53 protein-coding genes, 3 tRNA genes and 1 pseudogene (1 of these 57 running past the window's edge) are annotated in these 56231 nt (G+C 65.0%); 23 read left to right on the forward strand and 34 right to left on the reverse strand.

What is annotated here, in order from left to right; translation table 11 throughout:
* The 8 genes and pseudogenes from ACOJTD_RS24735 to ACOJTD_RS24770 all read left to right on the forward strand — a co-directional run.
* Positions 1–354: pseudogene (locus ACOJTD_RS24735) on the forward strand (glycosyl transferase family 2); the annotation flags it as partial.
* 318 nt (positions 355–672) lie between these two features.
* A tRNA-Lys gene (locus ACOJTD_RS24740) sits at positions 673–748 on the forward strand.
* A gap of 419 nt (positions 749–1167) precedes the next feature.
* Positions 1168–1797 carry a hypothetical protein gene (locus ACOJTD_RS24745; protein ID WP_420135497.1) on the forward strand — a complete coding sequence of 210 codons (630 nt, stop codon included), beginning with the start codon at positions 1168–1170 and terminating at the stop codon, positions 1795–1797.
* 11 nt (positions 1798–1808) lie between these two features.
* The gene (locus tag ACOJTD_RS24750; protein WP_420135498.1) at positions 1809–3107 is read left to right on the forward strand and encodes a radical SAM protein; all 1299 of its coding nucleotides are present in this window, start codon (positions 1809–1811) and stop codon (positions 3105–3107) included.
* A gap of 161 nt (positions 3108–3268) precedes the next feature.
* Positions 3269–3514, forward strand: coding sequence for a hypothetical protein (locus ACOJTD_RS24755; RefSeq protein ID WP_420135499.1), 246 nt, complete (start codon positions 3269–3271; stop codon positions 3512–3514).
* Between the two features lie 584 nt (positions 3515–4098).
* A complete protein-coding gene (locus ACOJTD_RS24760; RefSeq protein WP_420135500.1) occupies positions 4099–4290 on the forward strand; it encodes a hypothetical protein in 192 nt (63 codons plus the stop codon).
* Between the two features lie 224 nt (positions 4291–4514).
* A complete protein-coding gene (locus ACOJTD_RS24765; RefSeq protein WP_420135501.1) occupies positions 4515–5300 on the forward strand; it encodes a MetQ/NlpA family ABC transporter substrate-binding protein in 786 nt (261 codons plus the stop codon).
* Positions 5301–5387: 87 nt separating this feature from the next.
* Positions 5388–6725: a phenylacetate--CoA ligase family protein gene (locus ACOJTD_RS24770; RefSeq protein ID WP_420135502.1), complete on the forward strand. Its 1338-nt coding sequence runs from the start codon at positions 5388–5390 to the stop codon at positions 6723–6725.
* Positions 6726–6780: 55 nt separating this feature from the next.
* Here the strand turns inward: ACOJTD_RS24770 and ACOJTD_RS24775 are convergent, their stop codons facing one another.
* Together ACOJTD_RS24775 and ACOJTD_RS24780 are read right to left on the reverse strand one after the other, a co-directional pair.
* Entirely contained in the window at positions 6781–6984 is a 204-nt protein-coding gene (locus ACOJTD_RS24775; protein ID WP_420135503.1) for a hypothetical protein, read from the reverse strand.
* An 84-nt stretch (positions 6985–7068) separates the two neighbouring features.
* Positions 7069–7470, reverse strand: a complete 402-nt coding sequence (locus ACOJTD_RS24780) for a RidA family protein (protein ID WP_420135504.1) — start codon at positions 7468–7470, stop codon at positions 7069–7071.
* Positions 7471–7654: 184 nt separating this feature from the next.
* On the opposite strand from ACOJTD_RS24780, the gene ACOJTD_RS24785 reads away from it, so the two are divergent.
* Positions 7655–8539, forward strand: coding sequence for a DMT family transporter (locus ACOJTD_RS24785; protein ID WP_420135505.1), 885 nt, complete (start codon positions 7655–7657; stop codon positions 8537–8539).
* Positions 8540–8559: 20 nt separating this feature from the next.
* Here ACOJTD_RS24785 and ACOJTD_RS24790 read toward each other — a convergent pair whose 3' ends face one another.
* Complete coding sequence (locus ACOJTD_RS24790) at positions 8560–8802, reverse strand: BrnA antitoxin family protein (protein ID WP_420135506.1); 243 nt, start codon at positions 8800–8802, stop codon at positions 8560–8562.
* A gap of 309 nt (positions 8803–9111) precedes the next feature.
* On the opposite strand from ACOJTD_RS24790, the gene ACOJTD_RS24795 reads away from it, so the two are divergent.
* On the forward strand, positions 9112–9327 hold the full coding sequence (locus ACOJTD_RS24795) for a hypothetical protein (protein WP_420135507.1): 216 nt from the start codon (positions 9112–9114) through the stop codon (positions 9325–9327).
* 328 nt (positions 9328–9655) lie between these two features.
* Here ACOJTD_RS24795 and ACOJTD_RS24800 read toward each other — a convergent pair whose 3' ends face one another.
* The 5 genes from ACOJTD_RS24800 to ACOJTD_RS24820 all read right to left on the reverse strand — a co-directional run bounded on the left by ACOJTD_RS24800 (position 9656) and on the right by ACOJTD_RS24820 (position 13310).
* Positions 9656–10594, reverse strand: a complete 939-nt coding sequence (locus ACOJTD_RS24800) for a Crp/Fnr family transcriptional regulator (RefSeq protein WP_420135508.1) — start codon at positions 10592–10594, stop codon at positions 9656–9658.
* Positions 10595–10734: 140 nt separating this feature from the next.
* Positions 10735–11595: an SDR family oxidoreductase gene (locus ACOJTD_RS24805; RefSeq protein ID WP_420135509.1), complete on the reverse strand. Its 861-nt coding sequence runs from the start codon at positions 11593–11595 to the stop codon at positions 10735–10737.
* A gap of 142 nt (positions 11596–11737) precedes the next feature.
* Positions 11738–12235: a ferritin-like domain-containing protein gene (locus ACOJTD_RS24810; protein ID WP_420135510.1), complete on the reverse strand. Its 498-nt coding sequence runs from the start codon at positions 12233–12235 to the stop codon at positions 11738–11740.
* 71 nt (positions 12236–12306) lie between these two features.
* Positions 12307–12942, reverse strand: coding sequence for a cysteine hydrolase family protein (locus ACOJTD_RS24815; protein ID WP_420135511.1), 636 nt, complete (start codon positions 12940–12942; stop codon positions 12307–12309).
* The gene (locus ACOJTD_RS24820; RefSeq protein WP_420135512.1) at positions 12939–13310 is read right to left on the reverse strand and encodes a hypothetical protein; all 372 of its coding nucleotides are present in this window, start codon (positions 13308–13310) and stop codon (positions 12939–12941) included. The genes ACOJTD_RS24815 and ACOJTD_RS24820 overlap by 4 nt, the downstream gene beginning before the upstream one ends.
* A gap of 127 nt (positions 13311–13437) precedes the next feature.
* Here ACOJTD_RS24820 and ACOJTD_RS24825 point away from each other — a divergent pair, with 127 nt between their 5' ends.
* A complete protein-coding gene (locus tag ACOJTD_RS24825; protein WP_420135513.1) occupies positions 13438–13857 on the forward strand; it encodes a hypothetical protein in 420 nt (139 codons plus the stop codon).
* Positions 13854–14912, forward strand: a complete 1059-nt coding sequence (locus tag ACOJTD_RS24830; protein ID WP_420135514.1) for a patatin-like phospholipase family protein — start codon at positions 13854–13856, stop codon at positions 14910–14912. The genes ACOJTD_RS24825 and ACOJTD_RS24830 overlap by 4 nt, the downstream gene beginning before the upstream one ends.
* A 31-nt stretch (positions 14913–14943) precedes the next feature.
* Here ACOJTD_RS24830 and ACOJTD_RS24835 read toward each other — a convergent pair whose 3' ends face one another.
* Positions 14944–15729, reverse strand: a complete 786-nt coding sequence (locus ACOJTD_RS24835; protein ID WP_420135515.1) for an SDR family NAD(P)-dependent oxidoreductase — start codon at positions 15727–15729, stop codon at positions 14944–14946.
* A gap of 225 nt (positions 15730–15954) precedes the next feature.
* Between ACOJTD_RS24835 and ACOJTD_RS24840 the strand changes: the two genes are divergently transcribed.
* From ACOJTD_RS24840 to ACOJTD_RS24850, 3 genes are all read left to right on the forward strand, one after another.
* Positions 15955–16203: a DUF378 domain-containing protein gene (locus ACOJTD_RS24840; RefSeq protein ID WP_420135516.1), complete on the forward strand. Its 249-nt coding sequence runs from the start codon at positions 15955–15957 to the stop codon at positions 16201–16203.
* Positions 16204–16221: 18 nt separating this feature from the next.
* Complete coding sequence (locus ACOJTD_RS24845) at positions 16222–16932, forward strand: alpha/beta fold hydrolase (RefSeq protein ID WP_420135517.1); 711 nt, start codon at positions 16222–16224, stop codon at positions 16930–16932.
* Between the two features lie 118 nt (positions 16933–17050).
* Positions 17051–17926 (forward strand): manganese catalase family protein, encoded by an 876-nt coding sequence (locus ACOJTD_RS24850; protein ID WP_420135518.1) that lies wholly within the window; start codon positions 17051–17053, stop codon positions 17924–17926.
* Between the two features lie 184 nt (positions 17927–18110).
* Here the strand turns inward: ACOJTD_RS24850 and tgt are convergent, their stop codons facing one another.
* The 5 genes from tgt to coaD all read right to left on the reverse strand — a co-directional run bounded on the left by tgt (position 18111) and on the right by coaD (position 22191).
* Positions 18111–19253: a tRNA guanosine(34) transglycosylase Tgt gene (tgt, locus tag ACOJTD_RS24855; protein WP_420135519.1), complete on the reverse strand. Its 1143-nt coding sequence runs from the start codon at positions 19251–19253 to the stop codon at positions 18111–18113.
* A complete protein-coding gene (gene queA / locus ACOJTD_RS24860; protein ID WP_420135520.1) occupies positions 19250–20326 on the reverse strand; it encodes a tRNA preQ1(34) S-adenosylmethionine ribosyltransferase-isomerase QueA in 1077 nt (358 codons plus the stop codon). The genes tgt and queA overlap by 4 nt, the downstream gene beginning before the upstream one ends.
* A gap of 129 nt (positions 20327–20455) precedes the next feature.
* Complete coding sequence (locus ACOJTD_RS24865) at positions 20456–20923, reverse strand: peptidylprolyl isomerase (protein ID WP_054164827.1); 468 nt, start codon at positions 20921–20923, stop codon at positions 20456–20458.
* A 178-nt stretch (positions 20924–21101) separates the two neighbouring features.
* Positions 21102–21665, reverse strand: a complete 564-nt coding sequence (locus ACOJTD_RS24870; protein ID WP_420135521.1) for a peptidylprolyl isomerase — start codon at positions 21663–21665, stop codon at positions 21102–21104.
* Positions 21666–21693: 28 nt separating this feature from the next.
* Complete coding sequence (gene coaD, locus ACOJTD_RS24875) at positions 21694–22191, reverse strand: pantetheine-phosphate adenylyltransferase (protein ID WP_420135522.1); 498 nt, start codon at positions 22189–22191, stop codon at positions 21694–21696.
* A 332-nt stretch (positions 22192–22523) separates the two neighbouring features.
* On the opposite strand from coaD, the gene ACOJTD_RS24880 reads away from it, so the two are divergent.
* Complete coding sequence (locus ACOJTD_RS24880; protein WP_420135523.1) at positions 22524–22781, forward strand: hypothetical protein; 258 nt, start codon at positions 22524–22526, stop codon at positions 22779–22781.
* A gap of 120 nt (positions 22782–22901) precedes the next feature.
* On the opposite strand, the gene gyrA is transcribed toward ACOJTD_RS24880, so the two are convergent.
* The 9 genes from gyrA to dusB form a co-directional block, all read right to left on the reverse strand.
* The gene (gyrA, locus tag ACOJTD_RS24885; RefSeq protein ID WP_420135524.1) at positions 22902–25643 is read right to left on the reverse strand and encodes a DNA gyrase subunit A; all 2742 of its coding nucleotides are present in this window, start codon (positions 25641–25643) and stop codon (positions 22902–22904) included.
* 179 nt (positions 25644–25822) lie between these two features.
* Entirely contained in the window at positions 25823–27193 is a 1371-nt protein-coding gene (gene hflX / locus ACOJTD_RS24890) for a GTPase HflX (protein WP_420135525.1), read from the reverse strand.
* 11 nt (positions 27194–27204) lie between these two features.
* Positions 27205–27453, reverse strand: coding sequence for an RNA chaperone Hfq (gene hfq / locus ACOJTD_RS24895; RefSeq protein ID WP_420135526.1), 249 nt, complete (start codon positions 27451–27453; stop codon positions 27205–27207).
* A 210-nt stretch (positions 27454–27663) separates the two neighbouring features.
* Positions 27664–28521 (reverse strand): D-amino-acid transaminase, encoded by an 858-nt coding sequence (locus ACOJTD_RS24900; RefSeq protein WP_420135527.1) that lies wholly within the window; start codon positions 28519–28521, stop codon positions 27664–27666.
* Positions 28522–28558: 37 nt separating this feature from the next.
* Positions 28559–29926 (reverse strand): sigma-54-dependent transcriptional regulator, encoded by a 1368-nt coding sequence (locus ACOJTD_RS24905; RefSeq protein WP_420135528.1) that lies wholly within the window; start codon positions 29924–29926, stop codon positions 28559–28561.
* Positions 29927–29943: 17 nt separating this feature from the next.
* Entirely contained in the window at positions 29944–32232 is a 2289-nt protein-coding gene (locus tag ACOJTD_RS24910) for an ATP-binding protein (protein ID WP_420135529.1), read from the reverse strand.
* Positions 32233–32391: 159 nt separating this feature from the next.
* Positions 32392–33834: a nitrogen regulation protein NR(I) gene (ntrC, locus tag ACOJTD_RS24915; protein ID WP_420135530.1), complete on the reverse strand. Its 1443-nt coding sequence runs from the start codon at positions 33832–33834 to the stop codon at positions 32392–32394.
* 10 nt (positions 33835–33844) lie between these two features.
* Positions 33845–35017 (reverse strand): two-component system sensor histidine kinase NtrB, encoded by a 1173-nt coding sequence (locus ACOJTD_RS24920; RefSeq protein ID WP_420135531.1) that lies wholly within the window; start codon positions 35015–35017, stop codon positions 33845–33847.
* Positions 35014–36078, reverse strand: coding sequence for a tRNA dihydrouridine synthase DusB (dusB, locus tag ACOJTD_RS24925; protein ID WP_420135532.1), 1065 nt, complete (start codon positions 36076–36078; stop codon positions 35014–35016). Before dusB ends, ACOJTD_RS24920 begins: the two co-directional genes overlap by 4 nt.
* A 201-nt stretch (positions 36079–36279) precedes the next feature.
* On the opposite strand from dusB, the gene ACOJTD_RS24930 reads away from it, so the two are divergent.
* Both ACOJTD_RS24930 and ACOJTD_RS24935 read left to right on the forward strand, forming a co-directional pair.
* Positions 36280–37476, forward strand: a complete 1197-nt coding sequence (locus ACOJTD_RS24930) for a bifunctional 2-C-methyl-D-erythritol 4-phosphate cytidylyltransferase/2-C-methyl-D-erythritol 2,4-cyclodiphosphate synthase (RefSeq protein ID WP_420135533.1) — start codon at positions 36280–36282, stop codon at positions 37474–37476.
* Between the two features lies 1 nt (position 37477).
* A complete protein-coding gene (locus ACOJTD_RS24935) occupies positions 37478–38101 on the forward strand; it encodes a CinA family protein (protein WP_420135534.1) in 624 nt (207 codons plus the stop codon).
* A gap of 351 nt (positions 38102–38452) precedes the next feature.
* On the opposite strand, the gene ACOJTD_RS24940 is transcribed toward ACOJTD_RS24935, so the two are convergent.
* Positions 38453–38926 carry a type II toxin-antitoxin system RatA family toxin gene (locus ACOJTD_RS24940; RefSeq protein ID WP_254982614.1) on the reverse strand — a complete coding sequence of 158 codons (474 nt, stop codon included), beginning with the start codon at positions 38924–38926 and terminating at the stop codon, positions 38453–38455.
* 9 nt (positions 38927–38935) lie between these two features.
* Positions 38936–39895, reverse strand: a complete 960-nt coding sequence (lipA, locus tag ACOJTD_RS24945) for a lipoyl synthase (protein WP_420135535.1) — start codon at positions 39893–39895, stop codon at positions 38936–38938.
* A 153-nt stretch (positions 39896–40048) separates the two neighbouring features.
* Between lipA and ACOJTD_RS24950 the strand changes: the two genes are divergently transcribed.
* Complete coding sequence (locus tag ACOJTD_RS24950) at positions 40049–40675, forward strand: DNA-3-methyladenine glycosylase (RefSeq protein ID WP_420135536.1); 627 nt, start codon at positions 40049–40051, stop codon at positions 40673–40675.
* A 161-nt stretch (positions 40676–40836) separates the two neighbouring features.
* Here ACOJTD_RS24950 and ACOJTD_RS24955 read toward each other — a convergent pair whose 3' ends face one another.
* The 5 genes from ACOJTD_RS24955 to ACOJTD_RS24975 all read right to left on the reverse strand — a co-directional run bounded on the left by ACOJTD_RS24955 (position 40837) and on the right by ACOJTD_RS24975 (position 48150).
* Complete coding sequence (locus ACOJTD_RS24955) at positions 40837–41397, reverse strand: hypothetical protein (protein WP_420135537.1); 561 nt, start codon at positions 41395–41397, stop codon at positions 40837–40839.
* 275 nt (positions 41398–41672) lie between these two features.
* Positions 41673–44543 carry a valine--tRNA ligase gene (locus ACOJTD_RS24960; protein WP_420135538.1) on the reverse strand — a complete coding sequence of 957 codons (2871 nt, stop codon included), beginning with the start codon at positions 44541–44543 and terminating at the stop codon, positions 41673–41675.
* 182 nt (positions 44544–44725) lie between these two features.
* The gene (locus ACOJTD_RS24965) at positions 44726–45520 is read right to left on the reverse strand and encodes a PopZ family protein (protein WP_420135539.1); all 795 of its coding nucleotides are present in this window, start codon (positions 45518–45520) and stop codon (positions 44726–44728) included.
* A 294-nt stretch (positions 45521–45814) separates the two neighbouring features.
* Positions 45815–47197, reverse strand: coding sequence for a TolC family outer membrane protein (locus tag ACOJTD_RS24970; protein WP_420135551.1), 1383 nt, complete (start codon positions 47195–47197; stop codon positions 45815–45817).
* Between the two features lie 287 nt (positions 47198–47484).
* Positions 47485–48150 (reverse strand): protein-L-isoaspartate O-methyltransferase family protein, encoded by a 666-nt coding sequence (locus tag ACOJTD_RS24975; protein ID WP_420135552.1) that lies wholly within the window; start codon positions 48148–48150, stop codon positions 47485–47487.
* Positions 48151–48404: 254 nt separating this feature from the next.
* On the opposite strand from ACOJTD_RS24975, the gene ACOJTD_RS24980 reads away from it, so the two are divergent.
* From ACOJTD_RS24980 to ACOJTD_RS24995, 4 genes are all read left to right on the forward strand, one after another.
* Positions 48405–48479: transfer RNA gene (locus ACOJTD_RS24980), tRNA-Asn, on the forward strand.
* Between the two features lie 132 nt (positions 48480–48611).
* Positions 48612–48803: a hypothetical protein gene (locus ACOJTD_RS24985; RefSeq protein ID WP_420135540.1), complete on the forward strand. Its 192-nt coding sequence runs from the start codon at positions 48612–48614 to the stop codon at positions 48801–48803.
* Between the two features lie 421 nt (positions 48804–49224).
* The gene (locus ACOJTD_RS24990; protein ID WP_420135541.1) at positions 49225–49671 is read left to right on the forward strand and encodes a hypothetical protein; all 447 of its coding nucleotides are present in this window, start codon (positions 49225–49227) and stop codon (positions 49669–49671) included.
* Positions 49672–49932: 261 nt separating this feature from the next.
* Complete coding sequence (locus tag ACOJTD_RS24995; RefSeq protein ID WP_420135542.1) at positions 49933–50106, forward strand: hypothetical protein; 174 nt, start codon at positions 49933–49935, stop codon at positions 50104–50106.
* A gap of 118 nt (positions 50107–50224) precedes the next feature.
* On the opposite strand, the gene ACOJTD_RS25000 is transcribed toward ACOJTD_RS24995, so the two are convergent.
* From ACOJTD_RS25000 to ACOJTD_RS25015, 4 genes are all read right to left on the reverse strand, one after another.
* Positions 50225–50298: transfer RNA gene (locus ACOJTD_RS25000), tRNA-Cys, on the reverse strand.
* 65 nt (positions 50299–50363) lie between these two features.
* Complete coding sequence (locus tag ACOJTD_RS25005; RefSeq protein ID WP_420135543.1) at positions 50364–51095, reverse strand: tRNA-uridine aminocarboxypropyltransferase; 732 nt, start codon at positions 51093–51095, stop codon at positions 50364–50366.
* Between the two features lie 5 nt (positions 51096–51100).
* Positions 51101–54208: an efflux RND transporter permease subunit gene (locus ACOJTD_RS25010; protein ID WP_420135544.1), complete on the reverse strand. Its 3108-nt coding sequence runs from the start codon at positions 54206–54208 to the stop codon at positions 51101–51103.
* On the reverse strand, positions 54208–56231 hold the 3' portion of the coding sequence (locus ACOJTD_RS25015; protein ID WP_420135545.1) for an efflux RND transporter permease subunit. It continues 1081 nt past the right edge of the window; only the last 2024 of its 3105 coding nucleotides appear in the window; the start codon falls outside the window, past its right edge — the gene reads right to left on this strand; it ends in the stop codon at positions 54208–54210. The genes ACOJTD_RS25010 and ACOJTD_RS25015 overlap by 1 nt, the downstream gene beginning before the upstream one ends.

Genomic DNA, 56231 nt, shown 5'->3' on the forward strand with positions numbered 1-56231 from the left:
AACCGCACCTCGAAGGGTGGCCTGACGATGATGTCGGTCGACTTTCAGGCGTTCTGGGAGGCGGTGATCGGCGTGCTGCTCTTGATCGGCGCCGGCGTGCTGGTGGCGTCCAACAGCTTCCGGCAGATCACCGAGATCTACATCTTCGCCGGCGTGCTGGTGCTGCAGAGCCTGCCGTTCCTGGCGGCAGTCGCGATCGCCATCCTGGAGAACTCGCGAATCAACGCATTCCAGTGGTGGACCGCAACCCGCATCCGCACCGCCGAGCTGATCGGCCTGCGTCCGGTCACGCTTCCCCCGGCGATCCCGGCACGGCAGAAGGTCGCCCAGGAGATCCACACCGACGCGGCGTGAGGCCGGGCGTCGTTCGCCGCGACGCCGTCCCACGCGGATCTGCCGTGATGCTGCCCGGCGGGCCCTCCCGAAGCACAGCGCGCTCCCTCAGCGGTCCGCGTTTCAAGCCTCTGAACGCGTCATGGCCGGGCTCGTCCCGGCCATCCGCGACTCGAGCTCAACCGCAGCTTCCGCCGTGCATTTCCGCCGCTGCATCGCCGGATGAGCATCCGTCCGCAAATCCCTGTGCAAACGGACCAATCCGGCCCAAACATGGAACCGCGCCCGCTCCCGGCCTATTGACCCGCGCGCCCCCGCCCCCTACACAGCCCCCCACGTGAGCGCGTAGCTCAGCCGGTAGAGCACGTGACTTTTAATCATGGGGTCGAGGGTTCGAGTCCCTCCGCGCTCACCATGAAGTTCTCGATTTAGCTGCCTTTCCTTCGGCAAGCCCGCTGATCTGAGCCGCCGATACGCCGCTCTCACAGCCATCCAAAACTCCTTTGGCCCTGCCCGAGAAGAAGCCTGGCGACTCCGTTCGCCTGGCGCGCGGTGGCGTGTTCGCCAACCATGACCGCGACCGACACTCTCCTTAACAGGGAACCGCCCAAAGTTAAAATCTCCGGTTGATTCAACGCAAAGACGTAGCTACGGGATACCTTTAACTTGGGAGTGTGTTCTGTTGCGCTCATTGCCTAGGTCCCCTGCTGGCCACGATTTCAACCTGAAAGCGCAAAGGCTGCGACTCGTCTCCGCGATCGCCTGCCGACACGTCTGCAACCGCTCGGTCTTCTGATCGCTCCAAATCCCGATTTGTCGAGCGTCGACCGGTCGATGGAGTTTGTGCATCTCGACGAGGTCGTGATGCACAACGTCAAAGCCGGCATGAAGTGCATCGACATCGGTGCGTTCTCCGGCGTCTACGCCAAGATGTTTGTCGCTGTCGGAGCAGCCGCTGTCGCGGTCGAAGCCTTGCCCGCGTCCGTCGAAGAACTCCGCAAGCGGATCGGGCGGCGTTGTGAGGTGCTGCCCGCGCTGTTTGCCGACGACCGACGCCCCTACAGCATCACCAACAAGACCGAGATTCGAATGATCGGCGATGCCCCGGTCTTCGAACCCTCGTCTGCGGCGATCGTCGACATCGAGTCGACGACCTACGACGCGACGTTCGGTGACAAGGATCAACCGGATTTCGTGAAGATCTCCGGCCGCCACGTTTGCGAGGCACTGCTCGGCGCACACACGCTGCTGACATCGAAGAGCAGCATCGCCTTCGTAATGGACCAGCGCTATCTGCCGGCTCGGCACAGGCACGACGAGTTCTGTCTTTACGATCTGCTCCGCCGATCGGGCCGCAGCATCTACAGCTGCGCGGGCTACGTCGCCGGCGATCGCCCCCTCACGGTTTGGGAATTCACCAAGCGGGCCACCCACGGGTGGAAAACGTTCATCGCGGTAGCCTAGGAGCGAGCGACATGAATGAGATGATCGGGCACAAGTTCAAGAGCTACGACCATCGGCCGCCGAAATCGGTCGAGAAATTCCGCGATGAGAATGGCTATCTGGTGATTCCATCGCTGCAGATCTACGCGGCCGACCATTGTACGCAGCGCTGCCAGTTCTGCACGACGTCGTCGCCGCATCGTCGCGCACATCAGGGCGACGTCGATGGCTTCATCAAGTACATCAACCGGATGTACGATCAGCGAGTTAAGTTCGATACGATCAATATTCTTGGCGGCGAGCCGTTTCTGCACAAGAACCTCGCAGACTTCAATCGCCGTCTGCGGGCCGGCATGGCCTATCGTGCGCGCTTCCTAATCACCAGCAACGGCTTCTGGCTGGGCGAGATGGACGAATATCCGTCGGGACTGGAAGCCGGCGACGGCATTACGTTCTCGCGCTATTCGGATGTCATTCACGATCTGGGCGGTCTCGATCGTTACAACTCCCTGGTCGAGAAGCTGAAGCGGACTCGACCCGAAGAGATCAGCACCAACGACGCGTTCCATTTCCGGGAGTGGCACTTCACGGAGGAGCCCCGCTTCGGCTATCCGCTGGATTGCGAACTCGCGGACAATGTGAGCCTCACCGACACTGGTGAGGTCCACCGCTGCTGTGTGGCGCCGGCGTCGCGCTTCAGCCCTCGTGTAACCAAGGCCTTCCTTGATCGCGTCGATGAACTCGAATACCGGATCGACCGGGAGGAACAGGGGGTCGAGCTGCGAGACTGGCTGAAGTCTCCCCTACCTGACGCTTGCGCTTACTGCACGGCGCACGCCGAGACACCCTACTACCCGTTGCGAAGCCTGTCGGTCATCGGCGATCAGATTCCGTTCACGGACGGGCAGAACAATGACATGCTGGTCAGCGGCTTTGCTCCGCCCGAAGCCGCGGGCGTCTGGACCATCGGCCCGGAAGCCGTGATCAGCTTCCCCAAGCTCCCTCAAGGCCGCACGCGCTCGCCCAACCTGACATTTCTGTTCGCCGCCACGCCTCATCTCAGTTCTGTCGTGCCGGAAATGAACGTGACGATCGAAATCCCTGGCACGACCTGGAGGGATCGCTGGGCGATGCCGCCGCGCCATCCGCAACAGTTCTTTGGCAACACGACGTTGTACACGCTGTTCGTACCGAACGAGATCGCCCAATCCGTCTCGCCACTACAGCTCAAATTCAACATCGATAGGTGTCACAGCCCGCTCGAGGCTGGCTCGTCGCCCGACTCCCGTCCTCTTGGCTTTTTCCTGCAGTACGTGATCGTCGAAATCTGAGACCCTGCCGCCGCACCACAGCTGCGGCGGCCATCACCCCCGTGCACGTCAGGACGAACGAGCCTGTGACAGTCTCGGGCGTCTCAGCTTCGTTCTGACGCATGGCCTGCCGGCTCCAAAGCTGCGACCTCTGGACTGAGATCGGCCTTCGGAGGATGTGGATGATCTGGGCTTTGTTGGCCATTCTGGTCGTGGCCGGCGCGGCCGCGATCGTTAATGACGGTGTCTATTCAGGCAATCTGTTCGAGTCCGACCTTGTCGTCCGAACGGCCATCCTGATGGCGCTCGCATTGTTCATCGGACGCGGCTTCCTGCGGCGCGGGGTGTCGGTGAACTGGCTCAAGCACGGCGCGATCTGGCTGGCGATCGTGCTCGCTATCGCTCTGCTGTATCGCTGGAGCCAGTGAATCCCGCCGCGACGACTTTCCAGGCAGTTGAATGCTCCGGCTTGTGGCCGATGTCGCGAGTATGAGTCTCGCCCGGCGTCTCGCACTAATGCGAGGCGCTTGTAGTTGCACGACAGCACATTTTCCTCGTCGAGCTCCGCATCGCGCACGTGCCGTTTCATCACCGAATACACGCGAGGCAAATCGACCTTATTTTTTGGCATGCGTTGACTTGATGCCGGGCTCTGGCAGAGTTTGCTTCGTTCGATCCCTGTTACGGATCGGATCGCGGGATTTGACGGAGCAGCTTGCGCCGCGGGTTTAATCGCTAAAGCGCCACGACATGGTCGTGGGCTCCTTGTTACTTGGAGACCGGCTCATGAAGAGCATTGCCTCACACCTTTACGTCTCAAACATTGACGCAGCCACGCCCCGTTTTCCGGCCGCGTCCCGGCGTCTCACGGCTTCGAGCGGACTGATCCCCTCCTCCTCGCGGTGTTGTTGCTGTCGTTGCGCGCTCGGCTGACGCCGGCGCGATCCAGAACACCAAACATCACCGATCATCAGGAAATTCAGGAGGCACTGGCTTCGCCAGTTGAACACTCATGTCCGACGCCTACGTCATCGAAGTTCACTCGCGCACCGCCGGCATCGTCGTCCGAGACGGCCGTAACTACTGCTTCTTCGCTTCGCATCACGACTTCAACAGCCTGGAGCGCCAGGAGTTCGGCTCGCTGATCGCGGCCCAGAAGGCCGCGACGCGTTGCGCCAAAGAAACCCGTCCGCGGCTGCAATAAGGCGCCAACGACCGCGGCGGCCGGACGGTCTCGCATCAGCCCGGCCTCCGCGCTCTGCCGAGCGCCTCTCTCATCATCACGAAACGAAAACCTCCCGGCAGCTTCTCCAGGAGAACATCGACCTTGTTTCAGGGCCGAATACGAAATGGCCGCACGCTGTGTCGGCTTGTAGTTTCCATCCACCATGACCGTCGCATTGGTCATCACTCGAAGGTTCGCATCACATGACACGGAAGTTCGCATTCGCCGCAGCGGCGCTCGCTGTGCTGTCGGCCGTCTCGCCTGCCTGGAGCAGCGAAGTCGTCCGCATCGGCACCACGGCCGGTCCCTACGCCGAGATCCTCCGCTATGCCGGCGATCTCGCCGCCAAGCAGGGCATCGAGCTGAAGATCACCGAATTCACCGACTACACGGTGCCGAACGCCGCGCTGGCGCAGGACGATCTCGACATCAACAATTTCCAGCACCAGCCCTATCTCGACAACCAGGTGGCGCAACGCGGCTATGACATCGTGTCGATCGCCAAGAGCATCATCGTGCCGATCGGGATCTATTCGAACAAGGTCAAGAGTATCGCCGACATCAAGACCGGCGCCACCGCGGCCATCCCGAACGAGCCGTCGAACGGCGCGCGGGCCCTGCAGCTGTTCGAGAAGGCCGGCCTGATCAAGCTGAAGCCTGGCATCGGCATCAAGGCGACCATCGCGGACATCGCCGACAATCCCAAGAAGCTGAAGATCGTCGAGCTCGACGCCGCGCAGCTGCCGCGCTCGCTGAACGACCTCGACTTCTCGGCCGTCAACCTCAACTACGCGCTGAGTGCCGGGCTCGACCCGAAATCCGCGCTGCTGCTGGAGGGCGCCGACAGCAACTGGAATCTGGTGTTCGCGGTGCGCGCCAAGAACAAGGACAACGCCACCCTGAAGAAATTCGTCGAGATCTATCGCTCGCCGGAAGTCAAAGCGTTCACCGAGCAGCGCTTCAACGGCACCATTCTCACCACTTGGTGAGACGCCGCCGGTCGACGACGTCCGTCCTTCCATCGGCAAACGCGACCGGCCCCCGCGGCCGGTCGTCCGCTTTCAGGACCACCGCACATGACCACGACTTCCGACGACCGCCCCTATTGGGACGCCAAGCTCGAAACCCAATCGCGCGCCGACTGGGACGCGCTGAAATTGTCGCTGCTGCAGAAGCACGTCGCCCACGCTTACGCCGGATCGCCCGCCTATCGGGCCGCGTTCGATGCCGCCAAGGTCTCGCCCGCCCAGATCAAGTCGCTCGACGACATCCGCCGCTTCCCGCTGATCGACAAGCGCAGCTTACGCGATCGCCAGCTTGCGGTGCCGCCGTTCGGCGACCTCGTCGCCGTGCCGGAGCGCGACATCGTCTACATCTCGGCGTCGTCCGGCTCGACCGGCGTGCCGACCGCCTCGCCTTTCACGCAAGCCGATTTCGATGGCTGGATCGACTACGAGGCGCGGCAGTTCTGGTCGTCGGGCATGCGCCCCTCCGACCGCTACGTGCATTCGCTGAACTTCTCGCTGTTCATCGGCGGCCCCTGCGTGCTCGGCGCACAGAAGCTCGGCGCCCTGACGATCCACGCCGGCACGTTGCCGTCCGAACGCCTCTTGCAGATCTTGCGGCAATTCCAGGCGACGGTGATCTGGACCACGCCGTCATATGCCTGGTACCTCGGCGAGACCGCGATCAAGGAAGGCTACGATCTGCGCAAGGATCTCGCCGTGCGCCGGATCTTCGTCGCCGGCGAGCCCGGCGGCTCGATCCCGGAGACGCGCGATCGCATCGAGCAGCTCTGGGGCGCCTCGGTGTATGATTACTACGGCCTATCCGACATTTTCGGTTCCTGCGCCGGCATGTGCGAGCAGAAGGATGGCCTGCATTGGGCCGAGGATCACATCCTGGTCGAGGTGATCGATCCGGACAGCGGCGAGCCGGTGAAGCCGGGGGACCGCGGCGAGATGGTGCTGACCACTCTGCAGAAGGCCGCGCGGCCAATGATCCGCTTTCGCACCGGCGACATCGTCAGCTTCAATCCGGAGCCGTGCCGCTGTGGCCGCACCGCGATCCGCCTCAATGGCGTCCATGGCCGCCGCGACGACATGCTGATCATCAAGGGCGTCAACCTATTCCCGAGCGACGTCGAGGCGGTGGCTCGGCAGGACCATGAGCTGACAGGCGAGTATCGGCTCGTGGTCGACCGCATCAACCATCTCGACCGGCTCACGGTCGAGGTCGAGCACATCCACGGCTACAACGGCGCGCCCGAGCATCTCGCCGATCGGTTCGGGCGCAAGCTGAAGGCCGTCACCGGCGTCTCGGCGGCCGTTTCAGTGCTGAAGCCCGACTCGCTGCCGCGCGCCACGCACAAGGCCAAGCGCGTCGAGGACCGGCGAAGCGGCGTCTGGAGCTGAGGCCGCCTCTCTAGTTCAAAAAGCGTGCGACCGCCCCACCGGGCGGCCGCAGGGCTCAGGCGCGCTGTTTCGGCGCGGCGAGCTGCATCGCGGTGCGCTTGATGGTCTTGGCGACCAGCAGCGCCTGCTCCTTGGTCATGGCGAAGTCCTGCACGCCCTTTTGGGTGGTGAGCGACAGGATCATCACCTCTGGCTGGTTCTCCGGCCAGCCGGTCGAGAAGCCATGGACGAAATCGGCCGAGGTTGAACGCTGGGTCATGGATCGAACTCCTTGGAAGCTGGCGGGCTTGTTGGCGGAAACCCGCTCCGCTGGCAAGACCCGCCGGCGTCGTCCGGAAACGCCCTAACGCGCCGGCACGAACGCCGTGACCTCGATCTCGACCTTGGCGCGGGCATCCACCAGGCCGGAGATGTACAGCAGCGTCGAGGGCGGGAAATGCCGCCCCAGTGTTTCGCGCCACGCAGCGCCGATCCCCGGCCCGGCAGCGGCGTATTCCTCGCGGCTGGTCAGATACCAGGTCAGCCGGACGATGTGCTCGGGGCCTGCCCCGGCTTCCTTCAGCAGGGTCACCACGCGCCTCAGCGCTGCGCCCACCTGCACGGCGAGGTCGTCCGATTCGTATTCGCCCTGATCGTTCGTGCCGGTCTGGCCAGCCAGCACCAGCCACTGCCCCGGCCCGATGAACGCTACGCCGTGTGAGAAACCCTTCGGCTTGGCCCAATCCGCCGGCTGCAAGGTCCGCATTCGTTTTCTCCCCTTGGCGAGCCGACTGTCGCGGCTCTTTGCACCTGAAGATCCGCATCGGGGCACAGGACCTGGCGGAAATCAACCGCGCCCATACGCCCAGCGGTTGCCAAGCGCGGCACGGTCGCCGATACAGCAGGCGGAAACGCCGCGGCGATCAGAACATCAGAAAAATCACCCGCAAATGACCCGACAAGCTTCGAAGAGCATGGCCGCGCTGTGGATGGCCGGATGGCTTGGCCTGATGGTGATCATCGCCGTCGCCGGCCGTGAGGCCGCGCGCGAGCTGCATCTGTTCCAGGTGATGGAACTACGCTCGACGCTCGGCTTCCTGATGCTGTACCCGCTGATCCGCGCCGCCGGCGGATTCGCCGCGATGAAAACGACGCGGCCGTGGTCGCATATCGGCCGCAACGTGGTGCATTACACCGCACAATATTGCTGGTTCGCTGCGCTGCTGATGATCCCGATCGGCCAGGTGGTAGCGATCGAGTTCACCATGCCGATCTGGATCGCGATCCTGGCGGCGATCTTCCTTGGCGAGCGCCTCAACCCCGGCAAGGTCGCCGCGGTGGTGCTCGGCCTCATCGGCGTGATCGTCATCGTCCGTCCTGCCACCGGTTCGGTCGAGCCCGGTCAGCTGATCGCGCTCGCCGCGGCATTCGGCTTCGCGATCTCGATCACGATCGTGAAGTCGCTGACCCGGATCGACAGCACGCTGACCATCATGTTCTGGATGCTGATCATCCAGTCGACGCTGGGGTTCTTCCCGGCACTTTACGTCTGGCATTGGCCATCGACCACCGGCTGGATCTGGATCGTGGTCATCGCGTTCTGCGGAACGTTCTCGCACTACTGCATGGCGCGCGCGCTGACTTACGCCGACGCCACCATCGTGATCCCGATGGACTTCCTGCGCGTGCCGCTGACCGCGACCGCCGGCTGGCTGCTTTATGGCGAGCGGCTCGACATGTACACCGTGCTCGGCGCAGCGCTGATCCTGTCCGGCAACCTGCTCAACCTGCGCAGCGCGCCGCGCACGCCCGCTGCGAGCAAGTCCACGGAATAAATGCGGACTCTGCTTGCCGATTATAGTCCCGCGGCCTTGCGCAGCGCGGTGTTGATGCGGTCCTGCCAGCCGGGACCATCGGACTGAAAGTGCTCGAGCACGTCCTGGTCGATCCGCAGCGAGACCATCTCCTTCACGCCCGGCAGAGCCTGTCGTTTCACCTCCGGTGTTTCGACAGGTTTGGTCGTGACCTTCTTGAACGCCGCTTCGGCTTCTGTGCGGGCATCGTTCAACGTGCGTGGACGGCGGGGCGGCTGAGACATGGAGTCCTCTCTGGTGAGTGATTAGTCAGCAGCGCTGACGGATGGCGAGTGTATGGCGACGCGAACGAACTGAAACAAAGCGGAGCACGGCTGGTAACTAACTGTTTACGCCGAGCTGCCGCGAGTTTGCGCAATCTGCGCAGGCACTACGCAACACGACTGCGGCGTGACGCCGCTGCGGCGCGGGCGCTGCATTGCGGCGACGAATTTCTCGAAACGAACGCATTTCTGTTGCGACATCGTCAGAGTTCCGGGTGTATAGTTCGTGCAACTCGGAAGTTCAGCCCACTGGATGTTGAGGAGGTCACGATGCCAGCGTTCGCTGAGTTCCTGTCGACCAAAGCCCCTCGTCCGGCTCCGCGTGGATGCGAGCTGCCGGCCTGCCCGGTCTGCGCGGATTCGATGATCGCGGCCGAGGCCTCGGCGTATCTGACCGAGAACATCATCAGCTATCTGTGGACCTGCGACACTTGCGGTTACGGCTTCGTGACCAAGCATGCACTGAAGCGCTTCGCCTGTAATTGACGAGCACTGACGAGTGTGTGCATCGCGCGCACTTCTTTGTCCACTATTTAGCGCCTCCGGTGCGCATTGGGTTTGTCTGTAAAAACAAGCTCGAACGACGATCCGCCGAGTGTGGCGTACTGAGCTACACGTAGCACGTAGAAAATTGGGGCACGCCGTCGGTTCTGGTCAACCGATGGCGCACCGATTCCCACTGCGTGGCGAAGCGATTCTCGGTCGACGACAATAGGCCGAGAATACGGGTCGGACAAAATCGACAACGGCGAGAGCAGTGACGATTGCGGAGGTCGCGGGCGGGCATATTAACCTGCGACGACGAACCCGAAGATCAGGAGGTCAGCGGCGCCGCTCGGCCTCCGCGCGGCGCCAAGTCGTCCCACGCGGGAAAACGGCCGCTCATTTCCGGTAGCGGATCGACCGACGTGGCAGTTTGCAGATAAGCAGGGTCGAATTCGGCGATGGCGTAGAGCTTTCGGCTGCGAATGGTCAGCCGCCCTTGCACTAGCTCGATCAAATCGCGGCTCCGAAAATGCTGCAGCACGCGGTTGATGTGAACATAGGACAACCCCAACGTATCGGCGAGTTCGCGCTGGGTGAAGGGAAACGCCACCGTTTCCGGTGAGGATCCCCTCCAACGCTGGATCCGGTACGAGACCTCACACAGAAAATGCGCGACTCGGGCCTGCCCGGAGCGCCGGCCAAGCCAGATCAACCACTCACGCTGGATCGCGGCGTGTCGCGCGGTTTCGCACCACAGCGCGCGGACGATGGCCGGGTAGCTGGACAGCAACGGCAACAGTTCGGCGTGCGGCACCTCGAGCACAACCGTCGATGCCGAGACGTAGATCGAGGCGCGCGCGTTGCGCAGGACGAGATCGCCCGGGTTGAGCAGATCACCCGGCAGGAACACCGCGACGATCTGCTGACTGCCGTCCTCTAATGTCCGTGCCGCATAGGCGGTGCCGGAGCAGAGAAACACCAGCGCTCTGGCGCGGCTGCCCTCCTGGATGACGAACTCCCCTTTGGCAAATTGCCGCGGCGCGCGCGCGGCGGCCAGCAGCGCCTCCTGGTCCTCGTCGAGTAGACCCAGCCTGGTGGAAACTCTGGCCATGAAGGAAGCGAACCGGTGCGGACGCAGGGCACTTGCGGGACGGCCGCCGACCGCCGACGCGCTCGACGATTCAAACTCAGCACGCACGTCTGCAGGCGCCGCGCGATGCGCAGCGCCCTCGGAATGGTGGCCCTTTTGTCGGTCCTGCCTACCCACGAGGGTCGGCTCCCCTGAACAGTGGCTCATGGTGGGGCTGCAACGTGTGAAAGCCTCCCAATGGTCCTCAAACTTCATCCGAGCGGGGCAGTTCCCGAAAAGGTTGGCCGGGTGGCGTACCTTCGCATTGGCCGACCGGCTCAGATAAAGGGGCGCCCGCCGGTCACTGCCACCGTGGTCCCGGACGTGTAGCTCGACAGCGGATCGGCCAACATCACATAGGCGGTTGCCAGCTCGGCAGGCTGACCGGCGCGCTGCATCGGCGTATTCTTGCCGAAGCTCTCCACTGTCTCCTCCTTCATGGTTGAGGGGATCAGCGGGGTCCAGATCGGGCCAGGCGCGACGGCGTTGGCGCGGATGCCCTTTTCCGCCAGCATTTGTGCGATCCCGGCAGTGAAGTTCTGGATCGCCCCCTTGGTGGTCGCATAAGCGAGCAGCGAGGGATTGGGCATGTCGGAATTCACGGAAGCGGTGTTGACGATGGCGCTGCCGGGCTTCATGTGCGGCACTGCGGCCTTGGTCAGATAAAACATTGCGTGGATGTTCACGCGGAACGTCAGTTCCCACTCCTCGTCGCTGATATCGCCGATATCGCTAAAGGTCGCCTGATGCGCGGCGTTGTTGACCAGAATATCGATTCCGCCGAATTCATCGACCGCCTTCTGCACAACCGCCTTACAGTGATCGGCGTATTGCAGATCGCCGGGCACCAGCACGGCCTTGCGGCCCGTCTGCTCGATCAGCGCTTTGACCTCGGCGGCATCGTCGTGTTCCTCGAGATACGAGATCATTACGTCGGCGCCCTCGCGCGCATACGCGATCGCGACGGCGCGGCCGATGCCGCTATCGCCGCCGGTGATCACGGCTTTCAGGCCGGTCAGCCTTCCGGATCCTTTGTAGCTGCTCTCGCCGTGATCCGGCCTCGGCCGCATCGCGGCGGTCGCGCCGGGCATCGGCTGCTGCTGTTTCGGAAATGGCGGCTTCGGATAAGATGGCGGCATGTCGTTCTCCGGTGGTTGATGCATCAATTGATCACATCGACCGTCGTTCCTTCCGCCTGCCGTTGCAGCAGAGGTGGGCGCAAAACGAAACGGCCGGGGGCAAGCCCGGCCATAACGATAAGACGCTACAACCCGTCTTTGGTCAGGCAGTCGCCTGGGCGACGCGAACGTAGGACCGCGTGACGTTGTCGATGTTCTGATCGATCCACGCGGCCATCGCCTCTTCTTCCTTCAGCGAAGCCTGCAGCAGCGGCTTGGCGGCCGACATGCCGGCGAGGTCCGCCAGCGACAGCAGCGACTTGTAGGCCGCGATTTCGAAGTGTTCGAACGCGTTGTTGGCGAAGGTGTTCTTCAGGATCTCGTCCGGCATCACGGTGTGTGCCAGCGCCGCCATGTTGCCCATCAGCGACTGCGTCGTGTCCTTCAGGGTCGAGGAGCTTTCACCGACCGACGCGAGGCATTCGTCGAGCCGCTTGAGCTGGGTCTCGGTCTCGTGCAGATGTGCGGTGATGCGGGCCTTGACGTCCGGATATTCGTCCAGCCGTTCCGACTGACGCTCCATCATCTCGCGGGCCTGGGTTTCCATCGCGTGCGCGTTGCGCAGCCCGGTAATGAAAATCTCGCGTGCGTCCTGTGCCATGTGTAGCTCCGTATTTGTGTTTCGTCGTTGAATCGCGGCACCAACGTGGTGCACAGGCCCGTGTTCCTGCTTCAAACCGGGCGGAACGCGATGTCGCGCCCAGGCTCCCACAGGCTGTGCAGATCGCCGATCGACACCAGATCGATTTGCTCGTGAAAGCGCGTGCGGTACATCGTCATCAGAGCGTCATGGCCGGGGTCCGACGAACTACACAGCGCGTCTTCGACCAGCACGACGCGATAGCCGAGATCGACCGCATCCAGCACCGTGGCCAGCACGCACACGTCGGTCTCAGCGCCGGTGATCACCACGGTGCCGACGCCGAGCTGGCCCAGCATCGTCGCCAGGTTGGACTGCTTGAAGGCGGAATACACCGGCTTGTCGATCACCAGCGCCGGAGGCGTCAGCCGCGCCAGGTCGGGCAAGAGATCGAGTTGCTGCGGCGGGAGATGCTGCAAGGTCGCGGCCTCCCAGCGTCGATAGTACCGCTGCCAGCGGCCGACACAGTCCTCGGCGCGCTGCGGCGGAATGAACCGTGTAAAGATGGTCCGGTCGCGATATCGCGACGCGACCTCGGTGATGGCTGGGCCGACGCGCGACATCCACGGCGTCTCCCACACACCGCCGGTCGAAAAGAGACGCTGCATGTCGATGCAAAGATGCGCAGCCTGACAGATCGGCTCGACGGTCTCGATGGACTTCGTCACGGTGTGGTGGATCGGATGGTGTGAGGAGACGAGTGTGGCCAGCGCTCGGTGATGACCACCAGCAGCAGCGCCAGCCCGCCGATGACCGCCGGTGCCCAGGCGGACGTGCCGAGATCGAGAGTCGCTGCGAGCATGAGCATCGCCACACCGAACGCCGCGTCGAGGATCAGGTGCATCGGCATCGGCAGCAGACGCACCGCGCCCCATTCGTAATCAGTGATCAGGCTGTAGCCGATGCCGAGACAGCCCAGCGCGACGAAGCACCAGCGCGCCCCACTTTGCAAACCGGCCAGGAAGGGCAGCGCGATCACCAGCGCCGACACCAGGTAGTCCAGCAAGCCGTGCCATTTGGTGGGCAACCGCCGCAATCGTCTCTCCTCTTTGGCGAGCGATATCCAACCCTCGGCCCTCGGCCGCGTTCCAAACGCGCGACGGCTTGGCGTTTGGAACGCGGCCATAGCGGCGCCGTTGGCAGGCGGAAACAAGGAGATCGCAATGACCAAGGCTTCGCTGCAGATGACATCCTCCGAAACGCGCCGGCTGGCGCGGGCGCTCGGCTGGTTTTCGCTGGCGCTCGGCGCCGCCGAGTTGATCGCGCCGCATCGGATCACGCGCGCGCTGGGCATGCAGGGCAGCGAAGGTCTGGTGCAACTCTACGGGCTGCGCGAGATCGCAAGTGGCGTCGCAATCCTGTCGACCGAATCCGCCACGTCGGTGTGGAGCCGCGTCGCTGGCGACGCACTCGACCTCGGAACGCTCGGCATGCATCTCGGTGAAGACAACGACAAGCAGACAAATGTCGCCGCGGTCGTCGCGATGGTCGGCGGCGTCGCGCTGCTCGATGCCGCCTGCGCGGCGAGCCTCTCGGCCATCGAGACGCGCGAGCAGACCGGGTCGCAGCGGGCGCTGAATTGACCGGCCCGCTCCCGCGCGAGATCCCGGCTCTGGCGGACGGCAGATCCGCTGAGCCGACGACAGCTCTGGTGGTCGGCGGCGGGCTCAGCCTGGCTGCTTACCACGGCGGCGCGTATCAGGCCTTCGCCGAGCGGCAGTTGCCGCTGCATTGGACCGCCGGCTCCTCCGCCGGCGCCGTAACTGCCGCCCTGATCGCCGGCAGCGCACCCGAGGAGCGCGTGTTTCGCCTGCGGACGTTTTGGGGCATCGGGACGGAAGCGCCCAGTTCGGGGCCGTTCGCACATCTCGAAGGCTGGATGAGCGCGGTCCGCGCCCATGTGGTCGGCGACCCGGCGCACTTCTATCCGCGCTTTCCGTCAGCGCGCTTTCACAGCCTGTACGATCTCACGCCGATGCGGCCCCGGTTGGCGCAACTGATCGACTTCGGCCGGCTCAACAGCGGCGACGTACGGCTGTGCATCGTCGCGACCGACGTGCGAAGCGCCGACCCGGTGGTGTTCGACAGCCTGACAACGCGCATCGAGCTCGACCATGTGCTCGCGAGCTGCGGCTTCCTTCCCGAATTCGCACCCGTCAATATCGGCGAGCAGACGTTGGTCGATGGCGGCCTGTCGCTAAATGCGCCGTTCGATCCGATCCTGCACGCTTGCGCTGGTCCGCTCCGGCTGTTCGTGCTCGACCTGTACGCGCGCGACGACGCGCTGCCGACCAGCCTGGAAGCTGCGCTGGAACGCAAGAACGATCTGATCTTCGGCAACCAGACTTATCTGCGGCTCAAAGACAAGATCGCGATCCGCCGGCTCCAGCGCGAACTCGCCGGCGACACGACGAACGCTGACGACATCGCGTTGCTGAGTTACCGGGCCGTTGCCGATGAACCGGGTCCGGAGAAGAGCTTCAACTTCTCCCGCCCGGCCCTCACCCGCCGCTGGTGCGCCGGACGCCTCGACATGGAGGCCGCGCTAGGTGTGGACGTTCCCGCGATCGACGGCCTACGCGTTATTCGCCGCGGCCCGGCGATGGCACAGCCGGACGGTGGGGCAGAGACGGGCTGACGTTGTCGGAACGCCTCACTCTGAGATCGACTCACGATTTGGCGCTGCCGGGCTCGGCCATCTTGCGATGTTGACTCGCCAGCGTTCCGGACGGCACCACATTGGCGGCTGCCGACATCACCTTGTTCTTCCAGCCCGTGACGACGTCGCCCTCACCGCTCATCATCGCGTCGAAGCCGAGCTGTGCGACTTCGCCGGCATCGTCCTTCTCGGCTGCTCCGACTGCGGTGTCGAGCATGTCGGCACTACGGAAGAAATCCGTCTCGGTCGCGCCGGGCATCAGGCACGTCACCGTCACGGCGCTGTCGCGCAGTTCGTCACGCAGCGCGAAAGAGAACGAATTCAAAAACGCCTTTGACGCATTATAGACCGCCTGAAAGCTGCCCGGCGTGAAGCCGGCGATCGAGCCGGTGATCAGGATGCGTCCGCTGTTGCGCCGGCGCATCTCGTTGCCGATGCGATGAATCAGATAGAGCGTGCCGACCACGTTGGTATCAATGACCTTGCGTGCGTCCGCGAAATTCTGCTCAAGAAACGAATGACCGAGCCCGCGTCCGGCATTCGCCAGCAGCGCGTCGACCGGACGACCCTTGGCGGCCTCGCAAAGCCGATTGATGCCCTCCTCGGTCGCGAGGTCGGCCTGCACGGCCTCGACCGACCCGCCGCTCGCGCGCAGTTCGATTGCGACCGTTTCGATCGCCGGCTCATCCGCCGCGATCAATAGATCGAAGCCCGCTTTGGCGCAGCACCGCGCCAGCTCCAGCCCGATACCTGTCGAGGCTCCGGTCACGATGGCGAACGAACGTTGATCCGTCATATCTGCAGTCTCCGGCTTCGCAAACTCACCACGCCAACCTTGCCGGAAGCGACGTGTTCCTCGCGCGCCAAGCTCGCGCACCACGGTCGGTTAGCAGCATCTTCATTAGTCGCGCAGCGCGACGAAACGCTGGAGATGACGATCGCAGTGACATCCGGACGCGACAGTGATTAGGAACTCGCGAAGCATGCGACGGTTGGTCGGCCTCACTCATCGGAGATCACCATGCGCATTCTCAACATCATCACGCTTCTTCTCGTCATCGTCGGCGGCGTCAACTGGGGCTTGGTCGGCTTGTTCGACTTCGATCTGGTGACGGCGATCCTCGGCAACGGTGCGGCTGAGACCGCCACCTCGTCCGCCGCGGCGCGGATCGTCTATATCCTCGTGGCGCTTTCCGCGCTCTATCAGATCACCACGCTGACGCGCCTGCTGTCGACCCGCTCGGCCGCTTACGGCAGCAACACCTACTAAGCATCGACGCCGCAGCAGATGGATCGCGCCGATCAGTTTCGCCGCATCTTGGGCGAGGACCCGGACGGCGCAATCTACTTTCTGCCGTGGCGGACCAGCTTCGCAATGGCGCTCCGGTTCGGCCTGATCGGCCTGCAGCGCTGGCGGCTGTGCTACGAACTTCCGACCAGCGTGGTCTCGCCGGATCCGGAGCGGTGCGCCGCTTCGATCCGGCGAGTCGTCGCCGACGCGGTCGATCAGAGCGGCGACCGACCGCCTCCCGTTTTCATCGGCTTCAGCATGGGCTCGGTGCTCGCAACCTTGCTGGCGGGCCGCTATGGCAGCCGGCTGTGGAGCTTTGCCTCCGCCGACCGCGGCGACCTCATGATCTGGCAAAGTCCCGCCGCCCAAGCTATCCGCGCTGCTGCGGAAGCCCGTGGCAAGGCGCTCGTCGACTTCTCACGCGCGTTGGAAGGCCTGCATCCGATCGACTGGCTCGACCGGATCGATCCCAATAGTCGCTTCGCGATCGGCGCGTTCGACCGCTTCGTGCCATCGAACCGCCGCAGCGCGCTGATCCGGGGCGCTACCCGCAGGGTGCCCCGTGCCAACGTCGTCACCGAGCCGCTCGGCCATCTCGGTGTTATGGCGCTCAGCCCTTGGCGGCAACGTCAATGGGCTCGCGCCGCCCGGCACACGCCTGCAGCTAACAGCAGCTCATCGCACGTGCTAGCTGCCGGCACGCGTTGATAGCACAACATCGATTAGGAACGACAGCCGGGCGCGTCGGTTTGCGCAGCATCCTGACCGCGCACGTCCGTGCCGCTTCCAGGCCAATCCCTCGACATCCATTCGAAAGGAACGACCGATGTATTATCACGACAAGCAGCTGCAATATCCGGTTCGCGTCGAGAAGCCGGACCCGCTGTTTGCGCGCCAGCTTCAGCAGGCCATCGGCGGCGTCGAAGGCGAGATCCGCGTCTGTATGCAGTATTTCTTCCAGGCCTGGGGCGCGCGCGGCCCGACCAACAAATATCGTGACCTGCTGCTCAACACGGCGACGGAAGAAATCGGTCACATCGAAATGCTTGCAACTGCCGTCGCGCTCAATCTCGAGAACGCACCGCTGAGCGCGCAGGAAGAAGGCGCTGCCGACAAGGTCGTCGGCGCGGTGATGGGTGGTGAAGGAAGCCGCCAGACCATCGAGGGCATGCTGCAGCGACATGTGCTGTCGACCGGCCTCGCCGCCTTCCCGGGCAATGCCGAAGGCGTGCCGTTCGACTGCTCGCACATCTACGCCAGCGGCAACCTTGCCGCCGACATGTACTGCAACGTCGCGGCCGAAACGACCGGCCGCACGCTGGCCGTGCGGCTGTTCAACTCGACCTCGGATCCGGGGATGCGCGACATGCTGCACTTCATGATCGCGCGCGACACCATGCATCAGCAGCAATGGCTCGCCGTGATCGAGGAGATGGGCGGCGCAGCCGCGCTGCCGATTCCCAACAGCTTCGACCAGAGACAGGAGCACCAGCGCTTCAGCTACTTCATGATGGGCACCGGCCGAAACGGCGATCCGCTGCCCGAAGGCCGGTTCTCGTCAGGCCCTTCGATCGACGGCCGTGGTGAATTTTACGCCGGTCACTTCGAGCCGCTCGGCGAAGAACCGATGCTCGGCGCGGCGCGTCCGCTGTCCGGCGCCCAAGCCGAGCAGATCAATCCGACCGGCGCCAAGCCGACCTAGTTGATCATTCCGAAGCAGACGGACGGGCTTAAGGCGCCCGTCCGTACGGAAGCCTGCGCTCGGCGATTGAGCCGAGCGATTCACGCGACGGCGCTTCGGTCGGGGCGAACAAAGCGCGTTGATCGCCACGTTCTAGCCCACTACTCATTTCAAGCAGTAATTGATCCGGCTTTGCCGCGCATCGTCATGCGCGGCTGTAGGGCGCGATGTCGCCCCTCGCCCAGCCGTCGCGCGTCTGCGCGCGAAACTCTTCGAAGGTGCCGGCAGCAATCGCCGCGCGCATGTCGCGCATCATGTGCTGATAGTATGCGATGTTGATCTCGGACAGCAGCATCGCGCCCAGCGTCTCACCCGACTTGATGAGATGATGCAGATAGGCCCGTGAGCAATTGCGGGTCGATGGCCAATCGCTGGTCTCGTCGAGCGGACGCGGATCGTCGGCATGGCGGGCGTTGCGCAAGTTCACCGGACCGTATTTGGTGAAGGCGACGCCGTGGCGGCCATTGCGCGTCGGCATCACGCAGTCGAACATATCGATGCCGCGTGCCACCGCTTCGAGAATGTCTTCGGGCGTGCCGACGCCCATCAGATAGCGCGGCCGATCCTGCGGCAGGATTGGCGCCGCCTCTTCGATCATCGCCAGCATGACTTCCTGCGGCTCGCCGACCGCGAGGCCGCCGATCGCGTAGCCATGGAAGCCGAGCTCGATCAGGCCGCGCGCCGACGCGTGGCGCAGCTCCGGCACGTCGCCGCCCTGGACGATGCCGAACAGCATATGCCCTTGCGGCGCGCCCTCGAAAGCCCGCTTGCAGCGCTCGGCCCAGCGCAGCGACAGCTGCATCGCTCGGTCGATATCGGCGTGCTCGGCCGGCAGCCGGACGCATTCGTCGAGCTGCATGGCGATGTCGCTGCCGAGCAGCAGCTGCACTTCAATCGCCCGCTCCGGCGACAATTCGATTGCGGCACCGTCGATATGCGAGCGGAACGTCACGGCGTGCTCAGTGACTTTGCGGAGCTGCGCCAGCGACATCACTTGGAAGCCGCCCGAGTCGGTCAGCATCGGGCCATTCCAGGTGGTAAAGCGCTGCAAGCCGCCGAGCGCGGCGATCCGCTCGGCGCTCGGGCGCAGCATCAAATGATAGGTGTTGCCGAGCACGATGTCGGCGCCGGCATCGCGCACCTCGCGCCAGTGCAGCCCCTTCATCGCGCCGGCGGTGCCGACCGGCATGAAGGCCGGCGTCCGGACCAAGCCGTGCGGAGTGGTCAGCCGGCCGGTCCGCGCCGTGCCGTCGGTCCCGAGCAGTTCGAAATGGTTCGGCACGCTCATGCGGGATCCCGGAACAGCAGGCTGGCGTCGCCATAGGAGTAGAAGCGATAGCCGGAGCCGATGGCGTGGCGGTAGGCCGCCTGCATCGTCTCCAGACCGCTGAAGGCCGACACCAGCATGAACAGAGTCGAGCGCGGCAGATGGAAATTGGTCATCAGGATATCGACCGCGCGGAAGCGATAGCCCGGCGTAATGAAGATCGATGTCTCGTCGGCGAACGGCGCGATCGTGCCGTCCTCGCGCGCCGCGCTCTCCAGCAGACGCAGCGAGGTGGTGCCGACCGCGACGACGCGGCCGCCTTGGGCGCGCGCCGCGTTGAGCGCGTCGGCGGTGGCTTTGCTGATCGTGCCCCACTCGGCGTGCATCTTGTGCTCGGCGGTGTCGTCGGCCTTGACCGGCAGGAACGTCCCGGCCCCGACGTGCAGCGTCACCCGGTGCAGCGTCACGCCGCGGGCCGCCAGCGCAGCGTCGAGCTCCGGCGTGAAGTGCAGCCCCGCGGTCGGCGCCGCGACGGCGCCCTCGTTGACGGCGAACATGGTCTGGTAGTCGGCCGTGTCCTGCGCATCCGGGGCGCGCTTGGAGGCAATGTAGGGCGGCAGCGGCGTCGCGCCGAGTTCGGCAATCGCCTGATCGAGCGCCGGGCCATAAAAGCTGAAGCTCAGCGTCACCTCGCCGGCGTCGCCCTTGGCCTCCACGGTGGCGTCGAGATGGCCGAGCAGGCAGACCCGGCCGTCATGGCCGAACCGGACGACGTCGCCTTCGCTGAGCTTCTTGGCGGGCTTCACGAGCGCCTGCCAGCGCGAGCCGTCGAGCCGCTTGATCAGCGTGGCGTCGATCTTCGGCTCGGTGGCACGGCCGATGCGGCGGCCGGACAGCTGCGCGGCAATCACCCGCGTGTCATTGACCACGAGCTGATCGCCGGGCTGCAGGAGCGCCGGCAGATCGCGCACGATGCGGTCCTCGATCGCCGTGCCCGGACGCACCACCAGCATCCGCGCAGCATCCCGCGGCGACACCGGCCGCAGCGCGATGTTGTCCGTCGGCAGGTCGAAGTCGAACAGGTCGGTGCGCATACAATGTCCGCAATCGCCGGACTTGATCCGGCGATCCATCCTCTTCGAAAGATGGATGCCCGGGTCAAGCCCGGGCATGACACCTTCTCTGTGATGACGCCCGCTGCTAACGAGCGGACGCCGTCGTTATCAGGCCGCCGCGTCAGCGGCCATCGAGGCCTTGACGATCTTGTCGGGGTTCTGCACCGGCTCGCCGCGCTTGATCTTGTCGACGTTCTCCATGCCTTCGATCACCTTGCCCCACACCGTGTACTGGTTGTCGAGGAAGCGGGCGTCGTCGAAGCAGATGAAGAACTGGCTGTCGCCGGAGTCCGGATTGGCGGCGCGCGCCATCGAGGCTGTGCCGCGGACATGCGGCTCCTTGTTGAACTCGGCCTTCAGCTTCTTGCCCGAGCCGCCGGTGCCGGTGCCCTGCGGGCAGCCGGTCTGCGCCATGAAGCCTTCGATCACGCGATGAAACACGATGCCGTCGTAGAAGCCCTCGCGCACCAGCTCCTTGATACGGGCGACGTGGTTCGGAGCGAGATCCGGGCGCATCTCGATCTTGACCGGGCCCTGAGTGGTTTCGAGGATCAGGATGTTGTCGTTGTCAGCCATGGTCTCTTCTCATCTGGTTTGGGGACTATCCTGCGATCGAAGAACCGCAGCGTGAAGGCGCCGTCGTCCAGCGACGGCGTGGCCGATGCCGCCTTGCGACGACAAAAGCGTAAACCGAGCACTCTGTTTCTATCATGTCGATCGGCGCCGCCGCGCCAGCGCGACGCGTCGCGGTCGATTACTTGATGTCGGAGGCGACCTGCACCTTGACCATCTTGTCCGGGTCGGTGACCGAACCGCCTGGCGAACCGGCCTGCGCCTTCTTCAGCTTGTCGACGACGTCCATGCCGGACACCACCTGCCCGATCACGGTGTACTGGCCGTTGAGGCTCGGGCCGTCGTCGAACATGATGAAGAACTGTGAGTTGGCGCTGTCGACGCTGTCGCCGCGACGGGCCATGCCGACCACGCCGCGCTTGAACGGCACGTTGGAGAATTCCTGCTTCAGGTTCGGATATTTCGAACCGCCGGTGCCGTTGAACTTCTCGCCATCGCCGGTCTGCGCCATGAAGCCGGCCATCACGCGGTGGAACGGCACGTTGTTGTAGTAGCCCTCGCGCGCCAGCTGCTTCAGCCGCTCGGCATGCTGCGGCGCGATGTCGGGCCGAAGCTGGATCACGATGCGGCCCTTGGTGCTGTCGATCACCAAGGCGTTGGCCTTGTCGAGATTGGCGGGCAGCGGCTGCGCCAGCGCCGGCACGGCGAACAGCAGCGCGGCGAAAAGGCCCATCAGACGGATCATGCTAACTCCGATCGGAAAACGAAGCCGGCTAGCCGGCGACTTTGGATTTCAAGGCGACTGCGACCTCCGGCGGCACGAAGGCCGAGACGTCGCCGCCCATCGCTGCGATCTGCCGCACCAGTGTGGCGGTGATCGGGCGGACGCCGACCGAGGCCGGCACGAACACGGTGTGGATCGTCGGCGCCATGGTCTCGTTCATGCCGGCGATCTGCATCTCGTAATCAAGATCGGTGCCGTCGCGCAGACCGCGGATCATGATCGTCGCGCCGACCTGCTGCGCCGAGGTCACCGTGAGGTTATCGTAGGTGGTACAATCGAACTGACAGCCCGCGGCTTTAGCGACCGGCTCGAACACCGTCCGCACCATTGCGAGGCGTTCGTCGGTGGTGAACAGCGGCTTCTTGCCGGGATGGATGCCGATCGCCACCACAAGTTTGTCACAGAGCGCGACCGCGTGGCGGACGACGTCGAGGTGACCATTGGTGACGGGATCGAAGGAGCCGGGATACAGCGCGATACGGGACATACTTCCGTCTAGCGCGCCCGCAAGACGCCCGCAAGCCGGCGTGGTTCCGGCGTCCGACCCACTTTTATTTCGCACTGCGGATCGAACCGAAAGGCGGGCTCGCGCGTCTACTGCGGGACAAAGGGGACGCTGAAAACATTACGGTTTTTGACGAAATGTTTCTTGGCCCCTCGGCTGGAGAAACAATTCGGCGTCACCACGAAACGCGATCGCGCGGCGACGAAGACGTGTTGAAACCGGCCTTGGGTAAACCACCCGCACTGGGAAGCGACAAGACGATCCGGGTTCAAAGGCGCAATCAAGCCGGCCCGGCTGGAACACAGGGGACCGCTATGATCAAGGCTCTTTCCGCCATCGCCATCGCAGCGTTCGTGGCCGCCGCCCTCACCATTCTGCCGGGCTTCGCCCCGCGCGTCGAAGCCAGCGTGCCGGTTGCGCTCGCCAAGGGCGATCGCCTGGACATTCGCCCGCTCGGAACCAGCTGCTCGGAACAGGCTTGGCCGAACTTCGAGCCGTCCTGTCTGCGCAACGCGGACCGCCGCAACGCGCCGATCAAGCAGGCCCGCCTCGTGACCGCGGAACGCCCTTGAGGCTGGCGCGTTAACGCACCGAATTACCAAGCGCCTTCCCTCCAGGAGCGCTCTCTCGAAGGCCCTCGGTATGCCCCACCGAGGGCCTTTCGATTCGATATCGCACCAGCCGGCGGCCGATCAGCCGCCGTTGCTGGGCTCAGCCTCTTCAGCTTCCGGAATATGCTCGACCGATACGACCTTCTCGTCGTCGGCGGTGTCGAACACGATCACACCCTGGGTCGAGCGGCCGGCAACGCGGATGCCTTCGACCGGGCAGCGGATCAGCTGGCCGGCGTCGGTCACCAGCATGATCTGGTCCGAATCCTCGACCGGGAACGACGCCACCAGCTTGCCGTTGCGGTTGTTCACCGACATCGCGCCGATGCCTTTGCCGCCGCGGCCCGTGGTTCGATACTCGAACGAAGAGGTCCGCTTGCCGTAGCCGTTTTCCGAGATCGTCAGCACGAACTGCTCGGAAGCCGACATTTCGGCGTAGCGGTCGGGCGACAGCGATGTCGTCGTCTCGCCCTCCTCGGCTTCGACTTCCGGCGTTTCGACCACCTCGGCTTCTTCGCCGGTCGCAGCACGACGGAACGCGCCGGACTGCTTCAGATAGGTGGTACGCTCGGCCGGCGTCGCCTCGAAGTGGCGCAGGATGCTGAGCGAAATCACCTTGTCGCCGTTCGCCAGAGCGATGCCGCGCACGCCCATCGAGGTGCGGCCGCTGAACACCCGAACCTCCGGCACAGCGAACCGGATGCACTGGCCGCCAGCAGCAGTCAGCAGCACGTCGTCGCGCTCGGTGCAGATCTGGACGTCGACGATCGCCTCGCCGTCGTCGAGCTTCATCGCGATGATGCCGGAGCGGCGCACGTCGACGAAGTCGGACAGCTTGTTGCGGCGGACGTTGCCGCCGGTGGTGGCGAACATCACGTCGAGCTCGCTCCACGACGCTTCGTCCTCCGGCAGCGGCATGATCGTGGTGATGCGCTCGCCCTGCTCCAGCGGCAGGATGTTGATCAGCGCCTTGCCGCGGCCATTGGGCGGCGCGATCGGGAGCCGCCAGACCTTCTCCTTGTAGACCTGGCCGCGCGACGAGAAGAACAGCACCGGCGTGTGCGTCGAGGCGACGAACAGACGCGAGACGAAATCCTCCTCGCGCGTCGCCATGCCGGAGCGGCCCTTGCCGCCGCGGCGCTGCGCCCGATAGGTCGACAGCGGCACGCGCTTGACGTAGCCGGCGTGCGACACCGTCACCACCATGTCCTCGCGCTGGATCAGGTCTTCGTCTTCGACCTCGCCTTCCTGCTCGATAATCTGAGTCTTGCGCGGCGTGGCGAATTCGGCCTTCACGGCGCCGAGTTCGTCCTTGACGATGCTCTGCACCCGCGCGCGCGAGCGCAGGATGTCCAGGTAGTCCGCGATCTCCAGCGCGAGCTTGTCGAGCTCGTCGGAGATTTCCTCGCGGCCCAGAGCTGTCAGGCGCTGCAGCCGCAGATCGAGGATCGCCTTCGCCTGCTCGAACGACAGCCGCGCGGTGCCGTCCTCATTCAGCTTGTGGCGCGGATCGTCGATCAGCGTGATCATCGCCGCGACGTCGGCCGCCGGCCAGTCGCGCGACATCAGGGTCTCGCGCGCCGTATTCGGATCGGGCGAATTGCGAATAACCCTGATGATCTCGTCGATATTCGCCACTGCGATGGCGAGGCCGACCAGGATGTGGGCGCGGTCGCGCGCCTTGTTCAGCAGAAATTTGGTACGACGGGTGACGACCTGTTCGCGGAACGCGACGAAGACCTGCAGCAGGTCTTTGAGGTTCATCAGCTGCGGCCGACCGCCGTCCAGCGCCACCATGTTGGCGCCGAAATTGGTCTGCAGCGGGGTGAATTTGTAGAGCTGGTTCAGCACCACTTCGGGCACCGCATCGCGGCGCAACTCGATCACCACGCGGAAACCATCGCGATCGGATTCGTCGCGCAGATCCGAGATGCCTTCGATCTTCTTCTCGCGCACCAGCTCGGCGATGCGCTCGACCATGGTGGCCTTGTTCACCTGGTACGGGATCTCCGAGACGATGATCGCCTCGCGGTCCTTACGGACGGTTTCAATCTCGACCTTGCCGCGCATCACGATCGAGCCGCGGCCGGTGTTGTAGGCCGAGCGAATGCCGGCGCGGCCGAGAATGATGCCGCCCGTCGGGAAGTCCGGCCCCGGCACGATGGCGTTGAGGTCTTCGATCGACAGTGCCGGATCGTCGATCAGCGCGGTGCACGCATCGATGACTTCGCCGAGATTGTGCGGCGGGATGTTGGTCGCCATGCCGACCGCGATGCCGCCGGCGCCGTTGACCAGAAGGTTCGGGAACTTCGCCGGCAGAACCTGCGGCTCTTTTTCGGAGCCATCGTAGTTCGGCTGGAAGTCGACCGTGTCCTTGTCGATATCGTCGAGCAGCGACTGCGCGATCTTGGTCAGGCGGGACTCGGTGTAGCGCATCGCCGCCGGCATATCGCCGTCGACCGAACCGAAATTGCCCTGACCGTCGATCAGCGGCACGCGCATCGAGAAGTCCTGCGCCATGCGAACCAGCGCGTCGTAGACCGACTGGTCGCCGTGCGGGTGATACTTACCGATGACGTCGCCGACCGTGCGCGCCGACTTGCGATACGGCTTGTTCCACTCGAAGCCGTTCTCGTACATGCCGTAGAGAATGCGCCGATGCACCGGCTTCAACCCATCCCGGGCATCCGGCAGGGCACGCGCCACGATCACGCTCATCGCGTAATCGAGGTAGCTCCGCTTCATCTCGTCGAGAATGGAAACGGGGCGGATATCCGAGGGCGCCTGCGGCTCCCCGGTCTTCTCGTCGTCTTTGTCGGACAAAGGTGAGTTCCGGTCAGAATCTGATGCGAATCGTATACCGCATCGTGCCCAGCCAAGCCACCCTCACAGGCTCAGTTTGCCAGCTTTTTCCTGCCGTTTTTCCAATGGCTTAGGGGTTATCGAGACGGAGACGGGAAACACTCCTAAGCGGCATGTTCGCGCGCGCTTGAGCGCATGCGCTAATCCTCGCGCACCACGGCCTTGAAGCGCTCGATGATGGCGTCGCGTTTGGTCTCGTCGGCGCGCACCGTCATGACGTAGCGACCGTCCTGAAGCTCTTTGGACAGCACCTCGGCGTTGCGATGCAGCCAGCTGACGCCGGCGCCGTCGGCGGCATCGATCTTCAGATCCAGCACAGTCCGCGTCGCCGCGAGCCGTTGTTCGATCGCCTGCAGCAGATCGTCGACGCCCTCACCGCTGACGGCGGAGACGAGAAACACCGGATGCTCGCCATCGCGCCGGGCCGCGATATTGGCCAGTTCTTCGCGCTGTTCGGGCTCGAAGCGGTCGATCTTGTTCCAGATTTCGAGGATGCGGCCGCCGCTGGCGTCGACGCCGAGTTGGCGCAGCACGGTGTCGACGTCGCGCTCCTGGGCTTCGGCGTCTTCGTGGCTGATGTCGCGGACGTGCAGGATCAAATCGGCTTCCAGAACCTCTTCCAGCGTCGCACGGAAGGCTGCGACGAGCTGGGTCGGCAGGTTGGAAATGAAGCCCACGGTGTCCGACAACATGGCTTTTCCACCATGTGGCAAACTCAAGGCACGCAGCGTCGGGTCGAGCGTGGCGAACAGCATGTCGGCCGCCTGCACGTCGGCGCGGGTCAGGCGGTTGAACAGCGTCGACTTGCCGGCATTGGTATACCCGACGAGGGCGACAACGCGGTACGGGACCCGCTGCCGGCCGGCGCGGTGCAGCCGGCGGGTCGCCTGGACCTTCTTCAGCTCGTTCTCGAGCCGGGTGATGCGTTCGCCGATCAGACGACGGTCGGCTTCGATCTGGGTCTCGCCGGGGCCGCCCATGAAGCCAAAGCCGCCGCGCTGGCGTTCGAGGTGGGTCCAGGATCGCACCAGCCGCGAGCGCTGATAGTTGAGATGGGCCAACTCGACCTGGAGTGAGCCCTCCTTGGTCTTGGCGCGGCGGCCGAAGATTTCCAGGATCAGGCCGGTGCGATCGAGCACCTTGGTGTTCCAGGCCTTCTCAAGGTTGCGCTGCTGAATCGGAGACAGCGCGCAGTCCATCACCACCAGGTCGGCGTGATGCGCGGCGATGATGCCGACGATCTCCTCGACCTTGCCCTTGCCGAGATAAGTGGCTGGCCGGATCTGGCTGATCGGCGTCAGCACCGCCTCGGCGATGTCGAGATCGATGGCGCGCGCGAGCCCCGCCGCCTCGTCGAGGCGGGCGTCGTTGTCACGCACGGCACGAACATCGGAAGCGTCGGGATCGCCTTTGCGCACGCGCAGATACGGCCCGACGACGATGACACGTCCGGTCTGGCCATCTGCGGCTTGCGGGCGATCGGCGTCCGCGCCGAAACTACGGGGCTCCAATCAGACCCCTCTCAAGCTGGAGAATCCTCGCCGCCCTCGAACCGCTGGATCGGTGCGCCCGGCATGATCGTCGAAATCGCATGCTTGTACACGAGCTGGGAGTGTCCATCGCGCCGCAACAACAGGCAAAAATTATCGAACCACGTGACAATGCCTTGCAACTTGACCCCGTTCACCAAAAAGATCGTGAGAGGAGTTTTTGTTTTTCGAACATGGTTCAGGAAGGTGTCTTGTAGATTCTGAGCGCGGTCTGCCGCCATTTTTATTCCCGCAATTGGAATGGGTCTTTTCTTGCCGCAGCGTGTCTCTTCAGAAACGTGTCTCTTCGGAAACTGTGTCTCACCGGAGCTTCGCAACGGTTGCCAGCCTCCCTGAGATCCCCCTCTGAAAGCCGACAGCGGATTAGAGAGTACGCTTGCTTGTTAGGCAAGCAGCTAAATCGGACGTCGCGCCTTCCGCCACACGAAAAATCAGGAAAACGTCGCGAAGCGGTGAAACTGCTCCCGCAGCCGCAACGCCACCGGTCCGGGTTTGCCGCTTCCGATGGCATGTCCGTCGATCGCAACCACCGGCATCACGATCATGCTCGCCGCGGTGACGAATGCTTCCGCCGCGCCGGCGGCCTCCTGCGGCGTGAACGGGCGCTCCTCGAAGCGGATCTGCAGCGCTTCGAGCGCATCCTTCAGCACGCCTCGGGTAATTCCTGACAAGATACCCGAATTGTCCGGGCGCGTAACGACACGACCTTCCTGCGTGACGATCCAGGCGTTGCTCGATGAGCCTTCGGTGACGAAGCCGTCGCTATCCACATACCAAGCCTCGTAGGCCCCCGCCTCCCGCGCCGCCTGTTTGGCGAGCACGTTCGGGAGAAGCGCAGTGCTCTTGATATCGACCCGCGGCCAGCGGTTTTCCGGGACGGTGATCACCTTGATGCCCCGCGCAGCATTCTCGGCGCCCTTGGCCGGATTGAGGCTACGTGCCGTCACCACGATGCTGGGCTTCACCGAAGCCGCCGGAAAGCCGTGATCGCGGCGCGCGACGCCGCGGCTGATCTGCAGATAGACAATGCCGAACCCCACACGGTTGCGGCGTACGACTTCGTGCATCACCACCGACAATGCCGCCAGCGGCATCGGCATCGCGATCCGCAATTCGCCGAGCGAACGCTGCAGCCGGGCCAGATGCCGCGGCATGTCGACCAGCTTGCCACCGCGAACTTCGCAGACTTCGTAGACGCCGTCGGCGAACTGATAGCCGCGGTCCTCGATATTGACGCTGGCGTCGCGCATCTCCTGATAGCGGCCGTTGACATAGGCGATACGCGACATCGGTTGGGTCCAATGCTGTTTGTTGTGGAAACGACGATCAGCCGACGCCGAGTGCCTTGAGCTTGCGATGCAGCGCCGAGCGTTCCATGCCGACGAACTCGGCGGTGCGCGAGATGTTGCCGGAGAATCGGCTGATCTGCGCAATCAGATAGTCGCGCTCGAACACTTCGCGCGCTTCACGCAGCGGCAGCCCCATGATGTGCTCACCATTGTTGCCGGTCGGCATGGTCGGCACCATCGAGCCGACGTCCTGCGGCAGCATGTCAGCGGTGATCACTGCGTCGGGTCCACCGCCGGCGAGGATCATGACGCGCTCGACGTTGTTGCGGAGCTGGCGGACGTTGCCCGGCCAGACGTGCGATTGCAGCACCGCCATCGCGTCCTGCCCCATCTGTCGCTTCGGCAGGCCGGTCGCGACCGAGATCTGCTCCATGAAGTACTCGATCAGCTCGGGGATGTCCTCGCGCCGCTCCGACAGCGGCGGCACCCGGATCGGCACCACCGACAGCCGGTGATACAGGTCTTCACGGAAATGCCCGGCGGCGATTTCCTCTTCGAGATTGCGCGCGGTCGAGGAGATGATGCGGACATCGACATTCACCTTGGCGGTACCGCCGAGGCGCTGGAAGGTCTGCTCGACCAAGACCCGCAGGATCTTGTTCTGAGTCTCGCGCGGCATATCGGCGATTTCGTCGATGAACAGCGTGCCGCCATGCGCCTCTTCGAGTGCGCCGGCCTTGCGCGGCTGCTCGCCATTCGGTTCGGTGCCGAACAGCTCGACCTCCATCCGCTCCGGCGTGATCGCGGCAGCGTTGATCACCACGAACGGGCCGTCCGCCCGGCTCGACGCGTTGTGCAGCGTCCGCGCGGCCAGTTCCTTGCCCGAGCCGGACGGCCCGACGATCAGGATGCGGCTGTTGGCCTTGGCGGCGCGCTCGATGGTCTGGCGCAACTGGTTCATGCAGGCCGAGCGGCCCATCAGCGTCGAGGCCGACGGCGCCTGCTGCTTGAGCTCGCGCACCTCGCGCTTGAGCCGCGAGGTCTCCAGTGCGCGGGTCGCGACCAGCAGAAGCCGGTCGGACTTGAACGGCTTCTCGATGAAGTCGTAGGCGCCGCGCTTGATCGCCGCCACCGCGGTTTCGATGTTGCCGTGGCCCGAGATCATCACGACCGGAACCTCGGCATGCTCCTTCTTGATCTGCTCGAGCAACTGCAAGCCGTCGAGCTTGCTGCCCTGCAGCCAGATGTCGAGGAAAATCAGATTTGGACGTCGGGCGGCAATTTCAGCCAGCGCGGAATCGCTGTCGCGCGCAGTGCGCGTGCTGAAGCCTTCGTCCTCGAGAATACCGGCAACGAGATCGCGGATGTCCGCTTCGTCGTCGACGATCAGGATGTCATTCGCCATGTGTCACGCCTGTCAATTCAGCCGCTGCTCGCAGCTGCTATCGTTGGTTCGTTGCCGGCCTTGGTTTTTGGTTCACCGGCGGGCGGTGTCACGGGCTGGCCGGACATCGCAAATCGCAGTCGCATCCACGCCCCGCGCTGGCCGGGCCGGATATCGGAAGCGTCGTTGAGTTCGATACCGCCACCGTGGTCGACCAGCACGCGCCCGACGATCGCGAGCCCGAGCCCCGTGCCCTTCTCCCGCGTCGTCACGTAGGGTTCGAGCAAACGCGAGCGGCTTTGTTTGGGCAGACCGATGCCGTTGTCGATGACATCGATGACGATGTCCTCGCCGTCGCGCGCGGCGACGACTTCGATTTTGCCCTTGCCGAGTTCTTCCGGCGGTACCGCCTCGATCGCCTCGGTGGCGTTCTTGATGATGTTGGTCAGCGCCTGCGAGATCAGGCGACGATCGAACCGCGCGCGCAGCGGATCATCCTTGATCTCGGCTTCGATATCGACCTCGGGATGGCCGACCCGCATCAGGAACACCACCTGCCGCACGGTGTCGGCGACGTCCTCGCCCTCGATGACCGGCTTAGGCATCCGTGCGAACCGCGAGAATTCGTCGACCATCCGGCGGATATCGTCGACCTGGCGGACGATGGTGTCAGTGCACTGTTCGAAGATGCCCTTGTCTTCGACGATGACCTTGCCGAATTTGCGCTTGATGCGTTCCGCGGAGAGCTGGATCGGCGTTAGCGGATTCTTGATCTCGTGCGCGATGCGGCGCGCGACGTCGCCCCACGCCGAGGTGCGCTGCGCCGACACCAGTTCGGTGATGTCGTCCAGCGTGATGATGTAGCTGTCGCGCGTGTGGCCGGTCTGCTCGGCGGTGACGCGCACCGAGAGAATGCGCTCGCGGCCGTCGCGGTTGATGGTGATCTGACCCTGCACCAGCCGCTGCGAACCCTCGCGGGCGTTGGCCATCATCTCGTCGAGCTCGGGAATCACCTCAGACAGCGGATGGCCGAGCGTCTCCGACTCGGAGTGGCCGATCAGCTTCTCGGCCGAGCGATTGAGGATGCCGATCGACAGCGAGCCATCGACACCGATGATGCCGGCGCTCGCCGACGACAGTACGGCCTCGATGAAACGGCGGCGGCTGTCGATCAGCTCGCTGGCGCTGACGAGCTCGTCGCGCTGGGTGCGCAGCTCCTGCGTCATCTTGTTGAAGGTCTCGCCGAGCTGCGACAGGTCGCCCTCGGACTTGAACACCGGGACCTGCACCTGCAGATCGCCGGTCGAGACCAGCTTGGCGGCGCCCATCAGCCGGCGGATCGGCGCCACCAGCCAGTTGGCGAAGTTGAGCCCGATCAGCACCGAGGACATCAGCACCGTCAGCGCAATCACCGTGAACATCAGCGCGAACGCCACCTGCACGCCGAGCCTGCGCGCCTCGATCTCGGCATATTCGGCGACGCTGGCCTGGGTCTGGCGAAGCTGCGCCACCACCCGCGGATCCAGCAGGCGCGCGACATAGAGGAAGGTGTCCTCGAACCCCTTCAGGCGGATGACCGCGGCGACGTAGTTCGCCTCGATGAACACCGCGATCTGCGGCTCGGTATCGTCGACGTTGCTGAGGAACTCCGGCGCCGGGGTGTCGAAGTCGCGCTGAATGCCGGTCTGCGCCGACGCCAGGACGTTGCGGTCCTTGTCGATCAGCATAGCGCCAGGGAGATTGCGCGTCTTGGCGCTGGCGGTGAGGAATTCCTGGAAGGATTTGCGGTCCTGGTCGAACAGCGGCCGGGCGTGCGAGATGTCGTTCGCCATGCCGAGAATGTCGCCGCGGATCAGCTGGCCGTGCTCGTGCAGATAGGCGTTGGCGACGATCAGCGAATTCTGGATGACTGCCCGAGTCGGACCGGAGAACAGACGGTCGAGGCCGCGATCGAGTGTGACGTTGGCGACCACGGAAACCAGCACGGCCGGCAGCACCGCGATCACCGAAAACAGGCTGACAATCTGGACGTGCAGACGCGCTGCAGCTCGACCGCGTCGCCGCGCCTGGATGATCTTCCAGACCTCGTGGGCGATGATTCCCACCAGCAGCAGCACGGTGGCGGCGTTGATCATCAGGAACGTCACCACGACGTCCCGGGTCGGGGCGATCGGCGTCAGGCCGGTTAGAACGACAAAGGTCAGGAAGGCCGAGAGCAGCGCCACGCCAACGGCGATCGGCGCCAGCAGCTTGCGCCAGGTGGCGGTGCGCGGCTCGGCGATCGAGGGGTCGTCAACGGTTTGGGCCGACGTCTCTGCGCTGGTCATTCTGGCAATGGTCATTGAATGCGAATGGCCGCCTCCCGTAGGCGGCCATGTGATGCATTCCTACAACATTGTTGCTCAATTGCGACAATATCGCGGCGCGTCGCCCAAACCACCTCGGGCGACTACGCGGTCCACAGCAGAAAGACTTGTCCCGGCGTCTCAGCCGCCGGTGCGGTACACTTGAATATCGAGGTCCCGGATCTTCTTGCGCAGGGTATTGCGGTTCAGCCCGAGCAAGTCGGCCGCCCGGATCTGATTACCGCGAGTCGCGGCCAGCGCTGCGGTCAGCAGCGGCACCTCGATCTCGCGCAGCACCCGGTGATAGAGGCCGGGCGGCGGCACACCGTTCGGGAAGCCCGAGAAGTGCGACGACAGATACATTTCGACCGCACCGCCGAGATTATCGATGGTGTGGGACACGCTGCCGCCTGAGACGACCGCCGGCGGCGCCAGTTCGCCGTCGATCACCGACGCGGTGATGACGTCCTGCGGATACAGCGCTGCGAGACGCCGAGCGAGGTTCTCGAGTTCGCGGACGTTGCCCGGCCAGCGATGCTGCTTGAGCCGCTCCAGCGCCGCGGCGTCGAGCTTCTTGGCCGGCAGACCATCCTTCTCGGCCAGCGCGAAGAAGTGGCGCACCAGGTCGGGCAGATCCTCGATGTGCTCGCGCAGCGGCGGCAGCCGCAGCGGCACGACGTTGAGGCGGAAGAACAGGTCTTCGCGGAAGAGTCCCTGCTGGATCAGGATGCGCAGGTCCTTGTTCGACGCGGCGACGATGCGCACGTCGGTCTTGATCGGGGTGCGGCCGCCGACCGTGGTGTATTCGCCCTGCTGCAGCACGCGCAGCAAGCGTGTCTGCGCCTCCATCGGCATGTCGCCGATTTCGTCGAGGAACAGCGTGCCGCCTTCGGCCTGCTCGAACCGGCCGGAGGCACGGCTGTTGGCACCGGTGAAGGCGCCGCGCTCGTGGCCGAACAGTTCGGACTCGATCAGGTCGCGCGGGATCGCCGCCATGTTGACGGCGACGAACGGGCCGTTGCGGCGCTTGCCGTAATCGTGCAGCGCGCGCGACACCAGCTCCTTGCCGGTGCCGGACTCGCCGGAGATCATCACCGTCAGGTCGGTCTGCATCAGCCGCGCCAGCACGCGATAGATCTCCTGCATCGCCGGCGAACGGCCGACCAGCGGGATCGAGTCGAACTCGTTCTCTTCGGCCGGATTGCTGGAGCGCTCCTTCGGCTCGGCCAGCGCGCGGCCGACGATCGCGATCAGCTCCTTCAGATCGAACGGCTTGGGCAGGTACTCATAGGCCCCCTTCTCCGACGCGCGGATCGCCGTCATGAAGGTGTTCTGCGCGCTCATCACGATGACCGGCAGATTGGGCCGCATCTTCTTGATGCGTGGTAACAGGTCGAACGCATTTTCGTCGGGCATCACCACGTCGGTGATCACCAGATCGCCCTCGCCCTGGCTCACCCAGCGCCACAGCGTCGCGGCGTTGCCGGTCAGCCGCACCTCGTATCCGGCGCGTGACAGCGCCTGATTGAGGACCGTGCGGATGGCGGTGTCGTCGTCCGCTACAAGAATACTACCTGCGGGCATTAGTCAGTCCTCATCTTGCGTTCTGTGAGGCAGGAGATGACGCCGGCTCGTCCTCGCCCGTACTCTGATTGTAAGCCTTGGCCGTGTTGTACATCGGCAGCAGCACGCGGAAGGTGGTCTTGCGCGGCTGCGATTCACATTCGATGATTCCGCCGTGGTCGCCGACGATCTTGGCCACCAGTGCGAGCCCGAGGCCCGAGCCCGACGCCTTGGTGGTGACGAACGGGTCGAACAGATTCGGCAGCAGGTCCTCGGGCACGCCAGGGCCGTTGTCCTTGACGCAGAACTCCAGCGGCAGCGACACGCGGGTCTTCTTGCCGGGCACCGACAGCCGCACGCCGGGACGGAACGCCGTGGTGAGCTGGATCTCCGCCTCGGTGCCGAGATCGACCAGCGCCTCGGCGGCGTTCTTCACCAGATTCAGGAAGACCTGAATTAGTTGATCCTGGTTGGCAAGCACCGGCGGCAGCGACGGGTCGTAGTCCTCGACGAACTTGATATTTCGCGCGAAGCCGGATTGCGCCAGGCGCTTCACGTGATCGAGCACCGAATGGATATTGACCGGCCCGCGCGCCACCGGGCGGTCGTCGCCGAACACTTCCATGCGATCGACCAGCGTGACGATGCGGTCAGCCTCGTCGCAGATCAGCCGCGTCAGCATGCGGTCTTCCGACGACGCCTGCTGCTCGAGTAATTGCGCCGCGCCGCGAATGCCGGACAGCGGGTTCTTGATCTCGTGCGCCAGCATCGCCGCCAGCGCGATCACCGAGCGCGCGGCGCTGCGATGCGTGAGCTGCCGGTCCATCTTGTCGGCGATGGTGCGCTCCTGCAGCATCACCACGATATGGCCGGGTCGTTCGGTCAGCGGCGCGACGTGCAGATCGACCTGGCGGTCGGCACCGATCCGCGGCGTGCCGAGATCGACCTTGTATTCGTTGACCGGCGAGTTCCCGCTGCGCACCTGCTCGATCAGCGCCAGCAACGGGCTGCCGAACGGCACCAGCTCGGTGAGCGACTGCCGCTGCAGCAACTGAGTCGAGATCTCGAAGAACGACTCCGCCGCCATGTTGGCGTCGATGATCTTGCCGTCGGGGCCGACCAGCAGCACCGGATTCGGCAGCGCGTTGAGGATCGCATCGCTCTCGTTCGGCTTGGCGGCGCGCGGTTCGAGGACGGCGTTCATGCTGCGGCTCTCCAGGCAAAGTCGTCGTAGGCATCGGCGAGCGCGCGATGCACACGGGCCGGATTGGTGTCGGTGAGGATCTGGGTTCTCCAGTGTTTGAGCGTATCGGCCGGGGCACCGCTCACGGCGGCCGCGACGTCGAGCGACCAGCCGAGATGTTTGCGTGCATGGCGCAGGCCGATGCGTTCGCCATACAGGCCGAGAACGCCGTCGTAGAGTTCGCGAAGATAAGTCAGCTGATCAGCGAGCGACGGCATCTCCTCGGCGTCGCCGCCCGCGAGTCGGCGGCCGATCTGGCCGGGAAGCCAAGGTTGCCCCTGCGCGCCGCGGCCGATCATCACCGCATCCGCGCCCGACTGATCGAGCGCCGTGACGGCGGCCTTGTAGGTGGTGATATCGCCGTTGACGACGAGCGGAATGTCGATGGCCTCGCGCACTGCGCGGACGGCGGCCCAATCGGCCTCTCCCTTATAGAACTGACAGCGGGTGCGGCCGTGCACGGTGACCAGCTGCACGCCGGCGTCCTGCGCGCGCCGCGCCAGCTCCGGCGCGTTGCGCGAGCTGTCGTCCCAGCCGAGCCGCATCTTCAGCGTCACCGGCACACGCACAGCGCCGATCGTCGCCTCGATCAACGTCAGCGCATGATCGAGATCGCGCATCAGCGCCGAGCCGGACTGGCCGCCGGTCACATGCCGGGCGGGGCAACCCATATTGATGTCGATGATGTCGGCACCGCCCGCCTCGGCGATTCGCGCGCCTTCGCCCATCCAATGCGGCTGGCAGCCGGCGAGCTGGACGACGTGCGGACCGTCGTCGATCGCATCACAGCGCCGAATCGACATCGCGCGCCCGTTGACGAGGTCTTCGCTGGCGGTCATTTCGGAGACGACCAGACCGGCACCGAGACTTGCGACCTGCTTGCGAAACGGCGCGTCGGTAATTCCGGACATCGGCGCCAGCAGCACCCGATTGGCCACCGCAATATTGCCGATTTTCAAAGGCGGCGAACCTGTTACTGTGGGGCGGGTCACAAGCTGCTCATTCTGTCGCCAGCGCTTCATTGCGACTGGCCTAGCTCAATGTTTGAGCATCATATGTCATTGCCTACAGTTTAGCCAGTTATACCAGACATGCAAGTGCGTTGCAGCATTATGCCCAGCGGCAGAACCGCGAAACATGCTGAATCCACTCCTAGTCATGCTAAGGGCTGGCGCGCACCGCTCTAAGTCTCACCGCCTGCCAAGAAGCTGACCCAGATACCGATGTCGACCTCTCCCCGTACCGCCGCCATCATTGTCGCCGCTGGCCGAGGCCTGCGCGCCGGCGCTGGCGGCCCGAAACAATACCGCACGCTCGCCGGACGGCCCGTGATTGCGCGGTCTCTGGAGCCGTTCTGCAGCCATCCGGAGATCATGGCGGTGCAGCCGGTGACCAATCCGGACGACACCGCGCTGTTCAACGAGGCGGTCGCCGGCCTCAGCTTCCGCCCCGCGGTCGGCGGCGGCGCGACCCGGCAAGCCTCCGTCCGCGCCGGCCTCGAAGCGCTGGCCGAGCTCGCCCCGGACATCGTCCTGATCCACGACGCTGCGCGTCCCTTTGTCACGCCCGCGCTGATCTCCCGCGCCATCGTCGCCGCCGGCCAGACCGGCGCGGCACTGCCGGTGGTGGCGATCGCCGACACGGTGAAGCAGCTCAACGCCGCCGGCGAAGTCGAAGCGACGCCGGACCGCGCGCATCTACGAATCGCCCAGACGCCGCAGGCGTTTCGCTACGACGTGATCCTCGATGCGCACCGCCGCGCCGCGCGTGACGGCCGCGATGATTTCACCGACGACGCCGCGATCGCCGAATGGGCGGGATTGACGGTTGCGACTTTCGAGGGCGATGCTGCCAACATGAAACTGACCACGCCGGACGATTTTGCGCGCGAAGAGAGCCGCCTCACGGCGCTGCTCGGTGATATCCGCACCGGCACCGGCTACGACGTCCACGCTTTCGGCGACGGCGACCACGTCTGGCTGTGCGGCCTCAAGGTCCCGCACAATCGCGGCTTCCTGGCGCATTCGGACGGCGACGTCGGCCTGCATGCGTTGGTCGATGCGATCCTCGGCGCGCTGGCCGATGGCGACATCGGCTCGCACTTTCCGCCGACCGACCCGCAATGGAAGGGCGCGGCGTCCGACAAATTCTTGAAGTACGCGGTCGATCGCGTCGCCGCGCGCGGCGGCCGCATCGCCAATCTCGAAGTGACGATGATCTGCGAGCGGCCGAAGATCGGCCCGCTGCGCGATCCGATGCGGCAGCGCATCGCCGAAATCACCGGTCTGCCGGTATCGCGCGTGGCCGTGAAGGCGACCACCAGCGAGAAGCTCGGCTTCACCGGCCGCGAAGAAGGCATCGCCGCCACCGCCAGTGCGACGATCCGGCTGCCCTGGGGCGCCGACGGTCTGGCCGGCTGAGATGGGCAGCAACGACGCCCGCACCCTCGCCCGCGCGTTGCTCGACCTGTGCCGTTCGCGCAAGCTGATGATCGCGACGGCTGAATCCTGCACCGGCGGCCTGGTCGCCGGCGCGCTCACCGACATCCCCGGCTCCTCCGACGTCATCGACCGCGGCTTCGTCACCTACTCCAACGCCGCCAAGCACGAGCTGCTCGGCGTCGAGACCGCGACGCTGACGACATTCGGCGCGGTCAGCAAGGAAACCGCAATCGCGATGGCGGTCGGCGCGCTGGAGAAAGCCGATGTCGATCTGGCGGTGTCGATCACCGGCATCGCCGGCCCCGGCGGCGCAACGCCGAACAAACCGGTCGGCCTCGTGCATTTCGGCGCCGCTGCGCGTGATGGCCGCATCGTCCACCGTGAACACCGCTTCGGCGCGATCGGCCGCAGCAACGTCCGCCAGCGCTCGGTGGTCGAAGCCCTGCGGATGCTGCTGGAACTTGCCCGCGGCCCGAAGCCGCCGACCAAGGCCAAGCCCGCGCCGGCGACCGGCGTCCACAAACGCGTCGCCCGAACGCCGCGCCGCGCCGCCGCCGGAAAGCGCGTCCCGCCGAAGCGGGCGGTGAAGCCGAAGAAGAGTTAGCGCGCTGCAGCTCTTTGCCACGACTTGAGGTAGATGCGGCTCAATCAGAATGCACTGCGCAGCCCCACCACAGACGTCACCCTCCGCGAAAGCGGAGGGCCCAGTATCCCAGAGCGCTTGTTATTGAACCGCAACCGCTCTGCAATACTGGGTCGCCCGGTCAAGCCGGGCGATGACGACGGAGTTTGTGGTGCGCGGTGTGTGTAATTAGCGGTGTGTAGTTAGTGGAGTGCTCAACCTCTCCGTCATTGCGAGCGAAGCGAAGCAATCCAGCTCCGTGCACCTGGGCTGGATTGCTTCGTCGCTGCGCTCCTCGCAATGACGGCTGCGCTGATGACGGTGAAAACCTAACTACGCCCGCGACAGCTTGGGCGCGCCGCCATAGACCTGATCCGCTCGCGTCTCGAACGCGGCGGCGAAGCGGTGGAAGGCGGTGTCGAACATCGCGCCCATCAGCGTCGCGAGCATCCGGCTCTTGAACTCATAGGCGAGGAAGAAGCCGACCTCGCAGGCGCGCTCGGTCTTCGGCACGAAGGTCCAGCGGTTCTCAAGATTGGAGAACGGGCCTTTCAGATACTCGACGAGAATCTTCAGATTGTCGCGGTCGAGCGTGACGCGGCTGGTGAAGGTCTCCTGCACCAGCTTAAACGACACCGTCATGTCGGCGATCACCACTTCGGTGCCGTCCGGCTGCACGTTCCGCTCGCGGATCTTCAGCGCCTTGCACAGCGGCACGAATTGCGGATAGCGCTCGACGTCGGCGACAAGGTCGAACATCTGCTGGGCGCTGTGCGGCACGCGGCGCTTGCTGGAAAACTGCGGCATGGTCGACGCTCAGCGCGCCAACGCGGCGCGGGCCGCCTTCAGCTTGGCAAAATCCTCGCCGGCGTGATGCGACGAGCGCGTCATCGGCGACGCCGACACCATCAGGAAGCCCTTGGCATAGGCGGTCGTCTGATAGCCGGCGAATTCGTCCGGCGTAACGAAGCGCATCACCGCGTGATGCTTGCGGGTCGGCTGCAGATACTGGCCGATGGTGAGGAAGTCGACGTCGGCGGAGCGCAGGTCGTCCATCACCTGCAGCACCTCGTGGCGCTCCTCGCCGAGCCCAACCATGATGCCGGACTTGGTGAAGATGGTCGGGTCGAGTTCCTTGACCCGCTGCAGCAGCCGGATCGAATGGAAGTAGCGCGCGCCCGGCCGCACCGACAGATAGCGCGACGGCACGGTCTCGAGATTGTGGTTGAAGACGTCGGGCTTGGCGGCGACCACGACTTCGAGCGCGCCGTCCTTGCGCAGGAAGTCGGGCGTGAGAATTTCGATCGTGGTGGTCGGGCAGGCTTCCCGCACCGCGCGGATGGTGGCGGCGAAATGCGCCGCGCCGCCGTCGGCGAGATCGTCGCGGTCGACCGAGGTGATGACGAGATGCTGCAGCCCGAGCTTGCGGGTCGCCTCGGCGACGTAAGCCGGCTCGTTGGCATCGAGCGCGCCCGGCAAGCCGGTCTTGACGTTGCAGAACGCGCAGGCCCGGGTGCAGGTGTCCCCCATGATCATGAAGGTGGCGTGCTTCTTGTCCCAGCACTCGCCGATGTTCGGGCAGCCGGCTTCCTCGCACACGGTGACGAGGCCGTTCTCCTTGACGATGCCCTTGGTCTCGCCATAGCCGCGCGACGTCGGGGCGCGAACGCGGATCCAGTCCGGTTTCTTCGGCGACAGCGCATCCGGCCGCGCCGCCTTCTCCGGATGCCGGGGGCGGACGGGAGTGGATGACACAGTATCGACGAGAACGACCATGCGGGCCCCGATTGGATGCGAGAACCTTACCTAATCCGGCATCCGGCGTCCCGCAACCCGGGCCGCTTGCCGGCGCTTATCCCTTGGAATAATGCTCGGATTTTCGGCAGTCCCGGCGCTCCGTGCCCTCCCGAACCCTCCGTACCCGGATCGATGCCCCGCACCCGCCTTCCCGCTGCGCCCGCCGACTCGACGCCCGCCGCAGCCCGCCTTGGTCCGCAGTTAACCCGGCGCTTCTTCGCCCGCAGCGTCCACGCCGTCGCACCGGAGCTGATCGGCGCCACGCTGCTGTTTGACGGCGTCGGCGGCGTCATCGTCGAGGTCGAGGCCTATCACCACACCGACCCGGCGGCGCATTCCTATGGCGGCCAGACGCCGCGCAATGCGGTGATGTTCGGCCCGCCCGGCTACGCCTACGTCTACCGCTCCTATGGCATCCATTGGTGCGTCAATTTCGTCTGCGAGGCCGAAGGCTCCGCCAGCGCCGTGCTGATCCGGGCGCTGGAACCGACCCACGGCCTGGGCGCGATGCGCGAACGGCGCGGCCTCGAAGACGCCCGCACGCTGTGTTCGGGCCCCGGCAAGTTGACCCAGGCGCTCGGCATTACGATCGCCGCCAACGCGTTGCCGCTCGACGAAGCGCCGTTCGCGATCCATCGCCGAACTACAACGCCCGACATCGTCACCGGCCCGCGGATCGGCATCACCAAGGCGGCCGACTACCCGTGGCGGTACGGGCTCTCCGGCTCCCGCTTTTGGAGCAAGGCGTTTCCACATTAAATCTTTCGCGCAGTACCTTCCCCACCCTCTCCCGTCATTGCCCGCGAAGGCGGGCAACCCAGTATTCCAGAGCGCTGCGGCTAAGTAACGGACGCTCTGGAATACTGGGCCCTCCGCCTTCGCGGAGGGCGACGTTTGTTAGTGGTGTCGCGCCGCCGACTTCAGCGGGCCACCGTCCTCATCTTCCGCAAATGGTCCGGGTACCACACCGTGAAGATCGCCGTGCCGATCAGCACCGCGTAGGAGATCAGCTCGTAGCCGAGTTCGGGTAGCAGCAGCTGCTTCATCTTGCCGAACGCCAGCACAGCGTTGATGGTGAACGCGCTCGCCCACACGCTCGTCATCAGCACGTTGGTGCGGATAAAGAACGGGTCGGTCCACAGCGACGGGTCGACGTGCTCCTTGGCGTAGTCGAGCGTGAACGGCTTGCCGAGCGCGATGGTCAACCAGGCGCCGAGCGCCAATGCGCCGTTGGCGAGCACGCCGAGATGGCGCAGCGTCCAGCTGTCGTTGAAGCCGATCACCGCGATGGTCGCGGCGCCGAAGAATACCACGCCGACCCACAGGATGATGCCGCGATGCAGCCGCAGCACGCCCATCACAACGGTCAGCGCCAACGCGACGCCGAGCCCGATCTCGACCCGCAGCAGCGAGTCCCGCGCGATGATCAAGAACGACAGCCACGGCGCGAACGACAGCAGCAGCTTGAGAAACGCGAGCATAGGACGGCCCCCTGTCGGCGGCCGATCCTACGCGCTTGTCCGTGTGTCACACTTTGGCGCCGATCAATAGCGCCGCCCGACCATGCCGAATGGTTACTCCGGCGTAGCGGGATACGATCTCAGACAGGCCTGCGCGTCCCGACGCGGTGCAGCGCGCAGCGGTCCGCAGATCCGGGACCCCGGTTTTGCGCCAGCGCCGGACACCGGGGCCCCGGATCAGCAGCGCACCACGCCGCGAAGGGCGGCGCGCTGCGCAGCGTCCGGGGCACAGCGTGTCAGCTCGCGTTCTTGATCCGCAGCAGCGCTTCGAGGATCTTCATCTTGCGGGCGATCGCGGCTTCGCGCTTTTCACGCTCTTCCTCGACCACTTCCTCGGCGGCGTTAGCGACGAACTTCTCGTTCGCCAGCTTGGCCTCGGCGCGCTTGATGTCGGCTTCGGCCTTGGCGAGCTCCTTTTCGAGCCGCGCCTGCTCGACCGCGAAGTCGATCACGCCCTTCAGCGGTAGCGCCGCTACGTCGCCGCGGACCAGCAGCTGCACGGCGCCCTGCGGCGCGGCGTCGGCGAAGCTGATGTCACCGACGCGCGCCAGCCGCTTGATCACGTCGCTCCAGCGCCCGGCGCGAAGCTGGGTTTCGGCCGGTACGCCGGCGAGCACCAGCGGCGTCAGCGTCGACGGCGCGATGTTCATCTCGGCACGCACCGAGCGGATCGCGGTGACGAGATCGACCACCCAGCCGATCTCGGCCTCCGCCGCATCGTCGGTGAAGTCGGGCTGCTCGGTCGGGATGTTGAGCAGCGCCGGCGCGACCATCGGATCGCTCGACGCCGAAGCAGTCATCACCGCGAGCTGCTCCTCGCTGATCCCGGCCTTGCGCGACCACGGCGCCAACACAAGAAGGTTGTCGCGCGTCGCGGTGACCGCCCAAAGCTCCTCGGTGATGAACGGCATGAACGGGTGCAGCAGCTTGAGGATCTCGTCGCGCGCCCACGCCACCATCGCGCGGGTTTCGGCCTTGGCCGGGCTGTCGTCGCCCATCAGCACCGGCTTGGCGAGTTCGAGATACCAGTCGCAATACACGTTCCAGACGAAGCGATAGGCCGCGCCCGCCGCGTCGTTGAATCGATAGGTCTCGATCGCTTCGGTCACCTCACGCACCGCCCGCACCGTTTCGTGCGCGATCCAGCGGTTCAGCGTCTCTTTCGCCGAGGTGTAGTCGAAGCCGGACGGCGCCGCGCAGCCGTTCATCTCGGCGAAGCGGCAGGCGTTCCACAGCTTGGTGGCGAAGTTGCGATAGCCCTCCACGCGGCTCGACGCCAGCTTGATGTCGCGGCCCTGCGCCGCCATCGCCGCCAGCGTGAAGCGCAGCGCGTCGGCGCCGTACTGATCGATCAGGTTCAAGGGATCGATGACGTTGCCCTTCGACTTCGACATCTTGGCGCCCTTCTCGTCGCGGACGAGGGCGTGGATGTAGACGGTCGGGAACGGCACGTCGTCCATGAAGTGCAGGCCCATCATCATCATCCGGGCGACCCAGAAGAAGATGATGTCGAAGCCGGTGACCAGCACATTGGTCGGATAGTAGCGCGCGATCTCCGGCGCCTCGTCGGGCCAGCCGAGCGTCGAGAACGGCCACAGCGCCGACGAGAACCAGGTGTCGAGCACGTCTTCATCGCGGGTGATGAAGCCCTCTCGCTTGACCGGGTCTTCCGCCATGTCGTGCGCCTGCGCGGGCGTCAGCACTTCCTGCTCGACATAGTAGCCGAGCGCGTTGCCGATTGCCTCTTCCTCGGTTTCGGCGACGAACACCTTGCCGTCCGGGCCGTACCAAGCCGGGATCTGATGGCCCCACCATAGCTGACGCGAGATGCACCAGGGCTGGATGTTCTCCATCCACTCGAAGTACGTTTTTTCCCAATTCTTCGGCACGAAGGTGGTGGCGCCCGAACGCACCGCGGCGATCGCCGGCTGCGCCATGGTCTTGGCGTCGACGTACCATTGGTCGGTCAGGAACGGCTCGATCACCACGCCCGAACGGTCGCCGTGCGGCACCATGTGGACGTTGGGCTCGATCTTCTCCAGGAAGCCGAAATCGTCGAGCCGCTGTACGATGATTTTTCGCGCGGCGAAGCGGTCGGTGCCTTCCATCTCTTCGGCGAATTCGCGCGCGCCTTCGGGCAGGCCTTCAAGATAGGCGCTGTTGTCGGCGATCAAGATCCGGCCTTCGATGTCGAGCACGTTGATCTGCGGCAGATGATGCCGCTTGCCGACCTCGAAATCGTTGAAGTCGTGCGCCGGCGTGATCTTCACCGCGCCCGAGCCCTTCTCGGGATCGGAATAGTCGTCGCCGACGATCGGAATGCGGCGACCGACCAGCGGCAGGATGACGTGCTTGCCGATCAGATGGGTGTAGCGCTCGTCCTCAGGATTCACCGCGACCGCGGTGTCGCCCAGCATCGTTTCGGGCCGCGGCGTCGCGACGACGATGAAACTCGACGGCTCGGCCGGATCGAACGTCTTGCCTTCCAGCGGATAGCGCAGATGCCACAGGCTGCCCTTGACCTCGACCTGCTGCACTTCGAGATCGGAGATCGCGGTCAGCAGCTTCGGGTCCCAGTTGACCAGCCGCTTGTCCTTGTAGATCAGGCCCTGGCGGTGCAGCTCGACGAACACCTTGACGACGGCGCGCGACAGCCCCTCGTCCATCGTGAAGCGCTCGCGCGACCAGTCGCACGACGCGCCGAGACGCTTGAGCTGGTTGACGATGACGCCGCCGCTCTCGGCCTTCCACTGCCAGACGCGCTCGAGAAATTTGGCGCGGCCCATGTCGCGCCGGCCCGGCTCCTGCCGCTCCATCAGCTGGCGCTCGACCACCATCTGGGTGGCAATGCCGGCGTGGTCGGTGCCGGGCTGCCACAGCACGTCGCGGCCGCGCATCCGCTCGAACCGGCACAGGATGTCCTGCAGCGTGTTGTTGAGGGCGTGGCCCATGTGCAGCGAGCCGGTGACGTTCGGCGGCGGGATCACGATCGAATACGGCTCGGCGTTGCGGCGATCCGGGCGGCCGGCCTTGAAGGCGTCGGCATCGTCCCAGGCGCGCGCGATGCGGCTTTCGATCTCGGCGGGCTGGTAGGTTTTCTCGATCATGGCCATGCAATCAAAAATGGCGCGTGCCGGCGGCGGACGCGCGTCTGGTCGGGGCTAGAAACCTTCCGGAGCACCGCAAGTCAACGGCGCAGGTCAAGGTACGGGTCAGCCCTGCAGATCTGACCGCCAAACCACGATGAAAAGCCGGATGCGGCGGCTGGGGGTGAAGCGCGCCGCCTCGCCTAGCGGCCGCGCGAGACCCGCTCGATTTCCTGGCGGACGATGCGCTCGACCAGAGTCGGCAGATTGTCGTCGAGCCAGGACTTCAGCATCGGCCGCAGCATCTCTTTGACGAGATCCTCGAGCGTCCGGGCGTTGTTGCTGAGCACGGTGTTGGCGAGCGAATTGAAGGCCGATTCCACCGCGGACATCGTCGCGCGGGACATGATCGGCGCCTGCGGCTCTTCGGACCAGGACGCATGCGGCGGCTGGGCCGGCGGTTCCGGTGCGCGCGGCTCCGGAGCCCGCGGCTTCGGCGGGGCTTCGGCGAACTCCAGATCGTCCTCGATCGGCTTCTGGAACGCAGCGTGCGGCAGCGGAGTCGGCGCGGGAGCCGGTGCCGGCTCGGGCTCCGGAAGCGCCATCTCGTCGGTCAGCTCCAACACGTCGCCATCAGGCTGCGGCGGACGAATCTCGTCATCAGATGTGGCGGCGTCGAGGCCGGCGAGCAGCGCGTCGATATCGTCCTGACTGTTGCTCTCGGAAGCCGGCGGCGGCGGCGCTGGCGCCGGCTTGGGCGGCGCGGCGGGCTTCGGCGCGGCGGCTTGCGGCGGCGGGCTCGGTGCGGGTGGTGGGGTCATGGCCGCGGGCTTGCTCGGCTGAGGAGCCGGTTTGGGCGGCTCGGGCTTCGGAGCGACAGCGGCAACCGGCTTGGCCGGAGCCGCTGCGGGCTTGGCTTCATCATCCGCGATGATACGGCGAATCGACGCGAGAATCTCCTCCATCGAAGGCTCTTGGGCCCTGGCAGGCTGCGTCATCTCCGACTCCACATCATCACGCCCTTATCGGCGTTGTACACCAAAGCTCTGCGGGATGGCCCGGTTCCGGATCGAAGCGCCCGACTTTCACCGGTGAAGCCGGACTTGTCCCCAGCAGAAGCACGGAGCGTTCTTCGATGCCGATCCGACGCATCGCGAAGCGCAACACCGCGCACACATAGCAATAGCGAAACGAATCGCCATCGTCATGCGCGTTACGCTACGGTACGCCACAAACTGATTGCAAGTAATCGCCGGCAGCTCCGCGCGATGCGCGGCTGCCGGCGCGGAAGATCAGCGGCCGTCCGGCGTGCGCACGCCGATCCAGGAGTCGCGGACCTGCTGGTAGTGAACGCTCGGATCGTAGACATCGGTCTTGAGGCCGAGCACCTGCGGCGCAAGGCGACCGATCGCGCTGAGCACAGAGTACGAAGCGACGACGCGATCGTGCTGCGCGGTCACCAGCGACACTCGGGCATTCACGAGGGCCTGCTGCGCGTTCAACACGTCGAGGGTGGTGCGCTGGCCGGCGCGCGCTTCTTCACGCACGCCATTGAGCGCGATCTCGGACGCCTTGACCTGGGATTGCGCCGAGGCGACCTGGGCTCGGCCCGCCTGGAGCTGGCCCCACGCCTGCACGATGGTGGCGCGGGTCTGGTCGCGGACCTGTTCGAGATTGAGACGCTGCTGCGCCAGCGATTCCTTGGACTGCCGGATCAGCGAATATTCGGCGCCGCCCTGGTAGATCGGAATCGAAACCTGGGCCAAGGCCGAGGCGGTGAACTGCTTCGGCGTGGTGATCGACTGCTCGTAGCCCTGCTGCGCATTCGCCTGCAGGGTCACGGTCGGGAACAGCGCGCCTTCGTTGATCTTGACGTTCAGGAAGCTGACGTCGATGCCGAACATCGCTGCGGTGACGTTCGGGTTCTCGGTGAGACCGAGTTCGACGGCCTGCGCCAGCGTCGACGGCAGGAAGCGATCCACCGGCGAGCCCGGCGCCAGCCCCGTCGGCTCGCTGCCGATGATGCGGCGATAATTCGCGCGGGTCGTGGTGAGGTTGGATTCGGCGGTCAGCAGCTGGGTGTTGCCGGCCGCGAGTTGCGCCTGCGACTGCGCCACGTCGGTGCGGGTCACCTCGCCGACATTGAAGCGGTCGTTGGTCTGCTTCAGCGTCTGTTCGAGCACGCGGACGTTCGACTTCTGCACCTCGACGGTGGCGGCGTCGCGCAGATAATCCATGTAGATCGTCGCCGCCGAAAGCAGGACCGACTGTTCCAGCACGCGCAGACCTTCGCGGGCCGACGACACCTGGCTCTCGGCTGCCCGGGTGCGGTTGGCAGTCTGGTTGCCGTTGAACAGCGTCTGGGTCGCGGTGACGCCGATGGCGCGCGGATAGTTGCTGCCGCTGAGATGAACGTTGCTGCCGGCGACGACCGAATTGACGTCGGTGTACTGATAGCCGCCGCTCGCGGTGATCGAAACCTTCGGCCGATAGCCCGACAGCGCCTGCGGCACCGACTCGTCGGTCGAGCGCACCGAGGCGCGCTGCGCGTTGAGTTGCGGGTTGGTCTTATAGGCTCGGATCAGCGCCGCTTCGATCGTATCGGCGAGCACCGGGACCGGGCCGAGACACGCCAGAACGAAGCCGGCGGTGGCAAGGCCGGTGATGCGCTTCATCCGATTCATACTGGCGATCCAATCTGCGTTTCACTTGACCGCACGACTCTAGGGCCCGCGAAATACCACGCGAGGCCAAGGGCCGACGTGAGTCCCTGCTCACCATATGCCACGGCGTGAACCGAAGGAACCTCTCGCGCGGGCCAGATGAATGAAACTTGTGAGCTGGGGCCTGAAAGCCACACTTCTGATTCGAAACAGGAAAATCCTGTTCGCGCACGGTTTTGCCCGGTCCGCGAGGACCAGGCCGTGCAGCCCCAAGAGCGCGGGCGAAACGCCCGCCGACGCTAGAATACGAACGCGGGCGCGCGCTGCAAGCCGGGCAGCATCGGGACAGAGGTATCGAACAAGACTCGGGCACCAAAATCGCCCGGCGACCGCGTCACGACGGTCGCACGCTGCGGCCGGCTGCTCGCGAAGACGCCGACCAGGCGACCACCCATTTTGAGCTGGTCGTAAAGCTTGGTCGGCTCGATTTCGGTCGCGCCATTGAGCACGATCACGTCGAACGGGCCATCGGTCGGGGCTCCGTCGGCATTCTCGGCTACCCGCACGGTGACGTCGCCCAGTCCGAGCGCACCGAGCGTCGCGCGGGCCCGTTCGGCGAAGGCGGAATCGTCGACCGTGGTGACGGCGGACGCCCCGAGCTTGGCGACCAGCGCCGCCACGTATCCGGTCGCACCACCCACCACCAGCACTCGGTCGCCGCGCGCGATATCGGCCTCCTGCAGCAGCCTGGCCGTCACCGTCGGATTGAGAATGACGTGGCGGTATTCGCCTTTACCGTCGAGATCGATGTCCTGGTCGAGATAGGCCAGCGACTGCTGCGCCTCGTCCATGAACACCTCGCGCGGAACCAGCCGCATCGCGTCGATGATTCGCCAATCGGTCACGCTGTGAGGCCGAATCTGATTGTCGACCATGTTCAGGCGAGCGCGCGCGAAATCCGACATCGGTGTTCCCTGGTGGAGTGAGCCGGAGCCATCCATGATGCAACGCGGTCGAAAACGCAACATCTTGCGAAACCGGGGAGAACATCGCCGCGCCCCCTTCCCACGACCGCTTCAGATCGCTACATCAGCGCTACGAAGCGGTCGCGGCCGCGGACCAATAAAGCTGTCGCAGGACATTCACGAACCGTGGATTTCTGCTTTCCAACCCGGGACGGCTTTGTTATACGCACCCCGCGAAGCTTGCTTCGGCTCGTTCCCTGGTAGCTCAGTGGTAGAGCAACCGGCTGTTAACCGGTTGGTCGCTGGTTCGAATCCGGCCCGGGGAGCCAACATCTTTTTCCGACATCGCTGATGACCCCTCACCGTCCCGCTGGCGCGATGCTGTTGCGCGCCGTCAATGACGGGCCGCTTTTGCGTCCGCAAATTGGACCGGCCGCAGACTGAGATCGGGGCGTTCGGCGATGAGCCTTTGGGCCAGCATCAAGAACCTCTTCATCCCGTGGAATTTGATCCGCCAGGACGACCCGCCCGCCGAGGGTGACCGCGTCCACCATGTGATGTTCGGCCAGACGATGGCGGACGGCATCGCCGGCAACGGCATGACCGACCTGCCGACGCCGCCAAGCCATCCGCCTGCCCCGCCGCGGGAGTAATCGTCACGCTGCGCATTGCATGATCCGACAACGCGCGGTGGCGATCGTGTACCGCGCCGCTCTCGTCAGCATGTTGTCAGCACGCCGCAACTAACTTCCCATCGAGGCTAGGCCGATCACGTCCCCCACGTCGATCGGGTGCGTCTCATCACAGCTTCCGAAATCTCCGGCCGCCGTAAGGTGGCCGGCTTTTTCGTGCCGCACGTTTGCAGCTCCTACGTCGCTGCGAGCGCGGCGCACCCGCAATGGATGGTGCACATCCATTTGTCCCGCCAGCGTTGTAACTACGCGCCGGTCGATCGAAGCCCTCACGCCGCTGTGATTCATCGATGGTGCGACGCCGGAACAAGTCTCCCCGGACCACGTTGCGTGGTCATCGAATTCGACGCTTCGCGAGATCAACAACAGGGAGAACTACCCGATGATTCGTACTATCGCGCTCGCCGCGGTCGCGGCCACTGTCGCTTTGTCCGCCGCCACGCCGGCCTCGGCTCAGCACCGCGTCAAGCACATGAAGAACACCACGATGTGCTCGCAGATGGATCCCAACTGCCGCACCGGCGCACAGGCCCGCTACGTCGATCGCGACCAGTGGGGCAACACCGGCTGGCGCGACAGCAACGCGGCGTTCTGGCCGGCTGACGTCGCCGCCGGCGTCGTGGGTGGTGCGGTCGGCGCTGCCGGCGCCATCGCCACCGCGCCCTTCCGCGCCGCGGCCTATGACGCCGAATATGGGTGGAATCAGCCCTATGGCTGGGATCAGCAGCGCTATGGCTGGAACCAGTCCTACGCCCAGCGTAACGGCTTCGTTTGCCAGCCGGGCACGACGTTCCGTGGCGAAGACGGCCTGATGCATCTCTGCCAGTAAGTCGTTTAACTTTGGCCGATCGCGCGTTGCGTATCAGCGGCCGGCCCTGCGAAAGCCGCTCCCTCGGGGGCGGCTTTTTGCTGGGCGAAGCTCATCTCGGATTAAGAAACGATCAACCCTGTTGATCGGCTCCAACACATCGCACCATCCATTTCTAGGTGGCGCCCACGCCAACAACACCGATCGATAAAATTCGAACGATCGGCTCAACCTGACCCCAAACCATATTCGGCACACTGCGGCTCGACAGGGAGTCGATCCATGAGTGAAGCCGAATACAACCGTCTGCTCGACGAAGTCAGCCTGGCCTGCGCCGAAGGTGTGCAGGACAACCGTCGTCAGCCCGCGCAGCTGCTGTCGATGCGCCGCGCTGCCAACGACAATCAGATCGAATGGCCGCTGATTCCGTTCCCGTCGGGTTGGCACGCGTCCTGAACGACAAGGCCCGGCGCCGATCGCGCGGCCTCATCCAGCCGGCCTTATCAACAAGGACAGCAGCCAACGCGCAGTGCGCTCGGCCGACGAAAGCGGGGATCGTTTCTGTGGGAATGGTTGGAGGCCACGACCAGAATTGAACTGGTGTACACGGTTTTGCAGACCGTTGCGTAACCACTCCGCCACGTGGCCCCAACGGCCGAACTCATATACGGCTGCGCCGCGATAGGCAACCGGCCGAGACGCGGCTCCTGGCCCTACCCCCGCTTCTTCCGCCGCCAGTCCCGCTTCTTCGGTTTGGGCGCCAGTTCCGGCAGCTCGGCCTGCACCTCGCGAAACCGAGCCAGCATCCGGTCGAAGGCCGCCAGCAGCGTGGCTTCGATATCGGGGCGCTTCTGCAGCCGGCTCAGCAGCAGCGCGGCGGCTTCCAGCGTCGACAGACCATCGCGGCGCGGCTCCTTGCGGAGCTTGCCGTAGCGCGACGGCGCTGCCGGATCGAGAATGACGCGCTGGCATTTCAGCATCCAGGCGTTGCGCCACCACAGCGCCTTGGCCTGGCTCCAGGTGCCGTCGAGCAGAATGACGCCCTCGATATCTCGCAGGATAGGGTCCTGATGCGGCTCGGCCTCGCCCTTGCGGTCGATCGCGACGATCTCGCGGCCCTGCAGTAGCTCGGCCGCGCGCGCCGAGCCGAGATACAGCACCGCCCAGCGCGACGGATCGTGCACCGGACGGCCGAGCGCCTTGGACAGGCTTGGCCACGACAGCCCGACCTTGACCACCGCGTCCTTGAAATGCTGCGCGGTCAGCCGCGCGGTGCCGAGGGCGCGGTCCTGCTCCTGCGGATGCTGCAGGATCAGAAGCTGAATGCGGCTCTTGATCGGCTCGACGCTGTCGCAGATGCACAGCGGTTGCGGTTTGCCACAGTGCGGGCAATCCGGAATCACCTCGCCGAGCGGCGCTTCGTCGGACACGGGGTCGATCGTCATCGCGCTTACTCCGCCGGCACCGCAACGGGCGCAGACCCGCGCCGCCGTCGCATCCGGTCGATCAACAGATAGATCACCGGCGTCGTATACAGCGTCAGGATCTGCGACACGAACAGGCCGCCGATGATGGTGATGCCGAGCGGCCGGCGCAACTCTGTGCCCGGCCCGACCGCAACCACCAGCGGGATCGCCGCGAACAGCGCCGCCATGGTGGTCATCAGGATCGGCCGGAAGCGGACGATGCAGGCCTCGTAGATCGCGTCCGCGGACGACATGCCGCGCACGCGTTCGGCCTCCAGCGCAAAGTCCACCATCATGATTCCGTTCTTCTTGACGATGCCGATCAGCATGATGATGCCGACGAACGCGATCACCGTCAGTTGCGTTCCGGTGACCTGCAGCGCGAGCAGCGCGCCGAGCCCCGCCGAAGGCAGCGTCGAAATGATCGTCAGCGGGTGCGCCAGGCTCTCGTAGAGCACGCCGAGCACGATGTACATGGCAATCAGCGCCGCCAGGATCAGCAGCGGCTGCTTGTTGGAGGTCGCGCCGAAATCGCCCGCATTGCCGTCGAACGAACCGCGGATGCCTTCAGGCATATGCAGTTCGTCGACCGCGCGCTGGATATTGCTGGTGGCCGTCTGCAGCGGCACGTTGGGCAGAAGGTTGAACGACACCGTGGTGGACGGGATCGATTGCGAGTGGAACACCGCGAGCGGCGACAGTCCGCGTTTGGCGTGGACCACAGCCGACAGCGGCACCTGCGCGCCGTCACTGCCGGCAACGAAGATGTGGTCGAGATCGGTCGGATCGTTCTGAAATTTCGGATCGATCTCGAGCACCACTTGGTACTGGTTGCGCTGCGTGTAGATCGTCGCGATCTGACGCTGCGAGAATGCATTGTTGAGCGCGTTGTCGATGTCCTGCACGGCGACGCCGAGCCGCGACGCCATGCTGCGGTCGATCGACAGCGTCAGCTCGAGCCCGCCATCGTCGCGATCGCTGGAAATGTCGGTGATGCCGTCGACGGTCTGCATCCGCTTGGCGACGATCGGCGCCCATTTCTGCAACAGGTCAAGGTCGGTGCTGGAGATGGTGTACTGATAGTCGGAGTCGCTCTGCCGGCCGCCGGCGCGCAGGTCCTGCGCGGCAAACATGAACAGCCGGATGCCCGCCACCTGGCTGAGATTGCGGCGTAGCCGGTCGATCACCTGCTGGGTTGTGACGTCATCGCGCTCCGCCAGTGGCTTGAGGTTGATGAACATCGTGCCGCGGTTGGAGCCGCCGCCGCCCGGTCCGCCGCCACCGCCGAGCACCGAGCCGACGCCGGCGACCGCCGGATCGGCCATCACGATATCGGCGAGTTGCTCCTGCATCTTGCGCATGGACTGAAACGACACGTCGGCGGACGCCCGGGTCGCGCCGATCACGAATCCGGAATCGTCGATCGGGAAATAGCCTTTCGGCACCTTGACGTAGAGCGTCACCGTCAGCGCGATGGTGGCGAGGAACACCAGCATTGTGAGCCCGGGAAAGCCGAGCACCGCGCGCAGCGTCCAAGCATAGAAATTGACGATGCGGCCGAGCGTGCCCTCGACGACGCGGTCGTACCAGCGCGGCTGGCGCGGTGCGGTCTCGGCCTTTATGAAATGCGCGCAGATCATCGGCGTGACGGTCAGCGACACGACGGTCGACACCGCGATCGCGAAGGTCAGCGTCAGCGAGAATTCACGCAGCAGCCGGCCGACGATGCCGTCCATGAAGATCAGCGGCGCGAAGGCCGCGACCAGCGACAGGCTGATCGACAGCACGGTGAAACCGATCTGCTTAGCGCCCTCGATCGCCGCGCGCATCGGCTCCATGCCGTGTTCGAGATTGCGATACATGTTCTCGATCATCACGATCGCGTCGTCGACCACGAAGCCGACCGCGATCGCCAGCGCCATCAGCGACAGATTATTGATCGAAAAGCCGACCAGCCACATGCCCGCGCAGGTGCCGGCCAACGCGAGCGGCACCGAGATGCCCGCCGCAATGGTCGGCGTCAGCCGTCGCAGGAAGGTCAGCACCACCACCATCACCAGCACCGCGGTGGCGAGCAGCGTCCACAGCATGTCGTCGACACTGGCGCGGATCGTGCCGGTCCGGTCGGTGACGACCGAGATATCCACCGAGGCGGGAATCCACTTCTTCAATTCCGGCAGAAGCGCCTTCACCCGATCGACGGTCTCGATGACGTTGGCGTCGCCCTGCTTGGTAATCTGAATCAGCACGGCCGGCTGCTTGTTGTACCAGGCGATCTGACGGCGGTTGCGGGTGGCATCCGACACCGTGGCGACGTCGGACAGCCGCAGCGTGTTGCCTGAATTGCTCTTGATGATGATGTCGCCGAATTCCGCCGCGGTCCGCATCTGCCGGTTGGTCGAGATCGTCTCGCTCTGCCGGCCACCGTCGAACATGCCCACCGGCCCGAGCGGATTGGCGTTGACGATCGCGGTGCGGACGTCGTCGGTGGCGATCCCCGCATGGGAGAGCGCCACCGGATTCAGCGCGATCCGCACCGCCGGCTGGTCGGCGCCCGACACAGTGACGTCGCCCACACCTGGCACTTGAGAGATCCGCTGCGCCAGCACGGTGTCGGCGACGTCGTACAGTGCGCTGGCCGGCATCGTCTTGGAGGTCATCGCCAGGATATAGACCGGCGCCGCCGCCGAGTTGAACTTGCGGAAGGTCGGCAGCGTCGGCAGGTCGGTCGGCAGGTCGCTCACCGCCGCATTGATCGCGGCCTGAACGTCGCGCGCGGCCTTGTCGAGACTGCGGCCGAGCGAGAACTGGAGCTGGATGCGCGTGGTGCCGAGCGAACTGGTCGAGGTGATCTGCGACAGGCCGGCGATCTCGCCAAGGCGCCGTTCGAGGGGGGCGGCGACGGTCGCGGCCATCACCGACGGCGCGGCGCCGGGGCGCGACGCCGACACCATCACCATCGGAAAGTCGACATTGGGTACCGACGCCACCGGCAGAAACGCGTAGGCGACGACGCCGAGCAGAAACAGCCCGATCGCCAGCAGCGTGGTGCCGACCGGCCGCCGGATGAACGGCTCGGACATCGAGGCCATTACGGCGCCTCCCCCGCACCGGCCAGCGGCGGTGACGGTGTCGCCGGCGGCACCGCGCGCTCGAACCGCCGGTTGATGCGGTCGAGCGCCAGATAGATCACCGGCGTGGTGTAAAGCGTCAGCAACTGGCTGAGCAGCAGGCCGCCGATGATCGAGATGCCGAGCGGAAACCGCAGCTCGGAACCCGTGCCGCTTTCGACCGCGAGCGGCAGTGCGCCGAACAGCGCCGCCAGCGTGGTCATCATGATCGGACGGAAACGCAGCAGACATGCCTGCACGATCGCGTCGTAAGACGACATGCCCTCCGTGCGCTCGGCCTCGAGCGCGAAGTCGATCATCATGATGGCGTTCTTCTTGACGATGCCCATCAGCAGGATGATGCCGATCAGCCCGATCACCGACCGGTCCTGCCCGACCAGCATCAGCGCCAGAATGGCGCCGACGCCGGCCGACGGCAGCGTCGACAGGATGGTAATCGGATGAATGAAGCTCTCGTACAGCACGCCGAGCACGATGTAGATCGTCACCAGCGCGGCCAGGATCAGCCAGGGCTGGCCCGCGAGTGACTTCGAGAATTCGGCAGCATCGCCGTAGAACACCCCGGCGATGCTGCCCGGCATGCCGATGCGCTCTTCAATCACCTTGATCTCGTTCACGGCCTCGCCCAGCGATGCATTCGGGGCAAGGTTGAAGCTGAGCGCGACCGAAGGGAATTGCGCCTGGTGCGAGATCGCCAGCGGCGCGGTGGTGCGCTTCAGCTCGGCCACGGCCGAGATCGGCACCTGGGCGTCGCCGGTGCCGGGCACGTAGAGCTTGGACAGGATCGACGGATCCTTCTGGTAGACCGGCATCGCTTCCAGCACGACGCGATACTGATTGGCCTGGCCGTAGATCGTCGAGATCTGGCGCTGCGCGAAGGCGTCGTTGAGCGTGTCGTTGATTGCCTGGATGCTGACACCGAGCTGGCCGGCCCGCTGCCGGTTGATGTCGAGCGCGGCGCGCAGCCCGCCTTCCTGCGCCTCCGACGAGACATCGCGGAACAGCGGATCGTTGCGCAATTCGGCGACGAGCTTCGCGGCCCATTCGGACAACAGCGCGGAATCGGTCGCGGTCAGCGTGTACTGATATTGCGACCGGCTCGACTGGGTCGAAATCTGCACATCCTGCACCGCCTGGAAGTACACCGTCATGCCGGGGATCGGCGCCACCCGCTGCTTCAGCCGCTCGATCACCTCGCCGACGTCCGCCTTGCGCTGGCCACGCGGCTTCAGCGTCATCACCAGCCGCCCGACATTCGGCGTTGGGTTGACCGAGCCGGCGCCGACCACGGAGACCACGCCGACGACATCCGGATCGGCCTTGATCGCCTCGGCGGCCTCGGTCTGCCGCGCCTGCATCTCGGAGAACGACACGTCCTGGCCGGCCTGCGTCACCGCGGTGATCGAGGCGGTGTCCTGCAGCGGCAGGAAGCCTTTCGGCGCCACCGCATAAAGCAGCAGCGTCGCCACGATGGTCAGGAAGGTGACCACCAGCGTCGCGGGCTGATGCTTCAGCACCCACAGCAGGCTCCGGTGATAGGCCTCGGCGCCGCGGTCGATCCAGCGGGTGATGGCGGCGAGGCCCGGAATCTGCCGCTCCTCGTGGGCATGCTTGAGCAGCCGTGAGCACATCATCGGCGTCAGCGTCAGCGACACGATCGCCGAAGTGACCACAGCGATCGTCAGCGTCAGCGCGAATTCACGGAACATCCGGCCGACGAGGCCTGACATGAACAGCAGCGGGATGAACACCGCGATCAGCGACATCGTCAGGGAGATTACGGTGAAGCCGATTTCCCTGGCGCCCGACAACGCCGCCTGCATCGGGCTCTCGCCCTCCTCCATGTGGCGGACGATGTTCTCGATCATCACGATGGCGTCGTCGACGACGAAGCCGGTGCCGATCGTCAGCGCCATCAGCGACAGATTGTCGAGGCTGAAGCCGGCGAAATACATCACCCCGAAGCTGGTGATCAGCGACAGCG

It is taken from the genome of Rhodopseudomonas sp. (assembly GCF_048594845.1).
Classification (GTDB): domain Bacteria; phylum Pseudomonadota; class Alphaproteobacteria; order Rhizobiales; family Xanthobacteraceae; genus Rhodopseudomonas.

Bases quoted from the DNA above. Each gene is read 5' to 3' on its own strand.
- ACOJTD_RS24745 (WP_420135497.1), top strand. From the start codon at position 1,168: ATGGAGTTTGTGCATCTCGACGAGGTCGTGATGCACAACGTCAAAGCC.
- ACOJTD_RS24750 (WP_420135498.1), top strand. From the start codon at position 1,809: ATGAATGAGATGATCGGGCACAAGTTCAAGAGCTACGACCATCGGCCG.
- ACOJTD_RS24755 (WP_420135499.1), top strand. From the start codon at position 3,269: ATGATCTGGGCTTTGTTGGCCATTCTGGTCGTGGCCGGCGCGGCCGCG.
- ACOJTD_RS24760 (WP_420135500.1), top strand. From the start codon at position 4,099: ATGTCCGACGCCTACGTCATCGAAGTTCACTCGCGCACCGCCGGCATC.
- ACOJTD_RS24765 (WP_420135501.1), top strand. From the start codon at position 4,515: ATGACACGGAAGTTCGCATTCGCCGCAGCGGCGCTCGCTGTGCTGTCG.
- ACOJTD_RS24770 (WP_420135502.1), top strand. From the start codon at position 5,388: ATGACCACGACTTCCGACGACCGCCCCTATTGGGACGCCAAGCTCGAA.
- ACOJTD_RS24775 (WP_420135503.1), bottom strand. From the start codon at position 6,984: ATGACCCAGCGTTCAACCTCGGCCGATTTCGTCCATGGCTTCTCGACC.
- ACOJTD_RS24780 (WP_420135504.1), bottom strand. From the start codon at position 7,470: ATGCGGACCTTGCAGCCGGCGGATTGGGCCAAGCCGAAGGGTTTCTCA.
- ACOJTD_RS24785 (WP_420135505.1), top strand. From the start codon at position 7,655: ATGACCCGACAAGCTTCGAAGAGCATGGCCGCGCTGTGGATGGCCGGA.
- ACOJTD_RS24790 (WP_420135506.1), bottom strand. From the start codon at position 8,802: ATGTCTCAGCCGCCCCGCCGTCCACGCACGTTGAACGATGCCCGCACA.
- ACOJTD_RS24795 (WP_420135507.1), top strand. From the start codon at position 9,112: ATGCCAGCGTTCGCTGAGTTCCTGTCGACCAAAGCCCCTCGTCCGGCT.
- ACOJTD_RS24805 (WP_420135509.1), bottom strand. From the start codon at position 11,595: ATGCCGCCATCTTATCCGAAGCCGCCATTTCCGAAACAGCAGCAGCCG.
- ACOJTD_RS24810 (WP_420135510.1), bottom strand. From the start codon at position 12,235: ATGGCACAGGACGCACGCGAGATTTTCATTACCGGGCTGCGCAACGCG.
- ACOJTD_RS24825 (WP_420135513.1), top strand. From the start codon at position 13,438: ATGACCAAGGCTTCGCTGCAGATGACATCCTCCGAAACGCGCCGGCTG.
- ACOJTD_RS24835 (WP_420135515.1), bottom strand. From the start codon at position 15,729: ATGACGGATCAACGTTCGTTCGCCATCGTGACCGGAGCCTCGACAGGT.
- ACOJTD_RS24840 (WP_420135516.1), top strand. From the start codon at position 15,955: ATGCGCATTCTCAACATCATCACGCTTCTTCTCGTCATCGTCGGCGGC.
- ACOJTD_RS24845 (WP_420135517.1), top strand. From the start codon at position 16,222: ATGGATCGCGCCGATCAGTTTCGCCGCATCTTGGGCGAGGACCCGGAC.
- ACOJTD_RS24850 (WP_420135518.1), top strand. From the start codon at position 17,051: ATGTATTATCACGACAAGCAGCTGCAATATCCGGTTCGCGTCGAGAAG.
- tgt (WP_420135519.1), bottom strand. From the start codon at position 19,253: ATGAGCGTGCCGAACCATTTCGAACTGCTCGGGACCGACGGCACGGCG.
- queA (WP_420135520.1), bottom strand. From the start codon at position 20,326: ATGCGCACCGACCTGTTCGACTTCGACCTGCCGACGGACAACATCGCG.
- ACOJTD_RS24865 (WP_054164827.1), bottom strand. From the start codon at position 20,923: ATGGCTGACAACGACAACATCCTGATCCTCGAAACCACTCAGGGCCCG.
- ACOJTD_RS24870 (WP_420135521.1), bottom strand. From the start codon at position 21,665: ATGATCCGTCTGATGGGCCTTTTCGCCGCGCTGCTGTTCGCCGTGCCG.
- coaD (WP_420135522.1), bottom strand. From the start codon at position 22,191: ATGTCCCGTATCGCGCTGTATCCCGGCTCCTTCGATCCCGTCACCAAT.
- ACOJTD_RS24880 (WP_420135523.1), top strand. From the start codon at position 22,524: ATGATCAAGGCTCTTTCCGCCATCGCCATCGCAGCGTTCGTGGCCGCC.
- hfq (WP_420135526.1), bottom strand. From the start codon at position 27,453: ATGGCGGCAGACCGCGCTCAGAATCTACAAGACACCTTCCTGAACCAT.
- ACOJTD_RS24900 (WP_420135527.1), bottom strand. From the start codon at position 28,521: ATGTCGCGTATCGCCTATGTCAACGGCCGCTATCAGGAGATGCGCGAC.
- ACOJTD_RS24905 (WP_420135528.1), bottom strand. From the start codon at position 29,926: ATGGCGAATGACATCCTGATCGTCGACGACGAAGCGGACATCCGCGAT.
- ACOJTD_RS24910 (WP_420135529.1), bottom strand. From the start codon at position 32,232: ATGACCAGCGCAGAGACGTCGGCCCAAACCGTTGACGACCCCTCGATC.
- ntrC (WP_420135530.1), bottom strand. From the start codon at position 33,834: ATGCCCGCAGGTAGTATTCTTGTAGCGGACGACGACACCGCCATCCGC.
- ACOJTD_RS24920 (WP_420135531.1), bottom strand. From the start codon at position 35,017: ATGAACGCCGTCCTCGAACCGCGCGCCGCCAAGCCGAACGAGAGCGAT.
- dusB (WP_420135532.1), bottom strand. From the start codon at position 36,078: ATGAAGCGCTGGCGACAGAATGAGCAGCTTGTGACCCGCCCCACAGTA.
- ACOJTD_RS24930 (WP_420135533.1), top strand. From the start codon at position 36,280: ATGTCGACCTCTCCCCGTACCGCCGCCATCATTGTCGCCGCTGGCCGA.
- ACOJTD_RS24935 (WP_420135534.1), top strand. From the start codon at position 37,478: ATGGGCAGCAACGACGCCCGCACCCTCGCCCGCGCGTTGCTCGACCTG.
- ACOJTD_RS24940 (WP_254982614.1), bottom strand. From the start codon at position 38,926: ATGCCGCAGTTTTCCAGCAAGCGCCGCGTGCCGCACAGCGCCCAGCAG.
- lipA (WP_420135535.1), bottom strand. From the start codon at position 39,895: ATGGTCGTTCTCGTCGATACTGTGTCATCCACTCCCGTCCGCCCCCGG.
- ACOJTD_RS24950 (WP_420135536.1), top strand. From the start codon at position 40,049: ATGCCCCGCACCCGCCTTCCCGCTGCGCCCGCCGACTCGACGCCCGCC.
- ACOJTD_RS24955 (WP_420135537.1), bottom strand. From the start codon at position 41,397: ATGCTCGCGTTTCTCAAGCTGCTGCTGTCGTTCGCGCCGTGGCTGTCG.
- ACOJTD_RS24960 (WP_420135538.1), bottom strand. From the start codon at position 44,543: ATGATCGAGAAAACCTACCAGCCCGCCGAGATCGAAAGCCGCATCGCG.
- ACOJTD_RS24965 (WP_420135539.1), bottom strand. From the start codon at position 45,520: ATGACGCAGCCTGCCAGGGCCCAAGAGCCTTCGATGGAGGAGATTCTC.
- ACOJTD_RS24970 (WP_420135551.1), bottom strand. From the start codon at position 47,197: ATGAAGCGCATCACCGGCCTTGCCACCGCCGGCTTCGTTCTGGCGTGT.
- ACOJTD_RS24975 (WP_420135552.1), bottom strand. From the start codon at position 48,150: ATGTCGGATTTCGCGCGCGCTCGCCTGAACATGGTCGACAATCAGATT.
- ACOJTD_RS24985 (WP_420135540.1), top strand. From the start codon at position 48,612: ATGAGCCTTTGGGCCAGCATCAAGAACCTCTTCATCCCGTGGAATTTG.
- ACOJTD_RS24990 (WP_420135541.1), top strand. From the start codon at position 49,225: ATGATTCGTACTATCGCGCTCGCCGCGGTCGCGGCCACTGTCGCTTTG.
- ACOJTD_RS24995 (WP_420135542.1), top strand. From the start codon at position 49,933: ATGAGTGAAGCCGAATACAACCGTCTGCTCGACGAAGTCAGCCTGGCC.
- ACOJTD_RS25005 (WP_420135543.1), bottom strand. From the start codon at position 51,095: ATGACGATCGACCCCGTGTCCGACGAAGCGCCGCTCGGCGAGGTGATT.
- ACOJTD_RS25010 (WP_420135544.1), bottom strand. From the start codon at position 54,208: ATGGCCTCGATGTCCGAGCCGTTCATCCGGCGGCCGGTCGGCACCACG.